52 protein-coding genes and 1 tRNA gene (2 of these 53 running past the window's edge) are annotated in these 56,586 nt (G+C 60.4%); 27 read left to right on the forward strand and 26 right to left on the reverse strand.

The window, feature by feature from the left end; all coding sequences use genetic code 11:
- The 6 genes from hlyD to argS form a co-directional block, all read right to left on the reverse strand.
- On the reverse strand, positions 1-60 hold the start of the coding sequence (hlyD, locus tag ACTG20_RS02460; protein ID WP_219278515.1) for a secretion protein HlyD. Its footprint begins 909 nt before the window's first position; 60 of the gene's 969 nt are visible here — the first part of the coding sequence; its start codon is at positions 58-60; its stop codon lies beyond the left edge, outside the window.
- Positions 57-698 (reverse strand): TetR/AcrR family transcriptional regulator, encoded by a 642-nt coding sequence (locus ACTG20_RS02465; RefSeq protein ID WP_005342550.1) that lies wholly within the window; start codon positions 696-698, stop codon positions 57-59. The genes hlyD and ACTG20_RS02465 overlap by 4 nt, the downstream gene beginning before the upstream one ends.
- 259 nt (positions 699-957) lie before the next feature.
- Complete coding sequence (gene hslU, locus ACTG20_RS02470; RefSeq protein ID WP_064339134.1) at positions 958-2,286, reverse strand: HslU--HslV peptidase ATPase subunit; 1,329 nt, start codon at positions 2,284-2,286, stop codon at positions 958-960.
- 66 nt (positions 2,287-2,352) lie between these two features.
- Positions 2,353-2,886 (reverse strand): ATP-dependent protease subunit HslV, encoded by a 534-nt coding sequence (gene hslV, locus ACTG20_RS02475; RefSeq protein WP_005342555.1) that lies wholly within the window; start codon positions 2,884-2,886, stop codon positions 2,353-2,355.
- 188 nt (positions 2,887-3,074) lie between these two features.
- Positions 3,075-3,920 carry an SPOR domain-containing protein gene (locus ACTG20_RS02480; protein ID WP_005340771.1) on the reverse strand — a complete coding sequence of 282 codons (846 nt, stop codon included), beginning with the start codon at positions 3,918-3,920 and terminating at the stop codon, positions 3,075-3,077.
- A 3-nt stretch (positions 3,921-3,923) separates the two neighbouring features.
- On the reverse strand, positions 3,924-5,669 hold the full coding sequence (gene argS / locus ACTG20_RS02485) for an arginine--tRNA ligase (protein WP_005355547.1): 1,746 nt from the start codon (positions 5,667-5,669) through the stop codon (positions 3,924-3,926).
- Between the two features lie 310 nt (positions 5,670-5,979).
- Here argS and ACTG20_RS02490 point away from each other — a divergent pair, with 310 nt between their 5' ends.
- The 3 genes from ACTG20_RS02490 to ACTG20_RS02500 all read left to right on the forward strand — a co-directional run bounded on the left by ACTG20_RS02490 (position 5,980) and on the right by ACTG20_RS02500 (position 7,944).
- Complete coding sequence (locus ACTG20_RS02490; RefSeq protein ID WP_075116190.1) at positions 5,980-6,546, forward strand: LON peptidase substrate-binding domain-containing protein; 567 nt, start codon at positions 5,980-5,982, stop codon at positions 6,544-6,546.
- A 140-nt stretch (positions 6,547-6,686) separates the two neighbouring features.
- On the forward strand, positions 6,687-7,256 hold the full coding sequence (locus ACTG20_RS02495) for a sigma-70 family RNA polymerase sigma factor (protein ID WP_224970146.1): 570 nt from the start codon (positions 6,687-6,689) through the stop codon (positions 7,254-7,256).
- Entirely contained in the window at positions 7,249-7,944 is a 696-nt protein-coding gene (locus tag ACTG20_RS02500; RefSeq protein WP_224969248.1) for a ChrR family anti-sigma-E factor, read from the forward strand. Before ACTG20_RS02495 ends, ACTG20_RS02500 begins: the two co-directional genes overlap by 8 nt.
- A 66-nt stretch (positions 7,945-8,010) precedes the next feature.
- On the opposite strand, the gene bacA is transcribed toward ACTG20_RS02500, so the two are convergent.
- The 5 genes from bacA to galE all read right to left on the reverse strand — a co-directional run bounded on the left by bacA (position 8,011) and on the right by galE (position 13,205).
- Entirely contained in the window at positions 8,011-8,826 is an 816-nt protein-coding gene (gene bacA, locus ACTG20_RS02505; protein WP_005355537.1) for an undecaprenyl-diphosphate phosphatase, read from the reverse strand.
- Between the two features lie 115 nt (positions 8,827-8,941).
- Positions 8,942-9,931 (reverse strand): galactose-1-epimerase, encoded by a 990-nt coding sequence (gene galM / locus ACTG20_RS02510; RefSeq protein WP_194494851.1) that lies wholly within the window; start codon positions 9,929-9,931, stop codon positions 8,942-8,944.
- Positions 9,928-11,076 (reverse strand): galactokinase, encoded by a 1,149-nt coding sequence (galK, locus tag ACTG20_RS02515; protein ID WP_194494850.1) that lies wholly within the window; start codon positions 11,074-11,076, stop codon positions 9,928-9,930. The genes galM and galK overlap by 4 nt, the downstream gene beginning before the upstream one ends.
- On the reverse strand, positions 11,073-12,131 hold the full coding sequence (locus ACTG20_RS02520) for a UDP-glucose--hexose-1-phosphate uridylyltransferase (RefSeq protein ID WP_194494885.1): 1,059 nt from the start codon (positions 12,129-12,131) through the stop codon (positions 11,073-11,075). Before ACTG20_RS02520 ends, galK begins: the two co-directional genes overlap by 4 nt.
- Positions 12,132-12,191: 60 nt before the next feature.
- Positions 12,192-13,205 carry a UDP-glucose 4-epimerase GalE gene (galE, locus tag ACTG20_RS02525; RefSeq protein WP_194494849.1) on the reverse strand — a complete coding sequence of 338 codons (1,014 nt, stop codon included), beginning with the start codon at positions 13,203-13,205 and terminating at the stop codon, positions 12,192-12,194.
- 201 nt (positions 13,206-13,406) lie between these two features.
- Between galE and ACTG20_RS02530 the strand changes: the two genes are divergently transcribed.
- From ACTG20_RS02530 to ACTG20_RS02555, 6 genes are all read left to right on the forward strand, one after another.
- Complete coding sequence (locus ACTG20_RS02530; protein WP_194494848.1) at positions 13,407-14,414, forward strand: substrate-binding domain-containing protein; 1,008 nt, start codon at positions 13,407-13,409, stop codon at positions 14,412-14,414.
- A 189-nt stretch (positions 14,415-14,603) separates the two neighbouring features.
- Positions 14,604-17,663: a beta-galactosidase gene (locus ACTG20_RS02535; protein ID WP_194494847.1), complete on the forward strand. Its 3,060-nt coding sequence runs from the start codon at positions 14,604-14,606 to the stop codon at positions 17,661-17,663.
- A gap of 276 nt (positions 17,664-17,939) precedes the next feature.
- A complete protein-coding gene (gene mglB / locus ACTG20_RS02540) occupies positions 17,940-18,926 on the forward strand; it encodes a galactose/glucose ABC transporter substrate-binding protein MglB (protein ID WP_005340747.1) in 987 nt (328 codons plus the stop codon).
- A gap of 53 nt (positions 18,927-18,979) precedes the next feature.
- Complete coding sequence (mglA, locus tag ACTG20_RS02545) at positions 18,980-20,500, forward strand: galactose/methyl galactoside ABC transporter ATP-binding protein MglA (RefSeq protein ID WP_041234376.1); 1,521 nt, start codon at positions 18,980-18,982, stop codon at positions 20,498-20,500.
- A 16-nt stretch (positions 20,501-20,516) separates the two neighbouring features.
- The gene (gene mglC / locus ACTG20_RS02550) at positions 20,517-21,527 is read left to right on the forward strand and encodes a galactose/methyl galactoside ABC transporter permease MglC (protein ID WP_005342585.1); all 1,011 of its coding nucleotides are present in this window, start codon (positions 20,517-20,519) and stop codon (positions 21,525-21,527) included.
- Positions 21,528-21,578: 51 nt separating this feature from the next.
- Complete coding sequence (locus ACTG20_RS02555; RefSeq protein ID WP_194494846.1) at positions 21,579-23,312, forward strand: methyl-accepting chemotaxis protein; 1,734 nt, start codon at positions 21,579-21,581, stop codon at positions 23,310-23,312.
- A 67-nt stretch (positions 23,313-23,379) separates the two neighbouring features.
- Here ACTG20_RS02555 and trmA read toward each other — a convergent pair whose 3' ends face one another.
- Positions 23,380-24,513 (reverse strand): tRNA (uridine(54)-C5)-methyltransferase TrmA, encoded by a 1,134-nt coding sequence (gene trmA, locus ACTG20_RS02560; RefSeq protein ID WP_194494845.1) that lies wholly within the window; start codon positions 24,511-24,513, stop codon positions 23,380-23,382.
- 170 nt (positions 24,514-24,683) lie between these two features.
- On the opposite strand from trmA, the gene ACTG20_RS02565 reads away from it, so the two are divergent.
- Positions 24,684-25,826 carry a DUF5610 domain-containing protein gene (locus tag ACTG20_RS02565; protein ID WP_194494844.1) on the forward strand — a complete coding sequence of 381 codons (1,143 nt, stop codon included), beginning with the start codon at positions 24,684-24,686 and terminating at the stop codon, positions 25,824-25,826.
- Between the two features lie 89 nt (positions 25,827-25,915).
- The gene (locus ACTG20_RS02570) at positions 25,916-26,449 is read left to right on the forward strand and encodes an ATP--cob(I)alamin adenosyltransferase (RefSeq protein WP_043821496.1); all 534 of its coding nucleotides are present in this window, start codon (positions 25,916-25,918) and stop codon (positions 26,447-26,449) included.
- A 99-nt stretch (positions 26,450-26,548) separates the two neighbouring features.
- Here the strand turns inward: ACTG20_RS02570 and malZ are convergent, their stop codons facing one another.
- From malZ to ACTG20_RS02615, 9 genes are all read right to left on the reverse strand, one after another.
- Positions 26,549-28,378: a maltodextrin glucosidase gene (gene malZ, locus ACTG20_RS02575; RefSeq protein ID WP_144715689.1), complete on the reverse strand. Its 1,830-nt coding sequence runs from the start codon at positions 28,376-28,378 to the stop codon at positions 26,549-26,551.
- A 5-nt stretch (positions 28,379-28,383) separates the two neighbouring features.
- On the reverse strand, positions 28,384-29,214 hold the full coding sequence (locus ACTG20_RS02580) for an HDOD domain-containing protein (protein WP_005355498.1): 831 nt from the start codon (positions 29,212-29,214) through the stop codon (positions 28,384-28,386).
- Between the two features lie 88 nt (positions 29,215-29,302).
- Positions 29,303-29,719 carry an META domain-containing protein gene (locus tag ACTG20_RS02585; RefSeq protein ID WP_100652293.1) on the reverse strand — a complete coding sequence of 139 codons (417 nt, stop codon included), beginning with the start codon at positions 29,717-29,719 and terminating at the stop codon, positions 29,303-29,305.
- A gap of 153 nt (positions 29,720-29,872) precedes the next feature.
- The gene (yegD, locus tag ACTG20_RS02590; protein ID WP_194494843.1) at positions 29,873-31,246 is read right to left on the reverse strand and encodes a molecular chaperone; all 1,374 of its coding nucleotides are present in this window, start codon (positions 31,244-31,246) and stop codon (positions 29,873-29,875) included.
- A gap of 92 nt (positions 31,247-31,338) precedes the next feature.
- The gene (locus tag ACTG20_RS02595) at positions 31,339-32,328 is read right to left on the reverse strand and encodes a 2-hydroxyacid dehydrogenase (protein ID WP_005340720.1); all 990 of its coding nucleotides are present in this window, start codon (positions 32,326-32,328) and stop codon (positions 31,339-31,341) included.
- Positions 32,329-32,402: 74 nt separating this feature from the next.
- Positions 32,403-32,897 (reverse strand): CreA family protein, encoded by a 495-nt coding sequence (locus tag ACTG20_RS02600; RefSeq protein WP_005355485.1) that lies wholly within the window; start codon positions 32,895-32,897, stop codon positions 32,403-32,405.
- Between the two features lie 27 nt (positions 32,898-32,924).
- Positions 32,925-33,371, reverse strand: a complete 447-nt coding sequence (locus ACTG20_RS02605) for an Mpo1 family 2-hydroxy fatty acid dioxygenase (RefSeq protein ID WP_194494842.1) — start codon at positions 33,369-33,371, stop codon at positions 32,925-32,927.
- A 62-nt stretch (positions 33,372-33,433) separates the two neighbouring features.
- On the reverse strand, positions 33,434-34,291 hold the full coding sequence (locus tag ACTG20_RS02610; RefSeq protein WP_058059403.1) for a hypothetical protein: 858 nt from the start codon (positions 34,289-34,291) through the stop codon (positions 33,434-33,436).
- A 147-nt stretch (positions 34,292-34,438) separates the two neighbouring features.
- Positions 34,439-34,825, reverse strand: a complete 387-nt coding sequence (locus tag ACTG20_RS02615) for a TraR/DksA family transcriptional regulator (protein ID WP_005356952.1) — start codon at positions 34,823-34,825, stop codon at positions 34,439-34,441.
- A 480-nt stretch (positions 34,826-35,305) separates the two neighbouring features.
- Between ACTG20_RS02615 and ACTG20_RS02620 the strand changes: the two genes are divergently transcribed.
- From ACTG20_RS02620 to ACTG20_RS02660, 9 genes are all read left to right on the forward strand, one after another.
- Entirely contained in the window at positions 35,306-36,637 is a 1,332-nt protein-coding gene (locus tag ACTG20_RS02620; RefSeq protein ID WP_013723370.1) for a glutamine synthetase family protein, read from the forward strand.
- 276 nt (positions 36,638-36,913) lie between these two features.
- Positions 36,914-38,275: an aspartate aminotransferase family protein gene (locus ACTG20_RS02625; protein WP_058056392.1), complete on the forward strand. Its 1,362-nt coding sequence runs from the start codon at positions 36,914-36,916 to the stop codon at positions 38,273-38,275.
- A gap of 53 nt (positions 38,276-38,328) precedes the next feature.
- A complete protein-coding gene (locus ACTG20_RS02630; RefSeq protein WP_005340709.1) occupies positions 38,329-39,426 on the forward strand; it encodes an extracellular solute-binding protein in 1,098 nt (365 codons plus the stop codon).
- A 119-nt stretch (positions 39,427-39,545) separates the two neighbouring features.
- Positions 39,546-40,631 carry a polyamine ABC transporter substrate-binding protein gene (locus ACTG20_RS02635; RefSeq protein WP_005355476.1) on the forward strand — a complete coding sequence of 362 codons (1,086 nt, stop codon included), beginning with the start codon at positions 39,546-39,548 and terminating at the stop codon, positions 40,629-40,631.
- Between the two features lie 78 nt (positions 40,632-40,709).
- Complete coding sequence (gene potA / locus ACTG20_RS02640; protein ID WP_005340704.1) at positions 40,710-41,864, forward strand: polyamine ABC transporter ATP-binding protein; 1,155 nt, start codon at positions 40,710-40,712, stop codon at positions 41,862-41,864.
- Positions 41,861-42,766, forward strand: a complete 906-nt coding sequence (locus ACTG20_RS02645) for an ABC transporter permease subunit (RefSeq protein ID WP_005340703.1) — start codon at positions 41,861-41,863, stop codon at positions 42,764-42,766. Before potA ends, ACTG20_RS02645 begins: the two co-directional genes overlap by 4 nt.
- A complete protein-coding gene (locus tag ACTG20_RS02650; RefSeq protein WP_372587403.1) occupies positions 42,763-43,608 on the forward strand; it encodes an ABC transporter permease subunit in 846 nt (281 codons plus the stop codon). The genes ACTG20_RS02645 and ACTG20_RS02650 overlap by 4 nt, the downstream gene beginning before the upstream one ends.
- Positions 43,609-43,653: 45 nt before the next feature.
- Positions 43,654-44,358 carry an MOSC domain-containing protein gene (locus ACTG20_RS02655; RefSeq protein WP_194494841.1) on the forward strand — a complete coding sequence of 235 codons (705 nt, stop codon included), beginning with the start codon at positions 43,654-43,656 and terminating at the stop codon, positions 44,356-44,358.
- A gap of 155 nt (positions 44,359-44,513) precedes the next feature.
- Positions 44,514-44,590: transfer RNA gene (locus ACTG20_RS02660), tRNA-Pro, on the forward strand.
- Between the two features lie 259 nt (positions 44,591-44,849).
- Here the strand turns inward: ACTG20_RS02660 and ACTG20_RS02665 are convergent.
- Both ACTG20_RS02665 and ACTG20_RS02670 read right to left on the reverse strand, forming a co-directional pair.
- Positions 44,850-45,377, reverse strand: a complete 528-nt coding sequence (locus ACTG20_RS02665; protein WP_005356927.1) for an AbiTii domain-containing protein — start codon at positions 45,375-45,377, stop codon at positions 44,850-44,852.
- Between the two features lie 124 nt (positions 45,378-45,501).
- Positions 45,502-45,966: a thioesterase family protein gene (locus tag ACTG20_RS02670; RefSeq protein ID WP_042054246.1), complete on the reverse strand. Its 465-nt coding sequence runs from the start codon at positions 45,964-45,966 to the stop codon at positions 45,502-45,504.
- 133 nt (positions 45,967-46,099) lie between these two features.
- Here ACTG20_RS02670 and recQ point away from each other — a divergent pair, with 133 nt between their 5' ends.
- Positions 46,100-47,935, forward strand: coding sequence for an ATP-dependent DNA helicase RecQ (gene recQ / locus ACTG20_RS02675; protein WP_194494840.1), 1,836 nt, complete (start codon positions 46,100-46,102; stop codon positions 47,933-47,935).
- A 67-nt stretch (positions 47,936-48,002) separates the two neighbouring features.
- Here the strand turns inward: recQ and ACTG20_RS02680 are convergent, their stop codons facing one another.
- A complete protein-coding gene (locus ACTG20_RS02680) occupies positions 48,003-48,305 on the reverse strand; it encodes a c-type cytochrome (protein WP_005340687.1) in 303 nt (100 codons plus the stop codon).
- A gap of 105 nt (positions 48,306-48,410) precedes the next feature.
- Here ACTG20_RS02680 and ACTG20_RS02685 point away from each other — a divergent pair, with 105 nt between their 5' ends.
- The 3 genes from ACTG20_RS02685 (at position 48,411) to ACTG20_RS02695 (ending at position 50,970) form a co-directional block, all read left to right on the forward strand.
- On the forward strand, positions 48,411-49,838 hold the full coding sequence (locus ACTG20_RS02685; RefSeq protein WP_194494839.1) for a protein adenylyltransferase SelO: 1,428 nt from the start codon (positions 48,411-48,413) through the stop codon (positions 49,836-49,838).
- 10 nt (positions 49,839-49,848) lie between these two features.
- Positions 49,849-50,136, forward strand: coding sequence for a DUF3630 family protein (locus ACTG20_RS02690; protein WP_194494838.1), 288 nt, complete (start codon positions 49,849-49,851; stop codon positions 50,134-50,136).
- Positions 50,137-50,295: 159 nt separating this feature from the next.
- On the forward strand, positions 50,296-50,970 hold the full coding sequence (locus tag ACTG20_RS02695; protein WP_194494837.1) for a 7-cyano-7-deazaguanine/7-aminomethyl-7-deazaguanine transporter: 675 nt from the start codon (positions 50,296-50,298) through the stop codon (positions 50,968-50,970).
- A 270-nt stretch (positions 50,971-51,240) separates the two neighbouring features.
- Here the strand turns inward: ACTG20_RS02695 and rraA are convergent, their stop codons facing one another.
- Entirely contained in the window at positions 51,241-51,726 is a 486-nt protein-coding gene (rraA, locus tag ACTG20_RS02700) for a ribonuclease E activity regulator RraA (protein WP_005340678.1), read from the reverse strand.
- A gap of 146 nt (positions 51,727-51,872) precedes the next feature.
- On the opposite strand from rraA, the gene ACTG20_RS02705 reads away from it, so the two are divergent.
- A complete protein-coding gene (locus ACTG20_RS02705) occupies positions 51,873-53,726 on the forward strand; it encodes a methyl-accepting chemotaxis protein (protein ID WP_150997884.1) in 1,854 nt (617 codons plus the stop codon).
- Positions 53,727-53,848: 122 nt separating this feature from the next.
- Positions 53,849-54,499 carry a chromophore lyase CpcT/CpeT gene (locus ACTG20_RS02710; protein ID WP_005355447.1) on the forward strand — a complete coding sequence of 217 codons (651 nt, stop codon included), beginning with the start codon at positions 53,849-53,851 and terminating at the stop codon, positions 54,497-54,499.
- Positions 54,500-54,599: 100 nt separating this feature from the next.
- Here the strand turns inward: ACTG20_RS02710 and rpmE are convergent, their stop codons facing one another.
- Complete coding sequence (gene rpmE / locus ACTG20_RS02715; RefSeq protein WP_005340673.1) at positions 54,600-54,815, reverse strand: 50S ribosomal protein L31; 216 nt, start codon at positions 54,813-54,815, stop codon at positions 54,600-54,602.
- A gap of 147 nt (positions 54,816-54,962) precedes the next feature.
- Between rpmE and priA the strand changes: the two genes are divergently transcribed.
- Positions 54,963-56,586, forward strand: partial view of a primosomal protein N' gene (gene priA / locus ACTG20_RS02720; RefSeq protein ID WP_181269756.1) — the 5' portion only. Its footprint extends 584 nt past the window's final position; 1,624 of the gene's 2,208 nt are visible here — the first part of the coding sequence; it begins with the start codon at positions 54,963-54,965; the stop codon falls past the right edge of the window.

Raw genomic sequence — 56,586 nt, forward strand, 5'->3', positions numbered from 1 at the left:
CCAGAGGTAGCCACCGATAACGGTTAGCAGCAGGGCCACGATTGCAATGCGTTGTTTCATGCCGCTTCTCCTTCTTTCATGTCGGTGGGGCGCAGGCCACGCAGGGCCCATACCAGCCGCTGTCTGGCGGCCTCGGGGTTGTCTATCTGGCTGAGAAAGGGGGCGGCCTGTTCAGGCAGCCAGCCGAGCTGGCGACCGCTGCCGGCGATCACCAGCGGCAGGCCGACCGACCCCATGATGAAGATCATCAGCTGGAGCGGGTGACCCGCGACCAGCGACCCTTCTGCCTGTGCCATCCGTACCTGCTCGATCAGCAGCAGGGGATGACGGCGCGGCAGGCTGAGCAGAAAGCGCTGGGCCGCCCCTTCACCCGCCAGCGCATCGCCAAACAGGTGGTTGATAAAGCCGCGCTGGCGGGCCACCAGCCCGATCAGCGCCTCCATGGTGGCCTCGAACATGGCGATGGCAGAGGGGTAGGAGCCTTTGGCTGCCACCGCCTTGAGCTCGTCATAGAGGGGGGCGTACCAGAGCTCGACCAGCTCGTCGATAAAGGCATCGCGGTTGCCGAAGTGGTAGACGAAGGAGCCGAGGTTCACCTCGGCCGCCGCCGCCAGCTCGCGCACCGTCAGGCCGCGCAGCCCCTTCTCGGTGGCGATGGCGAGGCCGGTATCGAGCAGTTTCTGCCGGGTTGGATTCATCGTTCTGGTTCCTGCTGCACAGATTTTGATCTGATTTATACGTATGTATAAATCAGCCGCCGAGAATAGGAAAGATCTTTTTTTGAGCAGATTTCAGCGGGGATGAAAAAACGGCGGGCGTTGGCAAGGGGAAGTTTGGAAACGGCTTGGGATTGAACTGGTTGCCGCAGGTGTGGGCCAGAATCCGGGCAGATGACAGAGGTGGTGGAGAAATAAAAACGCCTCCGCGAAGGGAGGCGTTTTATCGGGAGGGGCGCGTTTACAGAATAAAGCGGCTCAGATCCTCGTCTTCAATCAGCTTGCCGAGGTGGGCGTTGACGTAGTCGGTGTTGATGACGAAGGTCTCACCGGACTTCTCGGAGGCGTCGTAGGAGATATCTTCCATCAGGCGTTCCATCACGGTGTGCAGACGGCGGGCACCGATGTTCTCGGTACGCTCGTTGACCTGCCAGGCCGCTTCGGCCAGACGGCGGATACCATCCTGAGTGAACTCGATGTTGACCCCTTCGGTGGCCATCAGCGCCTTGTACTGATCGGTCAGGGAGGCGTTCGGTTCGGTCAGGATGCGCTCGAAGTCATCTGTGGTCAGGGCGGTCAGCTCGACGCGGATCGGCAGACGGCCCTGCAGCTCGGGGATGAGATCGGACGGCTTGGCGATTTGGAAGGCGCCGGAGGCGACAAACAGGATGTGGTCGGTCTTGACCATGCCGTGCTTGGTGTTGACGGTGCAGCCCTCGACCAGCGGCAGCAGGTCGCGCTGTACCCCTTCACGGGAGACATCGGGGCCCGAGCTCTCGCCACGCTTGCAGATCTTGTCGATCTCGTCGAGGAAGACGATGCCGTTGTTCTCGACCGCAGCGATGGCTTTCTGCTTCAGCTCTTCCGGATTGACCAGACGGGCTGCTTCCTCTTCGATCAGCGCCTTCATGGCCTCTTTGACCTTGATCTTGCGCTTCTTCTTCTGGTTCTGGCCCAGATTCTGGAACAGCCCCTGCAGCTGGTTGGCCATCTCTTCCATGCCCGGCGGGGTCATGATTTCGACGCCCATCGGGGAGGCGGAGAGTTCCAGCTCGATCTCCTTGTCATCCAGCTGACCTTCCCGCAGTTTCTTGCGGAAGATCTGGCGGGTGTTGGAGTTGTCGGCTTTCTCTTCCTCACCCCAGGTGTTGCGCGGGTTGGGCAGCAGGGCGTCGAGGATGCGCTCTTCGGCGGCTTCCTCGGCGCGGTATTTCATCTTCTCCATCTCGGTTTCGCGCACCAGCTTGATGGCTGCATCGGTCAGATCGCGGATGATGCTGTCCACTTCCTTGCCGACATAGCCCACTTCGGTGAACTTGGTCGCTTCCACCTTGATGAAGGGGGCGTTGGCCAGCTTGGCCAGACGACGGGCGATTTCGGTCTTGCCGACACCGGTCGGGCCGATCATCAGGATGTTTTTCGGGGTCACTTCATGGCGCATCTCTTCGTTGAGCTGCATCCGGCGCCAGCGATTGCGCAGGGCAACGGCAACGGCGCGCTTGGCATCGGCCTGACCAATGATGTGACGATCCAGCTCGTGGACGATTTCTCTCGGGGTCATCTCGGACATGATGGTGTTCCTGTATCCGGGGCGGGCAGTGCCCGCCCCTTGGGAAATTGGGTTTGGCTGGCGGCCTTATTTGGCGGCGTAGTCCAGCACTTCGATGGTGTGGTTGCCGTTGGTGAATACGCAGATGTCACCCGCAATCTTGAGGGACTTCTCGACAATGGTCCTGGCATCCAGCTCGGTGTTTTCCAGCAGCGCGATGGCGGCGGACTGGGCGAAGTTGCCGCCGCTGCCGATGGCGATGAGATCGTGCTCCGGCTGCACCACGTCACCGTTGCCGGTGATGATGAAGGATTTGTGTTCGTCGGCCACGGCCAGCAGCGCTTCGAGACGGCGCAGGGCGCGATCAGTGCGCCAATCTTTGGCCAGCGCCACGGCGGCGCGCTCCAGATTACCCTGATGGGCCTGCAGTTTTGCTTCGAAACGTTCGAGCAGGGTGAAGGCATCGGCGGTACCGCCAGCGAAACCGGCCAGCACCTTGCCGTTATAGAGACGATGAACCTTGCGGGCGTTGCCCTTCATGACGGTGTTGCCAAGAGAGACCTGGCCATCGCCACCGATGACGACCTGACCGTTGCGGCGAACTGAAACTATGGTAGTCACTTTACTTACCTCGCTTGAGCCGAATGACGGCCTGACTGTGCATGGCAAGAAAGATGGGGATGGCAAACGGGCTTTTCAACCCTGCCTTTGGTCGGGATAAACGGGGGGAGCAAACAGCGTGGGTGCGAGTGGCACCAAAAGAACAGGGCCGGGTGTTGCCACCCGGCCCTGCGTCATCGGTAAGCGGATTACCCTTTCTTGGGAATGCAGCCGCTGATGCCGGAGCTCTGCAGCTTGCTGTTGGCTGCGTCGGCGGCCGCCTTGCCGTTGAAGGGGCCGACCATCACCTTGTAGACGGTACCGTTGGCGCCATTGATCACCTGCAGGCTGGAAGAGAGGCCGGCGGTGAAGGCGATACGCGCCTTGAGCGACTCTGCGGAATCCTGCGAGCGCAGGGCGGCGCACTGCATCATATAGCGACCGCTGTCGGCGGCTGCGGTCTGGGCTGGCGGGGTGGCCGCTTTGGCCTTGGCCGCTTCGGCCCGCTCCCGTTCCAGCTCGGCACGGATCTCCCGCTCCATCCGTTCCCGTTCGGCCTTGCGGTCGATCACCTGCTCTTGCGCGCTGGCAACCGGTGCACCCGAGGTGGAAGGGGTGGTCGCCGGATTGGGCTGATAGGGCTTGGGCTGGCCGATGGGCGTTCCCGGTTGGGGAATGTCGGTCGGCACCGGTTGCGGCAGTTTCTCCGGTTGCAGGGTCATGGTATCTGCCGGTGGTGGCGGCAGCACACCCGGCTGGGTAGGCGGCTCTATGATATCGACCTGCTTGTTCTCAAGCCGTTCGATGTAGCTCCACTTCTCCTGAGGCAGCCCGTTATTCTGCGCTTTTGGCTTGTTGGCTTTTACCTGCTCCTCAATGGTGGGGGCATCGTTGCCCTTGCCATTGATCATGTAAAGGAAGCCACCAAAGCCTGCCAGCAGTGCCACGACCAGCAGCACTGGAATAACAGGAAAGCGGCGAGGGGCCGCTTTCTTGGTATTGCGGCCACCCGCCCGACGTCGCGGGCGGCTGCCGACATAATCCCGGGTTGCCATCTATTACATGCGCTCCAGGGTATGGATGCCCAGTACGCCGAGGCCCAGTTTCAGCACCTTGGCGGTGGCGGCGCACAGCAGCAGACGGCTCTGACGGGTTGCTTCGTCCACGCCATCCTTGTTGATCGGGCAGGCTTCATAGAAGGTCATGAAGTTGCCGGACAACTCGTACAGGTATGTACAGAGCAGGTGCGGCATGCCCTTGTCTGCCACGCCGTTGACCGCGTCGGAGAACTGGATCAGCTTCTGGGCCAGCACCTCTTCGGCCTCTTCGTTCAGGGTCACGTTGCCGGTCAGCGTCTCGGCATCGATGTTGGCCTTGCGGAAGATGGACTGGATACGGGTGTAGGCGTACTGCAGGTAAGGGGCAGTGTTGCCTTCAAACGACAGCATCAGATCCCAGTCGAAGATGTAGTCGGTAGTGCGGTTCTTGGAGAGATCCGCATACTTGACCGCGCCCATGGCGATGGCGTTGACCACGTTGGCCTTCTCTTCGGCAGAGAGGTCGCTGTTGCGGCTCTCCAGCAGGGCTGCGGCGCGCTCTTCCGCTTCGTTCAGCAGGTCAACCAGCTTGACGGTGCCACCGGAACGGGTCTTGTAGGGACGACCATCCTTGCCCAGCATCATGCCGAAGGCGTGGTGCTCGAGCGGGACGGATTCCGGCACATAGCCCGCCTTGCGGGTGATGGTCCAGGCCTGCATCAGGTGTTGGTGCTGACGGGAGTCGATGAAGTACATGACACGGTCGGCGCCCAGGGTTTCATAACGGTATTTGGCACAGGCGATGTCGGTGGTGGTGTAGAGGAAACCGCCATCGCTCTTCTGGATGATGACGCCCATGGCCTCGCCATCCTTGTTCTTGAACTCGTCCAGGAAGACAACGGTAGCGCCTTCGCTTTCGACCGCCAGCCCCTTGGCTTTCAGGTCCGCAACGATCTCCGGCAGCATGTCGTTGTACATGGACTCGCCCATGATGTCCTTGTTGGTCAGGGAGACATTCAGGCGGTCGTAGTTGATCTGGTTCTGTTCCATGGTCATGTCGACCAGCTTCTTCCACATGGTGCGGCAGTACTCGTCGCCGCCCTGCAGCTTGACCACGTAGTTACGGGCGCGCTCGGCGAAGGCTTCGTCTTCGTCGTAGCAACGCTTGGCCTGGGTGTAGAAGGCTTCCAGATCCTTGAGTGCCATGTCGCTGGCGTGCTCGTTGGACATCTTCTCCAGATAGGCGATCAGCATGCCGAACTGGGTACCCCAGTCACCGATGTGGTTGGCACGGATCACTTTGTGGCCGAGGAATTCCAGCGCGCGCGCAGCCACGTCACCGAGTACGGTGGAGCGGATGTGGTGCACCGCCATCTCTTTGGCCACGTTGGGGGCGGAGTAGTCCACCACCACGGTTTGTGGCGCGGGCAACCGTACGTTGGCGTTGGCAGAGGTCACCATGGCCTCGACCTGACCGGCCAGCCAGCGCTGGTCGAAGAAGAAGTTGATGAAGCCGGGACCGGCGATCTCGACCTTGGCGATCAGGTCGGAGGCGGGCAGGTGCTCGATGATGGCAGCCGCCAGCTCACGGGGATTCTTGCGGGCCGGTTTGGCCAGCAGCATGGCCAGGTTGGTAGCCAGGTCGCCGTGAGCTTTTTCCTTGCATCGGTCTACTTGCACGCGGGCTTCCAGGTCCGCCGGCAGGACGCCTGCTGACTTGAGATTGGCTACCGTTTGTTCAAGTAGATGATGAATATGCTCTTTCATAACTGACCACCAAGGTTGCGCGTCGAAAAATGACTGATATATAAGGGCGTGAATTTTACCCGCATCGGCTCGAGAAAACTATAGGGATGACCCGCCGCTCGCTGTCGGGCGGATATTTCACTGCGTTTGGCGCCATATTCCAGAATATTGGGCGGAAATTACGGTGCTTATCCATTTCTACTGCATATCGAAGCGGCTTGTCCAGGCTATTTTCCCCTGATTGTTAAGGGTTTTTCCTTTCCGATGACGGGAATGATCTCCTCCCTCTGGCCCGGCGTATCAACAGAGGTTCCCAACCGAGGAGTTTGCGATGCGACTGGCGCTGTTTCCCCTATCTGCCCACCTGCTGCCCGGCGGCATCATGCCGCTGCGGATCTTCGAACCGAGATACCAGCGGATGATCGCCGAGGCGGGGGAGTCCGGCTTTGCCCTCTGCATGGTGGACCCTCGTCAGCCCGACGCCCTGCGCAACATGCTGCCCATCGCCACCCGGGTCACCATCATCGATTTCGACCGGCTGCCGGACGGCATGCTGGGGATCACGGTGCAGGGGATGGAGCGGGTGCAGATAGAGGATCTGTGGCAGGAGCAGGATGGCCTGCGTATCGGCGAGGTGACGCCGCTGACGGCCTGGCCGCCCCGCCGGCTCCATCCCGATCAGCAACCGCTGGTCGAGGCGCTGCGGGAGGTGTTTGCCGACTATCCCGACTACGCCGCCCTCTATCCCGCCCCCCGCTGGGACGATGGCAACTGGGTGGCCCAGCGCTGGCTGGAGGTGTTGCCGATCCCCCCTGAACAGAAACAACTGCTGCTGGCCGCCGCCGACAATCAGCCCGCCATCGCCCTGCTCAAGGGGGTACTGGTGGCCAGTCACTGATTTTTTCTGACCCGCTGATCCGCCAGCGCCGCAGCGCCGTACAAGTCATCACCACAGCATGTTCGACAGCACACCAAAGGGATGGCGCAATGGCATATACTGGCCAACCACACTCGACCATACGCAGGACCTCGCCCGTGATGGATAACCCGGATGGCGATCTCAAATCTCTGCTGATCAGGGTGGCAGAGCAGGCCGACAAGGCTGCTTTTGCCTGCCTGTTCCAACACTTTGCGCCGCGCATTCGCAGCTATGGCCTGCGTCACCTCGGCAGCGAGGCCAACGCCATGGAGCTGGTGCAGGAGACCATGCTGCTGGTGTGGCAGAAGGCACGCCTCTACCACCCCGAGAAGGGGGCGCCGACCACCTGGATCTATACCGTGATGCGCAACCAGTGCTTCGATATGCTGCGCCGTCGTCGCGCCAGCAAGGAGGATCTCTGTGCCGAGGAGCTGTGGCCGGTGCTGGAGTTTCAGGCCGAAGAGGAGCATCTGAGCGGGGGTGAGGATGCGGTGCTGACTCGTCAGATGGCCCACTATCTGGGCACCTTGCCGGAGCCGCAACAGCAGGTGGTGCGTGGCATCTATCTGCAGGAGTTCTCCCAGCAGGAGCTGGCGGAGCGACTCGGCGTGCCGCTCGGTACTATCAAATCCCGCCTCAGACTGGCGTTACAGAAATTGAAAGAGCAAGTGGAGCAAGGCCATGATTAAAGCCCATCCGACCGACCCTATGCTGCGCGCCTTCGCCGCCGACGAGCTCCCTCTGCCGCTGGCGGTGGGGCTCTCCGCTCACTGTGAACTCTGCCCCGATTGTGCTGCCCGACTAAAGACATTCGAAGAGGAGCTGGCGCAGCAATATCTTGCCTCGCCAGCAGAGCCCGAGCTGGACTCCCGCGATGAAGTGGGACTGGACGCCGGATTCGACGCCATGCTGGCGGATATTCTGGCCCAGCCGCTGGCAGAGCCCCTCTCCGAGCCAACACATGACCAGCCCCGAGCCCAGCCCAGCGAGTTGGAGGTAGCCGGTCACGCCTACCGTTTGCCACGGGTGCTGGCCCGCTATCGTTCGCCCAAGTGGCGCCATATCGGGGCCATTCGTCAGCAGAGTCTGCCGCTGGATGAGATGGGCGCGCGCGCCAGTTTGCTCCATATCGAAGCGGGCGGCCGCATCCCCGAGCACACCCATCAGGGTTATGAGCTGACCCTGCTGCTGGCTGGCAATATTCAGGATGGCGATACCCTTTACAAGGCGGGAGATTTCATCTGGCGCGATGCCAGCCACTCCCACAGTCCGCATACGCCAGATGGCTGCCTCTGCTACACGGTGCAGGATGCGCCGGTGCAGTTCACCAAGGGGCTGTCGCGGCTGCTGAACGGCATCAGCCAGCACCTCTACTAAGCACCATGACGCCATAGAAAAAGGGACCAAGTTGGTCCCTTTTGTCATTTGATTGCAGGCTGCCGATCAGGCGACAAACACCAGATAGACGGCGAATGCCACGATAAAGCGGTAGATGGCGAACGGGATAAAGTCGATGCGGCGGATCAATGTCAGGAAGGTCTTGATCGCAAACATCGCTACCACGAAGGCGGTGATAAAGCCCACTGCAAACATCGGGAAGTCGGCCATCGAGAGGAAATCGCGGCTCTTGTAGAGATCCAGCCCACTGGCCGCCACCATCATGGGCACTGCCATGATGAAGGAGAACTCGGCGGCTGCGTGACGGCTGATCCCCATCAGCATGCCACCACTGATGGTGGCGCCGGAGCGGGAGAAGCCGGGCCACAGGGCGAGACACTGGAACAGACCGATGCCGAACGCCTGCTTGTAGCTGATGTCATCCAGGGTTTCGGCTGTGACGGCCGGGCGGAACTTCTCGGCGATGATCAGCAGGATGCCCCCCGCGACCAGCGCGTACATGACGGTCTGTGGACCAAACAGGTTGGCCTTGATCCAGCTGTGGATGGCCAGGCCGACCACGATGGCGGGCATCATGCCGAGGATGACATGCACCAGCGACAGGGTGGCGTGATCCCGGGACGGCTTCTGGCCAAAGTGGATGCCAATCAGGCCAAACAGGCGGCGCCAGAAGACGGCGACCACGGCGAGGATGGAGCCAAGCTGGATCACCACTTCGAAAGTGGCAGCCTTGGGCCCTTCAAAGCCCAGCAGATGGCCGACGATAATCATGTGGCCGGTGGAGGAGACGGGGAGGAACTCGGTCAGCCCCTCGACGACGCCCAGAATAAAGGCGACCAGCAGGCTATAAGTGTCAGTCATCGAACAAACAATCCTTAACTTCGTTGATGTAAAAACGCCCCGAAAGGGTCTCGGGGCGGCATATCTTGCTCGATTGTGACTGCTGAGGCTATGTAAAAATCATGAATTCTTTAAGTTAGTCGCGGATAAAGCGGTAGCGGGTCTGGTGGTGATAACGCCCGCCCGGCAGCAGCCAGGGGTTGCCCAGCTCGAGGCGATTGGGGCTGTCCGGTAGCTGTTGCGCCTCAAGACAGAAGCCGTCGTGATCCCGGTGCGACTGGCCGCTGCGGTTCGGGGTATTGGCCAGCCAGTTTCCGGTGTAGAACTGTAGCGAGGGCTGGTTGGTATAGACCTCCATCGCCAGTTGCCTGTCCCCTGATACCACGCGAGCAGCCCACACTTGCGTTGGGCCGCTGAGCACAAAGGCATGATCGTACCCCTTGGCTTGTTGCTGCTGGGGATGACTCAGCCAATCCTGCCCGACAAGGCGCTCTTGGCGCAGATCGAATGGCCCCTCCACCGGAGTGATGGTGATCGGCAAACCGCTCGGGTCGGTCGGCAGGAAGTGGTCGGCATTGATGCTGATGAGGTGGTCACGCACATCGCCACCATCGGTTTGCCCATCGAGATTGAAGTAAGCGTGGCTGGTGAGGCTGACCGGGGTCGCTGCATCCGTGCTGGCGATGAAATCCACCACCAGATCGCTCTGCTCCAGCCGGTACTCCAGGGTGACCCGCAGATTGCCGGGAAAGCCCTGATCCCCCGCCCGGGAGAGCAACGCCAGCTTGACACGATCCGCCTCCAGTTCCTTGATTTGCCACCGCTGGCGATGAAAGCCCGCCTGCCCGCCATGCAGGCAGTTGGGTGCCTGATTGGCATTCAGCGGCCAGTGCTGTCCATCACGCACCAGCTCGGCACCGCCGATGCGGTTGGCAAAACGTCCCGCCACCGCGCCCAGCCACACCTGTTGGGCGGGATAGGCGTCGTCGGCACAACCCAGCAGCACTTCGCGCCGTTTGCCCGCCACCGGCAGGGTGAGGGAGGTGAGGGTAGCGCCGAAGTCGAGGCCGCGCAGGCGCAGCCCCTCCTCGTTTTCCAGTTCGAATGGCGTCATGGCGCTGCTCATAGCTTGCCTGCACCGGCGCTGGCAGAGCAGACGTAGCAGTCGGCCTTGAGGCCCGAGATGGCCGGATACTCTGCCTCGACGGCAGCGATCACCTCGGCCACCTTCTCCGGGCGCAGCAGGGCGACCACGCAGCCGCCGAAGCCGCCACCTGTCATCCGCACGCCGCCATCTGTGCCGATCCTGGCCTTGATGATCTCCACCAGACCGTCGATGGCGGGCACTGTGATCTCGAAGTCATCGCGCATGGCGGCGTGCGACTGGGCCATCAGCTCGCCGAGACGGGTCAGATCGTGGCTCGCCAGCGCATCGGCGGCCGCCAGAGTGCGGGCATTTTCCCCAACGATGTGGCGGGCACGACGATAGCAAGCATCATCCAGCCCGGCCTTGCGCGCTTCCAGTCCGGCCAGATCGAGGTCGCGCAGCGCCTTGACCCCGTAGTGACGGGCGGCCGCTTCGCACTGCTGGCGACGGGTGTTGTATTCGCTGTCCACCAGACCGCGGCGCACATTGGAGTTGACGATCAGCACCGCCAGATCCGCCGGCATGGGGATGAGGCGGGTCTCCAGCGAGCGGCAGTCGAGCAGCAGGGCATGATCCGTTTTGCCGCTGGCGGAGATCATCTGATCCATGATGCCGCAGTTGCAGCCGACGAACTTGTTCTCCGCCTGCTGGCCGTTGAGGGCGATCTCGGCCTGGCTGATGTCTAGCCCCAGCGCCTCTTTGAAGGCCTGACCGATGGCTACTTCCAGCGAGGCAGAGGAGGAGAGCCCCGCCCCCTGCGGCACGTTGCCGGAGACCACCAGATCGAGGCCGCGCAGAGCATGGCCGCGCTCCTGCAGATACTTCACCACGCCGCGGATGTAGTCGCTCCAGCGCTGGCTGGGGTGGTGCTCGATGGGCTGGTCGAGGTCGAACAGGTCGCGCTGGTTGTCGTAGTCGGCGGCGATCACCTGCACTTGTCGGTCATCGCGCAGGCCGATGGCAACGCAGGTCTCGTAGTCGATGGCGCAGGGCAGCACGAAGCCGTCGTTGTAGTCGGTATGTTCACCGATGAGGTTGACGCGACCGGGGGCGCGCACCAGCAGATCGGGCGCTTTGGCAAATTGCTCGGCAAAAACGGTGCTGACGCGTTGGCTGGGGGTCATAGGGCCTCCTCATCGGTGTGGCTGGTCTGGTTGTAGTGAATGGGGCTCAGAGCACGCAGCCGCTCGGCAGCCTGCTCGGGGGTAAGGTCACGCTGGGTTTCGGCCAGCATCTCGAAGCCGACCATAAATTTGCGCACGGTGGCGGAGCGCAGCAGGGGCGGATAGAAGTGGGCGTGTAGCTGCCACGCCTCGGGGCAATCCGATTTGGGCGGTGCAAAGTGCCAGCCCATGGAGTAGGGGAAGCTGCACTCGAACAGGTTGTCGTAGCGGCTGGTGAGCTCCTTGAGCGCCACCGCCAGATCCTGTTGCTGGGCCTTGGTCAGGTTGAGAATGGAGGGGACATGCGCCTTGGGCAGCAGCAGGGTTTCGAACGGCCAGGCGGCCCAGAAGGGGACGACGGCGAGCCAGTGCTCGCTCTCCACCACGATGCGCGAGCGATCCGCCAGCTCCCGCTCCACGTATTCCAGCAGCATGGGGCGGCCATGCTCGGCTAGCCAGTCGCGCTGGTGCTGCTCTTCGCGGGCGATTTCGTTGGGCAGGAAGTTGCTGCCCCAGATCTGGCCGTGGGGGTGCGGGTTGGAGCAGCCCATGACGGCCCCTTTGTTTTCAAAGACCTGCACCCACTCCCACTGGGCTGACAGCTCGGCGACCTGATCCATCCAGGTGGTGATCACCCCTTCGATGGCGGGTAGCGGCAGCTCGGGCAGGGTCTTGCCGTGATCCGGCGAGAAGCAGATGACCCGGCTGGTGCCGCGGGCTGCCTCCAGTTTCAGCAGGGGATCGCTGGCGCTATCGGCGGCCGGGGTATCCTGCATCAGGGCGGCGAAGTCGTTGGTAAAAACAAAGGTGCCCTGGTAGTCGGGGTTGATGTCACCGGTGACCCGCGTATTGCCCGCGCAGAGGAAACAGTCGGGATCGTGGGCCTGTTTGGGGGCCTGACTCACCTTCTCCACCTGTCCCTGCCAGGGGCGTTTGGCCCGGTGGGGGGAGACAAGCACATACTGGCCGGTCAGCGGATTGAAGCGGCGATGGGGATGATCGACGGGGTTGAACATCATCTCTCCTGAATAAGGTATTGAAAAATAGGGTCGTCTATTAACAGGGAGCAGGCAGGCCTACTCCTCGTAACCGTTCGGATTGGCGGATTGCCAGCGCCAGCTATCGGCGCACATGGCGTCGATGTTGCGGGTCGCCCGCCAGCCCAGTTCGCGCTCGGCCTTGGCCGGATCGGCCCAGCAGGCGGCGATATCGCCCGGGCGACGCGGTTCGATGCGAAATGGCAGTGGCTTGCCACAGGCAGCAGAAAAAGCGGCGACCAGCTGCAACACGCTCTGGCCCTGACCTGTGCCCAGGTTGTAGGTGTGCACGCCACCCTTGCCGGCGCAGTGTTGCAGCGCCTTGACGTGCCCCTCGGCGAGATCCATCACGTGGATGTAGTCGCGTACACCGGTGCCGTCCGGGGTGGGGTAATCGTTTCCAAAGACCGACAGGCAGTCGCGACGGCCAATGGCCACCTGGGTTAAAAATGGCATGAGATTGTTGGGGATCCCCTGCGGGTCTTCACCCATGGTGCCCGATTCGTGGGCGCCGACCGGATTGAAGTAGCGCAGCAGGGTCATGTTCCAGTGGGGCTCGGCCAGCTGCAGATCCTCGAGGATCTCCTCGATGATCAGCTTGGAGCGACCGTAGGGGTTGGTGGCGCTGCGCGGGAAATCCTCGCGGATCGGCAGGCTGGCGGGATCGCCGTAGACGGTGGCCGAGGAGCTGAACACCAGATTGTGCACCCCGGCCCGTTTCATCGCCTGCAGCAGAGTGAGGGTGCCGCCGAGGTTGTTCTCGTAGTAATCCAGTGGAATGCGAGTCGACTCACCGACCGCCTTGAGGGCGGCAAAGTGGATCACTGCATCGATCTGCTGTTCGGCGAAGATCCGGTCCAGCAGGGCGGCATCGCGAATATCTCCTTGATAGAACAGGGGTTGCTGGCCGCTGATGGCGGCGACTCGAGTCAACACGCTGCGCTTGCTGTTGCAGAGGTTGTCGACCACCACGGGATTCATGCCTGCCGCTTGCAGGGCCAGACAGGTGTGGCTGCCGATATATCCGCAACCGCCGGTGACCAGAACGTTCATCTTGCTCTCCACTGAAAAGTGTCTGGAAGCAGTCTAGCCGAGGGTGTGGCGACCAAACTGTGAGCTTGCTTGCAAAACAGTGTAAACGATTACACTGTTTTTATGGTCATCCTGACGGCAGATATACGTTTCACCCCTGTTTTCAATGGGTTTGCTGGGTATAATGGCGCTCTATTGCACAGTGAAAGAAGTGAAAACAGCATGAGCACCATCAAGGATGTCGCCCGTTTGGCCAATGTGTCAGTGGCAACGGTTTCACGGGTGATGAACAACTCCCCCAAGGCCAGCGCCGCGTCTCGCGAAGTGGTGCAGAAGGCCATGGCTGAACTGGGCTACACCCCCAACGCCAACGCGCGGGCACTGGTGAGCCAGACTTGCGACACCATGGGGGTAGTGGTCGGTGACGTGGCCGATCCCTTCTTCGGTGCACTGGTGAAGGGGGTCTCCGGCATCGCCGTCGAGCAGAACCTCCACCTGCTGATGGGTAACGGTTTTCACAAGGCGCGTCAGGAGCGTGAAGCGATCGAGCTGCTGATCGGCAAGCGCTGTGAGGCGCTGGTGGTGCACAGCAAGGCGCTGAGCGGCGAGGAACTTTACGATTACGCCATGCGGGTGCCCGGTATGGTACTGATCAACCGCGATATTCCGGCCCTCAAGGGACGCTGCATCGCTCTCAACAACCGGCTGGGGGCGGCTACGGCGACTCGCCACCTGATCGAACTGGGTCACCGCCATATCGCCTTTATCAGCTCGGATCACGCCATCGAGGATGCCACCTTGCGTCTGCAGGGGTATCAGGATGGGCTGATGGAAGCCGGTCTGGCAGCCGATCCCGAGCTTATCGAGAGTGGCACCCCGAACGAGGAGGGGGGCGAGCGCGCCATGCTCAACCTGCTGGCCAAGGGGCTCAAGGTGACCGCCGTGGTGGCCTATAACGATGCCATGGCGGCGGGCGCCATCTCAGTGCTGGCGGACAACGGCCTGCGAGTGCCGGAGGAGGTTTCGGTGGTGGGCTTCGATGACATCATCTATGCCAGATACCTGAGGCCCAAGCTCTCCACCATGCGCTATCCCATCGAGTTGATGGCGGCCCAGGCGGCCAAGCTGGCCATTCAGCTGGCGGCGGGAGAGAGTGACGCGACCCAGAGCAGGATCTATACCCCCACCCTGATCAATCGCCACTCGGTGGCACCGGTTCGGGCCGGATAGCTCCCTTTTACGGCCCTGTTCGGGGCCGTTTCTTGCACAGTTATTGTTTTACCTATTTTTAATCATTTTTACTCCGCTTTACTTAACAAAATTAGTGTAATCGTTTACATCTGTGTGAGCGAGATCGCCGTTCCCTGCGTCATACTTCTCTAGACTGAATACGTTTTCCAATCAGCAGGGAGAGAGTGAATGCTCAGGGAGATAGTGGCGCGTCAGGATTGGCAGACTCAGGCCATTACGTCGGTAAATCGTCTGGCTGCCCATACCCCCATGTTCAGCTGGCGCAGCGAAGCGGATGCCAGGGGGGAGCTGGCCTCTTCCTCCCGCCTCTTGCTCGATGGCGAGTGGCGCTTCTCCTTCTTTGCCGCTCCCGAATTGGTGCCCGAGAGCTGGCTGGCGCAGGATCTGGTGGATGCTTGCCCCATTACGGTGCCGGGCAACTGGCAGCTGGATGCCGCCTATCCGGCCGCGCGGCCGCCCACCGATGGCCCCATCTATACCAATATCAAGTACCCCTTTCCTTGCGATCCGCCCCGAGTGCCAGCAGAGAATCCTACCGGCTGCTACTCCCGCGAGTTCGAACTGCCCGCCGACTGGCTGGAAAGTGGACAGAGCCGGATCATCTTTGACGGGGTGAGCAGCGCCTTCCACCTGTTCTGCAACGGCCGCTGGGTCGGCTACTCCCAGGACAGCCGGCTGCCCGCCGAGTTTGATTTGACTCCTTATCTGCAAGCCGGTCGCAACCGGTTGGCGGTGCTGGTACTGCGCTGGTCCGACGGCTCCTATCTGGAAGATCAGGATATGTGGTGGCTGTCGGGGATCTTCCGCTCCGTCAGCCTGCTGCACAAACCGTCCCGCCATCTGATGGATATGCGGGTGACCCCCGAGCTGGATGCCTGCTATCGGGATGGCCGTCTCAAGATTGCACTGCAGGTCGCCAATGGGGCCGCTCTGTCGGTGGAGGCCAATCTCTATGACGGTGGTGAGCGGGTCGCGACCCGGCTCCAGCCGATCGGCACCCAAGCCATTGATGAGAAAGGGGCTTACGACGATCGCGCCGAGTTCTGGCTCGACGTGGCTGCGCCTCGCAAGTGGAGCGCCGAGACGCCCCATCTCTATCGCTTCACCCTGACCCTGCTGGACGAACAGGGCCTGGCCATCGAGAGCGAGGCGTGCGATGTGGGCTTTCGGGTGGTGGAGATCCGTGGCGGCCTGCTGCGGGTCAACGGGCAGCCGCTGCTTGTTCGCGGTGCCAACCGTCACGAGCATCACCCTGCCAAGGGTTATGCCATTGATCGCGCCACCATGGAGCGGGATCTGCTGCTGATGAAGCGGCACAACTTCAATGCGGTGCGCTGTTCCCACTATCCCAACCACCCCGACTTCTATCGCCTCTGCGATCGGCTCGGTCTCTATGTGGTGGATGAGGCGAATCTGGAGACCCACGGCATGACCCCCATGGGGCGGCTGGCGCGGGATCCCGCCTGGAGCAACGCCTTTCTGGAGCGGGCGACCCGCATGGTGGCACGGGATTTCAACCACCCCTCCATCATCATCTGGTCGCTCGGCAACGAGTCGGGTTACGGCCCGGCCCACGATGCCATGTATGGCTGGATCAAGCGCAGTGACCCGAGCCGTCCGGTGCAGTACGAGGGGGGCGGGGCCGACACTCCGGCGACCGACATCATCTGCCCCATGTATGCCAGAACCCATCAGGATCAGCCCTTCCCGGCGGTGCCCAAGTGGGCGCTGGCCAAGTGGATCGGCCTGCCCGGCGAGCACCGACCGCTGATCCTCTGCGAATATGCCCACGCCATGGGCAACAGTCTCGGGGGCTACGGCCACTATTGGCAGGCGTTTCGCGATCATCCACGCCTGCAAGGCGGGTTTGTCTGGGATTGGGTCGATCAGGGGCTCGACAAATACACCGCCGATGGTCGCCACTACTGGGGCTATGGCGGCGACTTCGGTGATGTGCAAAACGATCGTCAGTTCTGCTGCAACGGCCTGCTGTTCCCGGATCGCACCCCCCATCCCACCCTGTTCGAGGCAAAACGTGCCCAGCAGCCGTTCCGCTTCAGCCTGCTTGAGCACACCCCGCTGCGGGTGCGGATCGAGAGTGAATACCTGTTCCGCTCCACCGATAACGAGCGGCTTTGCTGGCAGCTGTGTGAGAACGGCCATGTGCAGCAGCAGGGGGAGGTTTCCCTCATGCTGGAGCCGCAAGGGGTGGTCGAGTTGACCCTGAGCGAGAGGCTGCCTCCCTTTACGGCAGGCTCACTGGCCTGGCTAGATCTGGCCATCGTTCAGCCCCAGGCCACCCCCTGGTCGCAGGCAGATCACAAGGTCGCCCGTCAGCAGTTCACCCTGCCGACTCCCCTTGCTCTGCCTGCGCCCGTTGCTGCCGCTACCCTGAGCGAGCAGCCGGATAGCTGGATGGTCACCACCGCAAACAGTCAGTGGCGGCTCGACAAGCAGAGCGGTCGCATCACCAGTTGGCAAAAATCGGGGCAGGAGCAGTTGCTGGCGCCGATCATGGATCACTTCTACCGGGCGCCACTCGACAACGACATCGGCACCAGCGAAGCGGATCACGCCGACCCTAGCTCCTGGATTGCTCGCTGGCAGGTGTGTGGTCTCGGTCAGTGGCAGCACCGTTGTCTGGGGATTGCGGTCGCTGGAGGGGATATCCGGGTCAGCCATGGTTACTTCCACCACGATGAGCTGCTGCTGGTGAGTCACTGGCATCACCGCTTTACCGACGATGGCGCCATGAGCCTGGAGATAGAGACCGAGCTGGCACAGGTGCTGCCTTCGCTGCCCCGGATTGGCCTGCTACTTCATCTGGCCGAGGTACCGGCGCGAGCCGAATGGCTGGGACGCGGCCCCCACGAAAACTATCCGGATCGCCTGCTGGGCGCCGATCTGGGGCGCTGGAGTCTGCCGCTGGAGGCCATGCACACCCCTTATGTTTTCCCGAGTGACAACGGCTTGCGCTGCGATACCCGCCAGTTGCAGCTGGGCAGCACGACGGTGAACGGCAGCTTCCATTTCAGTGCCAGCCGCTTCAGTCAGCAACAGCTGGCCGCCGCCCGTCACCAGAGCGATCTGGTGGCTGAAGCAGGGCTGTGGGTCTGTCTCGATGGCGCCCATATGGGGGTGGGCGGGGATGACTCCTGGAGCCAGAGCGTGCGTCCCGAGTATCAACTGCTCGAGCGTCGTTACCGTTGGGGCTGCACTCTCTGTTAAGCCAGCTATTGAGGCGACTGTCGAGCCTGTGTGCCATTTTGACAACAGACCAGTAACGACTAGCCTCAATGCTGTGGGAAAGATTGAGTCTCAAATCTGATTTTTATTTATATGTATTTGAAAAATAAATATAAAGTTTCAATGTAACAGAGTGTAAACGTTTTCATTTTGTCGTCATGATCACAGAAGAAATGACAACAAACTGATTACATTGATTGGCGCTTGCTCAATTGCTCGCCACCCTACAACACAGATAGACACATCGGAGCACACATAATGAAAAAACTGACCACAGTTGCCGCCCTGCTGATGGGCATGATGGCTGGAGCCAATGCCCAGGCTGACACTCGTATCGGGGTAACCGTCTACAAATACGACGACAACTTCATGGCGGTCGTGCGCAAGGCCATCGAGAAGGAGGCGGCAGCCACTCCGGGGGTGGAACTGCTGATGAACGACTCCCAGAACGACCAGTCCAAGCAGAACGACCAGATCGACGTGCTGCTGGCCAAAGGGGTGAAGGCGCTGGCCATCAACCTGGTTGACCCCGCTGCGGCCCCGGTGGTGATCGAGAAAGCCCGTGGCGAAGATATCCCGGTGGTCTTCTACAACAAGGAGCCGAGCGCTACCGATCTGGCCAGCTACGACAAGGCCTACTACGTGGGCACCGACTCCAAGGAGTCAGGGATCATCCAGGGTCAGCTGATTGCCAAACACTGGAAAGCCCATCCGGAGTGGGATCTGAACAAGGATGGCGTGATCCAGTTCGTGCTGCTGAAAGGGGAGCCGGGCCACCCGGATGCTGAAGCGCGCACCTCCTACGTGGTCAAGACCCTGAACGATGGTGGCGTCAAGACTGAACAACTGCACATGGATACCGGTATGTGGGATACCGCCATGGCGAAAGACAAGATGGACGCCTGGATCTCCGGCCCCAACGCCAACAAGATCGAAGTGGTCATCGCCAACAACGACGGCATGGCAATGGGTGCAGTCGAGTCACTGAAAGCCCAGGGCAAGACTGCCATTCCGGTATTCGGCGTCGATGCGCTGCCGGAAGCGTTGGCCATGGTCAAGAGCGGTGCTATGGCGGGTACCGTGCTGAACGATGCGGCCAACCAGGCCAAAGCCACCTTCGAGCTGACCAAGAACCTGGCTGAAGGCAAACCGGCCGGTGAAGGCACCAAGTGGAATATCGTCGACAAGGTAGTACGTGTTGCCTACGTCGGTGTGGATAAAGACAACCTGTCCCAATTCGAGTAATTCCCTCCTTCAGGGCAAGGGAGATCCCCTTGCCCTTTTTTCAACCAGATGTGATGGCTGATATGACAACACAGCAACAATCAGAATGGCTGTTGGAGATGATTGACGTCAGTAAGAGCTTTCCCGGCGTCAAGGCACTCGATAATGTCAATTTACGGGTCCGTCCTCATTCTGTGCATGCGTTGATGGGCGAGAACGGAGCGGGAAAATCCACACTGCTCAAGTGCCTGTTCGGCATTTACGAGAAGGATCAGGGCAAGATCTTCTTCAAGGGGCAGGAGATCAACTTCACCTCCTCCAAAGAGGCGCTGGAGAATGGCGTCTCCATGGTGCATCAGGAGCTCAACCTGGTGTTGCAGCGTACCGTGATGGACAACATGTGGCTCGGCCGCTACCCCACCAAGGGGTGGTTTATCGACCACGGCAAGATGTATGACGACACCAAGCGCATCTTCGATGAGCTGGATATCGACATCGACCCCAAGGTGAAGGTCGCGACCCTGTCGGTCTCCCAGATGCAGATGATCGAGATCGCCAAGGCGTTCTCCTACGACGCCAAGATCGTCATCATGGACGAACCCACCTCCTCCCTGACCGAGAAAGAGGTGAACCACCTCTTCAAGATCATCAACAAGTTGAAGGAGAAGGGGTGCGGCATCGTCTACATCTCTCACAAGATGGAGGAGATCTTCCAGCTCTGTGACGAGATCACCATATTGCGGGATGGCCAGTGGGTGGCAACCCAGCCGCTCAAGGGCATGACCATGGATCAGATCATCGGCATGATGGTCGGCCGTGAACTGACCCAGCGTTTCCCGGAAAAGACCAACCAGCCGAAAGAGGTGATCCTCGAGATCGAACACCTGACGGCGAAGAACCAGCCCTCCATTCAGGATGTGACTTTCAACCTGCACAAGGGGGAGATCCTCGGCATTGCCGGATTGGTGGGGGCCAAGCGCACCGACATCGTCGAGACCCTGTTCGGTATTCGTGATCGCAGTCAGGGCAGCATCAAGCTGCACGGCAAAGAGGTAGCCAACCACAACGCCCACGAAGCGATCCGCAACGGCTTTGCGCTGGTGACGGAAGAGCGCCGCTCCACCGGTATCTACTCCCGGCTCGATATCGCCTTCAACTCCCTGATCGCCAACATGGACAGCTACAAGGGCTCCATGGGGCTGCTCAGCGACAACAAGATGAAGAGCGATACCCAGTGGGTGATCGACTCCATGCGGGTCAAGACGCCGACCCAGCAGACCCAGATCGGTTCCCTCTCCGGGGGCAACCAGCAGAAGGTGATCATCGGTCGCTGGCTGCTGACCCAGCCGGAGATCCTGATGCTCGACGAGCCCACCCGCGGCATCGACGTCGGGGCCAAGTTCGAGATCTACCAGCTCATCCTGGAGCTGGCGAAGAAGGACAAGGGGATCATCATCATCTCGTCAGAGATGCCGGAATTGCTGGGGATCACCGACCGCATCATGGTGATGAGCAATGGCCGGGTCGCCGGGATCGTCAATACCAAAGAAACTGACCAGAGCGAGATACTGCGCCTGGCATCTCTGTACCTCTAGAGACAGGAAGACATTTATGGAGTCGGCTAAAAATTTCAATCTGATGCAGGCGCTCAAGGAAAACGCCATCTATTTGGTGCTGCTGGTGCTGCTCATGGTCATCGTGATCCAGGAGCCCTCCTTCCTGAGCCTCACCAACTTCAGCAACATCCTGACCCAGTCCTCGGTGCGGGTCATCATAGCGCTGGGGGTGGCGGGCATCATCATCACCCAGGGGACGGATCTCTCGGCCGGTCGTCAGGTCGGTTTGGCTGCACTCATCGCGGCAACCATGTTGCAGGCCCTGACCAACGTCAACAAGGTGTTCCCGACGCTGGGGGAGGTGCCCATTCCTGCGGTGATCCTGCTGGTGTGTGTGGTGGGTGCCCTGATTGGTCTGGTCAACGGTCTCATTGTGGCCTACCTGAACGTTACCCCGTTTATTACCACCCTGGGCACCATGATCATCGTCTACGGTATCAACTCCCTCTACTTTGACTCGGTAGGGGCCTCGCCGGTGGCCGGGTTTGATCCCCGCTTCTCCAGCTTCGCCCAAGGGTTTATCCGGATAGGAGGATTCAAGCTCTCCTATCTCACCTTCTATGCGGCCATCGCCAGCGTCTTTGTCTGGGTGCTGTGGAACAAGACCCGCTTTGGCAAAAACATCTTCGCCATCGGTGGCAACCCCGAGGCAGCCAAGGTCTCCGGCGTCAACGTGGCGGTCAATCTGGTGATGATCTATGCGCTGGCAGGGGTCTTCTACGCCTTCGGCGGCATGCTGGAAGCGGGCCGGATCGGTAGCGCCACCAACAACCTCGGCTTCATGTACGAGCTGGATGCCATCGCGGCGTGCGTGGTGGGCGGCGTGTCGTTCGCTGGCGGGGTGGGAACGGTCGCGGGTGTGATTACCGGCGTACTTATCTTCACCCTGATCAACTATGGCTTGACCTATATCGGCGTCAGCCCTTACTGGCAGTTCATCATCAAGGGCGGCATCATCATTCTGGCGGTGGCCTTGGACTCCATGAAGTACGCCAAGAAGAAATAACGATTGGCAGGGAGGGTTGGCGTTGCCAGCCCTCTCTTCTGGAGGGAACCCATGCCATTCAAGGTCAAGATTTACCTCTTGCTGCTACTGGCCATTCTGGTCACCATCGGCACCGCCGGGCTCAGCGTGAATCACTTCATCAGTGGCTACATTCGCACTCAGGCCACCCACAACATCACCGAGCAGATAACCCTGGTCAAAGAGAAGCTGGCCAGCGACATCAATCAGAAAATCCTGTTGGCCGCCAACCTCAACTTCGGGGTGACCAACGTCAAGAAGACCCTGCAAGAGACCGGCTTTCACAACATCGTCAAGGTGATCGGCGACATGGCATTCGACGTGAGCGGGGTCATCAACGACAACGCCAAGGTCGATGCCCTGCGCAAGCTGATCCCCGCAGCCAACAACCAGATCACCGTCAGCCCGCTGCAACAGGTGGATGGCAAGCCGGTCATCACCATTCTGGTGCCGCGCGGTGCCGATTCCGCCTATCTCTACTACCTCGACATGAGCGAGTTCAAAAGCCTGCTGGAGAAGATGAGCGGCGAGGGGCGCTACTTCTCGCTGGCCGACGGCCAGGGCAATGAGCTCTACAGCAGCAAACCGCAGGGGGAGAGCGAGGCGCGCCCCAACCAGCTGGATATTCGTGGCAGCAGCTGGACCCTGACCGGCTACATCGATCTTGACTACATCCGGGCCATGACCCGGGCTCTCAACGGCCAGATCATCATGGCGCTGTGCGGCGTGGCGATCGTGGTGATGGTGCTGGCGATGCTGGCGCTCAATGTGGCATATCGCCCCATCCTCTCGCTGCGGGATCTGGTGCTGGAGCTCTCCCGTGGCAGCGGCGATCTCACTCGCCGGCTGGCGGTAACCAGCAAGGATGACCTCGGTCAGATCTCGGCCGGGATCAACCGCTTTATCGAGCGGCTGCAGGAGATGATGGGGGAGGTGCGGCAGGCGAGCGGCCAGCTTAACAGCGGTATCGAGGGGCTGGCCAGCCAGACCGGCGCCGCCCAGTCTCTGCTGGCGGACCATGTACGCGAGACCGAGCAGGTGGTGACCGCCATCAACGAGATGAGCCGCACCGCGGTCTCCGTCTCCGAGAGTGCGGCCAGCACCGCCCAGCTCACCAGCCAGAGCCAGCAGCTGGCAAGCCAGTCCCGTCAGGTGGTGGATCAGGCCATGGCCAGCGTGATGGCGCTGGTGGACGAAGTGGAAACCACTGCCCGCTCCATCGAGGCGATGCAGCAGGATGTGCAGCAGATTGGCTCTGTGCTGGGGGTGATCGGCAGCATTGCCGAACAGACCAACCTGCTGGCCCTCAACGCCGCCATCGAGGCGGCCCGCGCTGGTGAACAGGGGCGTGGCTTTGCGGTGGTGGCAGACGAAGTGCGTTCCCTCGCGGCCCGTACCCAGCAGAGCACAGCCGAGATCCAGACCATGCTGGCCAGTCTGCAGCGGGGCACCCGGACTGTGGTGGATGCCATGGGCAACACCAAGCAGAGCTGTCAGGGCGCTGCCGAGAACACCACCAGGGTCAACGAGTCGCTGGATCTGATGGCGGGAGAAGTGGTGGAGATCAACGATCTCATCAGCCATATCGCCACGGCGGCGGAGCAGCAGAGCGCGGTGGCCGAAGAGATCAATCGCAACATGAGCGCCATCGCTGAAGTGATCCGCCAGCTGACCCACAATGGCGAAGCGACGGTCGCCAGCTCTGCGGCGATGCAGCAGACCTACGACCGGCTGCGGGAGATCGTAGGTCACTTCCGGCTGGAGTGAGGCCGGTGTTCAGTCAATAACAAAACAGGGCCATCCGGCCCTGTTGTTGTTTTCCTGTCTGCCTGAATCAACCGGCCTTGCGGCGCAGATAGACCCCGGCTTCCATGTGATGGGTCCAGGGGAACTGGTCGAACAGGGCGAAACGGGCGATCTCGTGGGTCTCGCCCAATACCGCCATGTTGGCCTGCAGGGTCTCTGGGTTGCAGGAGATGTAGAGGATGTTGTCGTACTCCTGCACCAGCTTGACGGTGGCATCATCGAGACCGGCGCGGGGCGGGTCGACGAAGATGGTGTTGCACTGGTAGCTCTTGAGATCGACCCCCTTGAGGCGGTTGAACTCCCGCTCGCCACGCATCGCCATGGTGAACTCCTCGGCTGACATGCGCAGGATGATCAGGTTGTCGACGCCGTTGGCGGCGATGTTGAACTGGGCGGAGTCGACGCTCGGCTTGGCGATTTCGGTGGCCAGCACCTTGCGGAAGTTCTGCGCCAGCGCGATGGAGAAGTTGCCGTTGCCGCAATAGAGCTCCAGCAGGTCCCCTTCGCTCCCCTTGGTCACATCCAGCGCCCAGGCCAGCATCTGCTCGTTGATGGCGGCGTTGGGCTGGGTGAAGCTGTTCTCCACCTGCTTGTAGATGAGCTGGCGACCCGCCACGTTGAGCTGTTCGATGACGAAGTCATCCCCCAGACAGATCTTCTGCTTGTGGGCGCGGCCAATCAGCTGTAGCTCGAACCCCTTGGCGCGCAGATCTGCCTGCAGCGCTTCGGCGGCTTGTTGCCATTCGGCCTCCAGCTTGCGGTGATAGAGCAGGCTGACAATGATCTGGCCGGACTGGGTGGAGAGGTAGTCGGTCTGGAACAGCTTGCGGCGCAGCACAGGGTGTGGGCGCAGCCCCTCCAGCAGCAGCGGCATCAACTGGTTGATGAGGCGGCTGGCGGTGGGGAAGTGGTCTATCTTGATGATCTCTTTGGTCGCCGGGGCATACATGCAGTGGAAGAGGTCATCCCCTTCGTGCCAGATGCGAAATTCGGCGCGCATCCGGTAGTACTCCGCCGGCGAGCTGTGCACTTCCAGCGCCGGGAGGGTGAAGCCGGCAAACAGCTCGGTGAGGCGAGCGCGCTTTTCGTCGAGTTGGGCCTGATAGTCGGCCGCGGTTCTAGGCGCCGGAGCGTTCGCGGAAGGCTGTTGGGACTGGGTCATAAATACCTCACATGCACACCGGCCGGGCCGGGTCGAAATCGGGGGAAGGCAACAGGCCACCCAAAGGGGCCCGATTTTAAAAGCCAGCCGCAGATTGTCCAGCATTTTGTGGTCAAGAAGTGTTCAGTCAGGCCGATAGCTGATCTACAGGCATGGTGGGAGGACACATTATGCAGATCGAAGGCGTGGGCGCAGCCCAACCCAAGGGAGTGGGCGTTTCTCCCAAATCGCCGCAACAGGCGGAGCAGAAACAGGTCAAGAGCGAGGAGGCGGTCTCCTTGCACAAGCCGCCCAAGTGGGCGCAGGTGCTGATTCAGCAGGCGTTGCAGTTCTCGCTGGAGATCAACGGCCAGGGCTATCAGGCTCCGAAGGTGAAAGAGCCCGAGGAGATCACCCCGGAGACCCTGTTCGACTTCCAGTCGGTGGCGGACAACGTGCTGCAGTTCGTGACCGGGCGGCTCGGTGCCGCGCGGGCCGATGGCAAATCCGACGACGACCTGACCGGGATGATGGAGCAGGCCCGCAAGGGGGTCGACAAGGGCTTTGACGAGGCGAAGAAACAGCTCGGCAAGTGGGCGACTGACAACGACGATATCAAAACCGGTATCGATCAGAGCTACAAGCTGATCCAGAAAGGGCTCGAGGAGTTCGAGAAGGAGTTCTTCGGCAAGGTTTCTCCGACCGACATGGGACAGGCCGAGATGGCTAGTCGCCAGCAGGGGTATCTGGAGATCCAGACCAAGGATGGCGACAAGGTGGTGCTGCGCTTCAACGACAGCTGGCAGACCAAGTCCCAGAGCAGCGAGAGCGGCAGCCAGTTCAGCCTCAAATCGAGCCAGAGCTTCAGCTTCTCGCTGGAGGGGGATCTCAGCAGCGACGAGATGGAGTCCATCGGCAAGCTGGTCAAAGGAATCGATGAGCTGGCGGGGAGCTTCTTCTCCGGCAACTTCGAGGATCTGCTGGACAAGGCGGGCGAGCTGAAACTGGATGACAGCCAGTTGGCCTCCTACTCTCTCAAGCTCAAACAGAGCGTCAAGCTGAGCCAGACCTATCAGGGGGCGCACTCCCTGCAGGATCTGATCAAGCCGTTTGCCGACTACCTGCCCAAGCTGGATCAGGTGCAGAAACAGGCGGATAGCCTACTGCCCCCAGCCCAACAACAGGCATTGACCCCGGCCGTGCTGGCCGCGAGAGGAGAAGAGGAACCGGCGCAGGTCGATCGCTTCACCAGCTTCAACCAGCGGATGCTGGAGGCGCTGCGGATGATCAACCAGTTCCAGCCCTCCACCGAGCCCGCCAGCAAGCGCGTCTGAGCCACAGCGCGTTACGCAAGTAATGACCTGCCGTTTGCCAGCCCTTCTCGGGGCTGGCAAACTGGCCTTTTCTCCAATCCGGTTGCCCCATGAACCCCAAGAAGCCAAGAGACAAGCGCGAGCTCTGCTACCCCTTTATCTTCGAAACCTCGCTCAAATGTGATTTTGAAATCGCTACTGACGAGCTCTGCTGTCAGGTCGGGGCCGTGCTGTCACACCTTGCGCCGGATGCCGATACCGAGCCCATGCTGGCGGATCTCGCGGCGTTGCAGCGGCTTATCTACAACCTCAACGGCTCGGTGCGCGGCAAGCTGGGGATCTTCGACGCAGATCTTGAGTGGCTCAAGGCCCGTTACGACCACTACAACGAGGCGAGTCGCGGCAGCGTCACAGGTTTTGTGCTGCCACAGGGGCCACAGCCCATTCCCACCCTCCATCTGTGCCGCTGCGGCAGCAAGAAGGTGGTGCGGCTGCTGGTCCGGCTGGAAGAGAGCGGGGTGGCCTTCGATCCCATTCTCTATCGCTTCGCCAACTTGCTGGCCAACTTCTTCTTCGTGCTCACCGTCTACCTCAAGCAGCGCTGGCAGGTGCCGGAAGTGCCCTACGTCAGCATCAACTACTGATGGCGGCTGGTTAGGGGCCAGACGTCATGGCGGATTGAACGGAATAAAAAACCGGAGCCTTGGGCTCCGGTTTTGTTTTTCAGCGCGTAAGTTGCCCGCTCAGCTGGAGATCAGCACTCTCGCCGAGTTGGCGGGGATGGTGAGCTGCACCTCGCCCTGCACCACTTCAAACTTCTCACCGTTGAAGGCGTCGGTGAAGCGGCTGGCAGGGCTGGCGGTCTGCCACAGGGGCAGGCTGATGGTGCGCGGCTCGCTCGGGTGGCGGTTGCAGGCTACTACCACCTGATCGCTTTGCAGGGTACGGGCGAACACATAGCTGTGGGGCCCGGCGTAGAGGGTCTGGATATCGCCACGGCGCAGGGAGGGGCGCTGGCGGCGGATCTGGATCAGCCGACGATAGTGGTCGTGCAGCACATGATCCCAGTCTGTGGTATCCCACGGGAAGCAGCGGCGGCAGTCCGGATCGTTGCCGCCGGAGAGCCCCACTTCATCGCCGTAGTAGATGGAGGGCACGCCGATATAGGTGAGCAGCAGGGTGGCGGCCAGCTGCATCCGCTGTTTGTCCTCTCCCAGCAGATGGAGGAAGCGGGCGGTATCGTGGCTGTCCAGCAGGTTGAACTGGGCCAGCTGGTTCTTGAACGGGATGTGGGCCCGCGCCAGCTTGAGCCAGCGATCCAGCTCTTCGGCGCTGATCTTGATGGGGTGGTAGGCGATATCCTGCCCCGCCAGGAAGGCGCGGACCGGGTGGGCGAAGCCATAGTAGTTCATGGCGCCATCCTCCTGATCCCCTTGTAGCCACTGGCTCGCCTCGAAGAAGTGTTCGCCGAGCACGTAGGCGTCCGGGTTCTCCTGCTTCACCGCCCCGCGAATGGCGCGCACGTGGCCGCTGTTGCCCTCGGCGGTGCCGCGCTCACCCAGCATGTGGATGACGTCAAAGCGCCAGCCATCGATCTGGTAGGGGGCGCGCATCCAGTAGCGAAGGATGGCATCGTCAGCCCGATAGACGGCGTCCTGCACCTTCTCGCAGGAGAAGTCGAGCTTGGGCAGGCTGCGAATGCCCTTCCAACTGACGTAATCCCCTTCTTTATCAAAGGTGTAGAAGCTGCGCCACGGGGAGTCCGGATTGCTCTGGGCTCCCAGTGGCGGGCAGAACCAGGGGTGCTCGGTAGAGGTGTGGTTGACCACCGCATCGAGAATGATCTTCATGCCACGCTGGTGCAGGTTGCGGGTCAGCTCGGCGAACTGCTCATTGCTGCCGAGGTGGGCATCGACCTTGAAGTAGTCCTGGGTGTCGTACTTGTGGTTGCTCGGCGAATCGAAGATAGGGTTGAGGTAGAGCGCCGTTACCCCGAGAGATTGCAGATAGTGCAGCTTGGCATCGATCCCCGCCAGATCGCCACCGTAAAACTCGCAGGCGCCGTGGCCCTCTTCATGACGACTGACCGGCTCGCCCCACGCCTTGCTGATCACCGCTTTGCCACGGTATTCATACTCGTGATGCTTGACGCTCAGCGACGGATCGCCGTTGCAGAAACGGTCGGGGAAGATCTGGTAGAACACCTGATCCTGCACCCAGGCCGGTGGCTGGTGCAGGCTGTTGAAGCGAAAATGCTGCTCCCGTGGCGGCATGGACGCGCTGACGCCCGCCCCGTGCAGCCACCACTGCTCCTCGTCGGTGAGGCACTTGAAGCTGTAGAGGTGGATATCCTGTCCTTTGATGAGCGGCAGGGTCGCCTGCCATACCTGCAGCCGATCGCGGGTGGAGACCGCTGTCATCGGGATCAGGTACTCCTCGTTATCCGGCTCGTGGCGCAGCCACACCTCGCGGATCGGCGCATCCAGCTCGCTAAAAAGAGTCAATTGCAGTGCGTCGGCGCTCTCTTTGAACCAGGGCGCCACCTGGGGATGAAACAGAAACGGATGGGTCATGATGCTTATTGAGTCAGAAGATCGGCGAGGGCATTACCCTGTTCATGCAATGTTTCGAGCTGGCCTGCCAGCGACTTGGGATCCAGTCCCAACTGGTCGGCGAGCGGTTTAGGGAAGCGGGCGATGATGGCCTGGGCAGGCACGCCCGCGTTCCAGGCGAAGGAGATAAACACGGCGAGGCGGATCAGCACCGCCTCCTTGCTGACTGGATCGTGGGAGAGCGGGTCAAGCTGCTGGGAGATGGCATCGACGAAGGCCTCGGAGAGGTTCCAGCGCCGCGCCAGCTCGGCACCAAGCTGGGCATAGTCGTAGCCCAGCATCTCCCGCTGGGCCTCGACCCGGCTGCTGCCGTTCTGGATCGCCATGTTGATGAGCTCGGCCTCTTCCGGCAAGGTGCTCTGGATAAGCAGTTCGCCGATGTTGTGGATCAGGGCGCAGGTAAAGGCGGTCTCGGGATCCATCACCTTGGCCTCCTGGGCCAGGGTTTTGGCGATGGTGGCGACCTGGAAGGTCTCGGTCCAGAACTTGTTCTTGTCGAAGCTGGGCGGGGCCTTGAAGGTGCCGATGATGCCGGAGGCGACCACCACGGAGCGCAGCCGGTTGAAGCCGAGCCGGATCACCGCCTGTTCGATGGAGGTCACTTCGTTGCCCCGGCGCAGGGCGGCCGAGTTGGCCATCCGCAGCACCTTGACGCTGATCACCTGATCCATGGCGATCTTGGCCGCAATCTCGTCGATGCGGGCATTCTCGTCGTTGAAGCTCTGCATCAACTCGTGCAGCAGCTTGGGAATAGTGGGGAGTTGTTTGATCTTGTCAAACAGGCGATCCATCGACATGGCTGAGGCAGCCTCCGTTGCGAACTCTGCCTCATATTGTGCCACAGCCGGACAACATGTTCCTGTTTGTGATGCGGCTTTGTGAGCGCTAGAACACCCAGTCGCGCAAGGTGTATTCCAAACGGTGCTGTTTGCCCTGCAGGATCAGGTTCTGACTGGTGCCGCTCAGGGTCGCCCCCTCGGTAAGGGTGGTCAGTACGGCCTGTTCGATAGTGTCGAGCGGCGGCATGCAGGCCATTTCGGTACTGCCCAGACTGGTGACCCACAGTTTGTCATCTTCCAGATGGCCCTGACCGAAGTAGCGGTTGCAACCGGCGATGCCGTTGACGGTGAAGTGCTCGCCGATCTCGAAATCGGGGGGATTGTCGCGGGGGGCCTTGATCGGTTGGCCATCCAGTTTGCTCAGTACCCAGTGGTGGTGTTGCAGATCTTGCTGAACAAAGGCGGTCGAGCTGCAGCCAGCGAGCAGTAACAGGGGGATCAGCAAAAAGGGCAATCTGGGCATGAGGGGGCTCCGGTTGGGGGAGCGTCAAGAATACCCTTTTTAGGCAGTCGGGAGCAGGGCGGGAGAGGGGACGACCGACCGCTTCTGTCGCCCCTTGTCCCGCACGACTGTCGCTTAATGGCAACACACGGGTGATGTTGCCATCGATTTACGCTATCTCGGGACTCGGTTGGCGAACAGCCGCTCGGCATAACGGGCAAGACCGGCAGCCACCGAGCCGAAGTCATCGCCCCCTTCAAGCGGGATGGACGGGAGCTTCTGGCGGATAAAGTTGGCGATCAGCGGCGAGCGGGCGCTACCACCGGTGACGAAGATGCGATCCGGCTGCACACCGGCGGCGGCAATCGCTTCGTCCATCAGCTCGCCAATTTTCTCCAGCAGCAGGGCCGAGGCGTTGGCCAGCTGTTCGCGGGTCAGTTCGGCTTCCAGCCCTTTTTCCAGCTCGGCCAGCGACTGGCGATTGAGCTCCTGCTCCGAGAGGGCGATTTTGCCCTGCTCGGCACGCCATACCAGCTGGTGGCTCAGCTTGTGTGCCCGCAGGTTGGCCAGACGCCCCAACTTGCTGCCGGGCTGGCTGTCGAGCTGCAGATCCTGCAGCTGGCGGGCGGTGTCGAGGCTGTAGAAGCGGCTCTGGGCGCTGACGTCGTTGATGGCGGCCGCATCCCAGAACAGCGGGTGGGGCAGCGGCTTGCCGGTCTTGAGGGTCTCGTGCATGCCGAGCAGCGGCATCATCCCCTCCACCGTCAGGCGGATATCGAAGTCGTTGCCGCCGATCCGCTGGCCGCTGTGGCCGAGCAGATCGCCGCTGCGATCCAGCTGATCGCGGTAGCTGGGACCCATCCGCAGCATGGAGCAGTCGGTGGTACCGCCGCCGATATCCACCACCAGTACCACGGCGTCTTCGGTGAGGCGCGCCTCGAATTCAAACCCGGCTGCCACCGGCTCGTAGAGGAACTCCACCTGCTCGAAACCGGCCAGACGGGCCGCCTCGGTCAGGATGGCGATAGCTTGCTGGTTGCTCTCTTCCCCCGCCAGACCCTGGAAGTTGACCGGTCGGCCGATCACCGCCTGGCGGATCGGGGCGTCGAGCTGCTGCTCCGCCTGCTGGCGGACATGGAGCATCATGGCGCAGACGATGTCTTCAAACAGGGCGATCTGGGGGGCCTTGAGGCCATACGCGCCGAGGAAGGATTTCGGCGATTTGATGTAGTAGCCGTCGTCCGGCTCTTCCAGATAGCGCTCCAGCGCGGCACCGCCGAAGCTCAGCTCGTCGATCAGTCCCTCTTCGCGCATCTGGCGGCGAACCATCTGGGCACGGGTGACCACGGGGCCACGCAGCTTGAGGTACTCCGCCTGCTGGGCGGGGGCCAGCCCTTCGGCCAACAGACCGGCGATAGCATCCCGGTGGGGGGCATGCAGGGTGGAGGGGAGATAGCGGGATGCACCAAGATTCAGCAGCCTGGGGCTACCTTGTTCCATCACGGCCACGGCACAGTTGGAGGTGCCGTAATCAAATCCGATAAACATGGGCGCCAGACTCCTGAATAAAAAAGGGGGGCTAGCCTACCCGAAGGCGCCGGGTCTCACAACCCGGCGCGTGGCGAAGAGAGGGCGAGCCCTTATTCCACTTCGTTGTCGCAGCGGCCCTGGCTCTCGATGGCGCGGATATTGCCGAGGGTGGTATCGGCGATGGCGTGCAGTGCCTCGCGGGTCAGGAACGCCTGATGGCCGGTGAACAGCACGTTGTGGCAGGCAGACAGACGGCGGAACACGTCATCGGTGATCACCTCGTTGGACTTGTCGGAGAAGAAGAGATCCTCTTCCTCTTCGTAGACATCAAGCCCCAGAGCGCCGATACGGGAGGTCTTGAGAGCCTCGATGGCGGCGTTGGAGTCGAGCAGGCCGCCACGACTGGTGTTGATGATCATCACCCCGTCCTTCATCTTGGCAAATGCCTCCTTGTTCAACAGGTGGTAGTTCTCTTTGAACAGCGGGCAGTGCAGGCTGATGATGTCGGATTGGCGGAACAGAGTATCGAGATCCACGTACTCGGCTCCCAGCTCGATGGCCGCCGGATTCTGGTAAGGATCGTTCACCAGCAGGCGAACCCCGAAGCCCTTGAGGATGCGCAGGGCGGCCAGACCGATCTTGCCGGTGCCGATGACGCCAACGGTCTTGCCATGCATGTTGAAGCCGACCAGCCCTTCCAGCGAGAAGTTGGCGTCGCGGGTGCGCTGATAAGCCTTATGGATGCGGCGGTTGAGGCACATCATCATGCCGACGGCGTGTTCTGCGGTCGCCTCGGGGGAGTAGGCGGGCACCCGCACCACTTTCAGCCCCAGCTCTTTGGCTGCGGCCAGATCTACGTTGTTGTAACCGGCGCAGCGCAGGGCAATCACCTGGGTGCCGTTGGCAGCCAGTTCGGTCAATACCTCGCGGTCGGCATCGTCATTGACGAACAGACACACCACCGGGAAGCCGTGAGCCAGTCGGGCCGTTTTGGCCTCCAGCCGCACATCGAAAAACTCCAGGTCGAAGCCGTACTGGCTGTTGGCCTGGTTGAAATGCTCTTTGTCATAGCTCTTGGTACTGAATACGGCGACTTTCATGGTATGTGCTCCGCAGCGTGTGTGTCGTCAAATTACAACAAAATGGGTCAGCTATCACCGGACAAACCGGCTGGTTATTGTCCCCAGGGCATGATGGGAACGGCGCTGACTGCACTCTTGTACGAACCATCCACCAGTTTGGTGCTGTAGGTCAGGTAAACCAGTGCATTGCGTTTCTTGTCGTAAAAACGCACCACTTTCTGCTCCTTGAACACCAGTGAGGTGCTGACATCGAACACCTCTTCCCCCGCCTTCAGCTTTTCGGGCAGGGTGATGGGGCCGATCTGGTGGCACGACAGGGAGGCGTGGGAGGGATCTTCCGCCAGTCCCAGCCCGCCTTTTACACCACCTGTCTTGGGGCGTGCCAGATAGCAGGCGACGCCGTCGATGCGCGGGTCGTCGAACGCCTCCACCAGGATCTTGTGGTTGGGGCCAAACAGCTTGAAGGCGGTGCTCACTTCACCGACCGGGTCGGCCTTGTCAGCCAGTGCCGGGCCGGCAAACAGGGCCCCCAGCAGCAGGGGTAGGGCGCGGCGCAGGGCGTTATGTCGCGTGTGGTTATGTGTCATGGTCTCTCCTGTTGGCCCGGCCCCCCTTCAATAGGGAATGCCCAGGCGACGATAGAGGCTGGCAAGCACCCAGGCGGGGCCTATCAGCAGAAATTGCAGGTCGGCGAGGAAGGAGGGGCGTTTGCCCTCGATCTTGTGGCCGACAAACTGGGCTATCCAGAGAATCACGAACGCCGCCACCGCGGGCCACAGCAGCGGCCCCTGCCATTGGTGGCAGATCCACAATCCCAGCGCGGTCAGCCCGGCCATCCCCACGAACAGCGAAAACGACAGTTGCAGATAGAACAGCAGCACCGGAATGGCTGCCACTGCCGCCCAGTTGAGGGGCTCTGGCAAGGGCCCGTGTGGCAGACACCAGAGCAGCGCCAGCGAGCAGAGATAGATGCCCGGCACCGCCAGTTTGTGGATGGCGACGTTTATCGGATGGCGATGGCTCTGGCCGTACTGCGCAAACCACTCCTGGATTCCCTTCATGGCACCTCCCTGGCGCACTGTGTTCTCGCTGCCCGACCCTCATGGTCAGGCGCTCGGGATGATTATCCCTGCGGTGGATACTCCCAATATTGGGCCGGAATGGATTTTAGCAACGGGGTCATATCCGGATTGGGCAGGGCGATGGTGACCCGCTGATCGAGGTTGGCGCTGGCGAGCGCTTCGCGGATCTTGGGGTTGTCATGGAAGAACTTCATAAAGCTGCCATCGGCATAGGCCCGCTCCAGCCCGGTCTGAATCGCCTTGGCCAGCTTGGGGTATTCGGGGCTGACGAAGAAGAACTGGGCGAAGGGGTAGCGGATCAGCAGATGCTGCTCGATAGCGAGGTTGGGATACTGCGCCACCAGCTCGCTGCGCTCGGCGAAGATCTCCACCAGGGCGCGCGGGAAGAAGTCGATCTTGTCGCCGTCGTTGATAAGGCGAAACAGACTGCTGTATCGGCCGGAGAAGGTCGGGATGCCCGCATTTTCCAGAATTTTGTTATCGGCCCAACCGACCCCTTGCGCCGCCTTCAGCTGTTTGAGGTCGGCCAGGGTATTGATCTGGTTGAACTTCTCTTGTGCATCTGCGTGGATGAATGACAGTCGCAATCCTTCCAGCCCGCGAAACAGCGGAATGGGGACGGCAATCAGGGAGGATTCGAGTGCGCTGGAGGTGCCCATCCAGAAGACGTTGATGGTCTTGCCCTTGCTCAGCTGCTGCTGGAGGGTGAACTGGTTGAGGTCGAGTTCGACAGGCTGGATGCGAAAGGGTTGCCCGGAGCGGGTCAGGGCCAGTTCCAGCAGCTTGTACTGGTACTCCTGGTCAAGATTGTTGACGGGACGGCTGGGGACCTTGACCGTCAGAACCTGTGCTTGTGCCAGCAGTGGCAGGCACAAACACAGCTTGATGAGCCATTTCACTCTCTGTTCTCCTGTAGATTCCGGAAGGTGTCCGGAGTCTAACAGAACTTGTCACCATCTTGCTGCGAGGCGTTGTGCAAGGTTTGAGCGCAGGGCCCTGTCTTACTGGCGTCTGTTGCACCAGAATGGTGACGGTTCTTCGAAGAATCAGGCGACGCGACGGAACACGTGGGTATCGTTAAATTCCTTGGTGCTCTGGCATTCGACGCAGAAACGGGATTCCGGACGGGCATGCAGCCGCTTGAGGGAGATCTCGTCACCGCAAGATTCGCAGTAACCAAAATCCCCTTCGCTGATGCGCTTCAATGCGCCCCGCAGCTTGCGCAGGTGCAGCTTGTCGTGCTCGATGCGGTTCAGCTCCAGACGGCGGGCTTCCTCGATACTGGCACGGTCAATTTCATCAGCCATCTCGTTGGTGTCGGTGGCGATGGCCTGGCTGGCCTGGGAGTTCAGGCGCTCTTCGAGCTCGACGATCTGTCGCTCGATCTGCCCCTTGTAAAAGGCCAGTTGGTCTTCAGTCATGAAATCACACATACGATTAACTACCAGTCAGTTTACTAACCCAATTATCCCTGTTTATGGGGGCTGTCTGCCTACAGACCAAGCCCTTGTATCCCGATTTGCACCTGTTTCATGCAAGAGAGTGCAAATCAGGGCGGGCCTTGTACCAAAAAAATGCAGCCAAGCAAAGCAAATAGGATAAGGATTGTGCGCCCTTGCAAAAAAATGGTCCGTTCCTGCGGGGGATTGGTCGGGATCTGGCGTCCGCTTCACCCTCTGTTGGCATCGCCTTTGCAACGATGAGAGGGGGGGGCTTCGTACGGATTTGAGTGTTTAGTATTTGGTGCCGCCTTGGTCATTATATGCGCCGTTATTTATAGTTTTTTAAACACGCCCGCTTGACATTGCCCTTGATGGCGGGCTTTTATGGTGATGTTGATTACAATTTTATAACAAGGGTGTTCCATATATTAGACACCCTTGCCAATGGCAACCGTAAAGTCGGGGTTTAACATGGACAGTATCAAAGGCTGGATGGAGAGCAATCGCATCACGGAAGTGGAGTGCCTGTTCCCGGATTTCACCGGCAACGCCCGGGGCAAGATCATCCCAGCCAACAAGTTTTTGCGCGAAGGGGGCATGCGTCTGCCCGAGGTGATTTTCACCCAGACGGTGACCGGCGAATATCCGGATGACGACAGCATGATCGACCCGCTGGAGCGGGACATGCAGCTCTATCCCGACCCCAACACCATCCGTTTTGTCCCCTGGGCGCTGGAGCCCACTGCCCAGGTGATCCACGACTGTTTCGACGTCAACGGCAAGCTGATCGACATCGCGCCGCGCTCCGTGCTGCGTCGGGTTCTGTCATTTTACGAGAAGCAGGGCTGGAAGCCGGTGGTGGCGCCCGAGCTGGAATTCTATCTGGTCACCCGCAACGAGGACCCCGACTATCCGCTGGTGCCGCCGGTGGGCCGCAACGGCCGCCCTGAGACCGCCCGCCAGTCGTTCAGTATCGATGCGGTCAACGAGTTCGACCCCATCTTTGAAGACATGTATGACTACTGTGAGGCGCAGGAGCTGGAAGTAGACACCCTGATCCACGAGTCGGGCGCCGCCCAGATGGAGATCAACTTCCTGCATGGTGATGCCATCGATCTGGCGGATCAGGTGTTCCTGTTCAAACGCACCATGCGTGAGGCCGCTCACCGCCACGGCATTTATGCCACCTTTATGGCCAAGCCGATGAGCGATGAACCGGGGTCGGCCATGCACATCCACCAGAGTCTGGAAGATGTGAACGGCCACAACCTGTTCGGCACTCCGAACGGCGGCAACAGCGAACAGTTCATGCACTTTATCGCCGGTCTGCAGAAATACACCCCGGCGGTGACCGCCCTGCTGGCCCCCAACGTCAACTCCTACCGCCGCCTCACCTTTGGCGAGAGCGCGCCGCGCAACGTCCAGTGGGGGGTCGAGAACCGCACCTGCGGCCTGCGGGTGCCCTTCTCCGACCCGAGCGCGCGGCGGGTGGAAAACCGCTTCGCCGGTGCCGATGCCAATCCCTATCTGGCGCTGGCCGCCACTCTGGCCTGTGGCTATCTCGGCATGATGGAGAAGCTGGAGCCGCTGCCGGAGATGAAGTCGAGCGCCTATGACCTGCCCTACAGCCTGCCCCGCTCGCTGGAGGAGGCACTCAGCCATCTCGAACAGTGCGAGCCCATCAAGGAGATGCTGGGCGAGCGCTTCACCCGCGCCTTCGTCGCGGTCAAACGCAAAGAGTACGAGACCTACTTCGGGGTGATCAGTCGCTGGGAGCGGGAGTTCCTGCTGCTGAACGTCTGATCCCCCTGTAACGGGGAGGCCGGAGTCGGCCTCCCCGATCCCTGTATCGAAGAGACTGGAACGTGAGTCAGGTGGCGGCAGCCACCTGTGAGCGGTTGTGGCCGAAAGAGCGCTGCGACCTGGATTGATTAACGATTGAATCTTGCCAAATCGAAGGCGCAGGGGAGTAACGAATGCAGCAGACACGCCGTGAGTGACTGTGGCTGCGAACGTGCCGACCCACCTGACTGTTTGACGACTGAATCTTGCTAAATCGAAGGAACCGAGGAGCAACAAATGCAGCAGACAACCCGTGAGTGGCAACAGCTGGATGCCAGCCACCACCTGCACCCCTTTACCGACTTTCAGGCCCTGAACAAGAAGGGCTCGCGCATTATTACCAAAGCCAGCGGCGTCTATCTGGAGGATTCCGAGGGCAAACGCATTCTCGACGGCATGGCGGGCCTGTGGTGCGTCAATATGGGCTATGGCCGCCAGGAGCTGGTGGATGCCGCTACCCGCCAGATGCAGCAGTTGCCCTACTACAACCTCTTCTTCCAGACCGCTCACCCGCCGGTGATCGAGCTGGCGACCCTGCTGGCCGAGGTGACGCCAGCCCATCTCAACCACGTCTTCTTCACCGGCTCCGGCTCCGAGTGCAACGATACCGTGCTGCGGATGGTGCGCCACTACTGGGCCAGCAAGGGTCAGCCTGACAAACAGGTGATCATCAGTCGCCATAACGCCTATCACGGCTCCACCGTGGCGGGGGCGAGTCTGGGTGGTATGAAGGGGATGCATGCCCAGGGCGGACTGCCCATTCCCGGCATAGTGCACATCGATCAGCCCTACCACTTCGGTGAGGGGCAGGGGATGAGTGCCCACGAGTTCGGGCTGGAGCGGGCCCGTCAGCTGGAGCAGAAGATTCTGGAGCTGGGGGTGGACAAGGTGGCTGCCTTTATCGGCGAGCCGATCCAGGGGGCGGGCGGCGTCATCATTCCGCCTGACAGCTACTGGCCGGAGATCCAGCGCATCTGCGATCACTACGGCATCCTGCTGATCGCCGACGAGGTGATCTGCGGCTTTGGCCGCACCGGCCACTGGTTTGCCAGCGAAGGGTTTGGCATCAAGCCGGATCTGATGTGTCTGGCCAAAGGGATCACCTCCGGTTATCTGCCGCTCGGCGCCGTAATGGTGAGCGACCGGGTTGCCAAGGGGCTGGTGGAGGAGGGGGGCGAGTTCAACCACGGCTTCACCTACTCGGGTCATCCGGTCTCTTGCGCCGTGGCGGTGGCCAATATCCAGCTTATGCAGAAAGAGAGCATAGTTAAGCGAGTGCATGATACTATCGGCCCCTATTTGCAGCGCCGCTGGGCGGAGCTGGCCGATCATCCGCTGGTGGGAGAAACCCGTGGCAAAGGATTGGTCGCCGCGCTGGAAATCGTTGAGGACAAGCAGACCAACCGGCGTTTCCCGGCTCAGGCAAATGCGGGGATGACTTGCCGGGAGTTCTGCTTTAACAATGGCTTGGTGATGAGGGCGGTAGGCGATACCATGATCATATCGCCCCCCTTGGTCATCACCGAGGAACAGGTTGATGAATTGGTCGATCTGGCCAGGCGCAGTCTGGATCTGACAGCCGCAAAGCTGAAGGGTTGAGGCGGGTCGGGCAGGTTGGCATGCGCATACAATTTGCTTAGGAGACAAGGATGATGTCTTTCAAAACAGGAGTGATCGCTGCCTCTGTGGCTCTGGTCATGGCAAGTGCCGGAGCAATGGCTGAAGAGAAGGTGCTGCACGTCTACAACTGGAGCGACTACATAGCGCCGGATACCCTGGATAACTTCCAGAAGGAGACGGGGATCAAGGTGGTCTATGACGTGTTCGACAGTAACGAGGTACTGGAAGCCAAGTTGCTGGCGGGTAGTTCTGGCTACGACATCGTGGTGCCATCCAACCCCTTCCTGGCCAAGCAGATCAAGGCGGGCGTGTTCCAGAAACTGGACAAGTCCAAGCTCTCCAACTGGCAAAACATGGATGTCGACCTGCTCAAGGCGCTCGAGCCGAGCGATCCGGGCAACCAGTACTCCATCCCCTATCTGTGGGGCACCATCGGCTATGCCTACAACGCCGAGAAGGTGAAAGCCGTGCTGGGGGCCGATGCCCCGGTCAACTCCTGGGATCTGGTGTTCAAGCCGGAGAACATGGCCAAGTTGAAAGAGTGTGGCGTCTCCTTCCTCGATTCACCGACCGAAATGCTGCCGGCTGCCCTGCAATATCTGGGCTTCAAACCGGATAGCCAGAAACCGGCCGAGCTGAAGAAGGCTGAGGAGCTGTTCCTCTCCATCCGTCCCTATACCGCCTATTTCCACTCCTCCAAGTACATCTCGGATCTGGCCAACGGCAACCTCTGCGTCGCGGTCGGTTACTCCGGTGACTTGCAGCAGTCCAAGGCGCGGGCAGCCGAGGCCAAGAATGGCGTCGCGCTCACCTACACCATTCCGAAAGAGGGGGCAGGCAGCTTCTTTGACATGATCGCCATTCCGGCGGATGCCAAGAACGTCGAGGCGGCCCACACCTTCATCAACTACCTGATGAAGCCCGAGGTGATCGCCAATATTACCAACGTGGTGCAGTTCCCGAACGGCAACAAGGCTGCGACCCCGCTGGTGGATGAGGCGATCCGCACCGATCCGGGTATCTACCCTGATGCGGCAACCCTGCAGAAGATCTACACCTTCCCGGATCTGCCGGCCAAGGTGCAGCGTCTGATGACCCGCAGCTGGACCAAGATCAAGTCCGGCAAGTAAGTAACGAATGCCCCTCCCGGTCCGCAGTTCGGCCGGGAGGGTAGTGATGCCATCCATCCGGATGGGCCGCGCGAATGGATGCGCAGACGGTCAACCACTGAAACAGGAGAACTGACACCGTGAATACAACCAGATTGCTAACCATAGCGCTGACCATGGGATTGGCGAATGTGGCCCAGGCTGCCCCTGTGCTGCACTTCTACAACTGGTCTGACTATATCGGCGAGACCACCCTCAGCGATTTCCAGCAGGCGACCGGGATCAAGACCGTCTATGACGTGTTTGACTCCAACGAGACCCTGGAAGGCAAGTTGCTGACGGGGCGGACCGGTTACGATTTGGTGGTGCCCTCCAATAATTTCCTGGCCAAGCAGATCAAGGCGGGAGCCTTCCAGAAGCTGGATAAATCCCTGCTGCCCAATCTGGCCAACCTGGATCCCGTGCTGCTCAAGCAGCTCGACAAGGTGGATCCGGGTCATCAGTACGCGGTGCCCTATCTGTGGGGGACCAACGGCATCGGCTACAACGTCGACAAAATCAAGGCGGTGCTGGGGGTCGACAAGATTGACTCCTGGGCCACCATCTTCGAACCGGAAAACATGGCGAAACTCTCTCGCTGCGGTGTCGCCTTCCTCGACTCTGCCGACGAGATGATCCCTGCTGCCCTCAATTACCTCGGACTCGATCCCAACAGTCATGCGACGGGGGATATCAAGCAGGCCGAGGCGCTGCTGCTCAAGGTGCGGCCCTATGTGGCCTACTTCCACTCCTCCAAATACATCGGCGATCTCGCCAATGGCGACATCTGCGTGGCGGCCGGTTTTTCCGGCGACATCCTGCAAGCCGCTGCTCGCGCCGATGAAGCTGGCAAGGGGGTGAAAATTGCCTACAGCATTCCGAAAGAGGGGGGCAATCTCTGGTTCGACATGATGGCGATCCCGTCCGATGCCACCAATGTCAAAGAGGCGCACGCTCTAATCAACTACGTCCTGCAGCCCGAAGTGATCGCCAAGGTCAGCGACTATGTGGGCTACGCGAATCCCAACTCAAGGGCGGGCGAGTTTATGGATGAGGCGGTGCGCAACAATGAGGAGGTTTATCCCCCTCAGGCCGTGCTGGAGCGACTCTATGTGCAGGAAGCACATCCCCGCTCGGTACAGCGTCTAATCACCCGGAGTTGGACCAAGATCAAGTCCGGTACCTAACCTTGGTGCCCGTTCGGGGGCGCCAAATCGCTTTTATGGATCGGCCGCAAGGCCGGTATCACGTTGGGGAGTTTGGTAATGGCGATAGCCTCCAGTGCCTACAAGAAAGCCCTCGAGGGCAGTCAGCAGCGCAAAGAAGTGCTGGTGAAAATTGATCGGGTAAGCAAGCAGTTCGACGAAACGCTGGCGGTCGATAACGTATCTCTCAATATTCACAAGGGGGAGATTTTCGCCCTGCTCGGCGGGTCCGGTTCCGGCAAATCGACCCTGCTGCGGATGCTGGCCGGTTTCGAGCGCCCGACCGAGGGGCGGCTGTTCCTCGACGGGGTCGACATCACCGACATGCCCCCCTATGAACGCCCCATCAACATGATGTTCCAGTCCTACGCCCTGTTCCCCCATATGACGGTGGCCCAGAACATCGCCTTTGGCCTCAAGCAGGATGGCCTGCCCAAGGCCGAGATCGATGCCCGGGTGGAGGAAATGCTCAAGCTGGTGCAGATGACTCAGTATGCCCGTCGCAAACCGCATCAGCTCTCCGGTGGCCAGCGCCAGCGGGTGGCGTTGGCCCGTTCCCTGGCCAAGCGTCCCAAACTGTTGCTGCTGGATGAACCCATGGGGGCGCTCGACAAGAAGCTGCGATCCAAGATGCAGCTGGAGCTGGTGGAGATCATCGAGCGGGTCGGGGTTACCTGCGTTATGGTGACCCACGATCAGGAAGAGGCCATGACCATGGCGGAGCGGATCGCCATCATGCACCTCGGCTGCATCGAGCAGATCGGCAGCCCGATGGATATCTACGAGACTCCGGCCAGTCGGCTGGTGTGCGAGTTCATCGGCAACGTCAACCTGTTTGACGGCCTGCTGGTGGAGGATGAGCAGGACCACGCCACCATCGCCTGCGCCGATCTGGAGCAGCCCATCTATGTGGGCCACGGCATCAGCTCCCGCGCCGAAAACAAGAAGGTGACCTATGCCCTGCGGCCGGAAAAACTGCTGATGAGTCTGCAAAAGCCGGAGGAGATCGAGCACCCGGACTTCAACTGGACCAAGGGTGAGGTCTATGACATCGCTTATCTGGGCGGTCACTCGGTTTATCACATCCAGCTGCCCTCGGGCAAAATCGTTCAGGCTTTCATCGCCAATGCCGAACGCCACGGCAAGCGGCCAACCTGGGATGACCAGGTGTTCCTCTACTGGGAAGATGACAGCGGCGTGGTGCTGCAATCATGAAGTTCTTGCAACGACTGAAGCGGGTCGGGGGGCGCCGACTGGTGATTGGCATCCCCTTCTTCTGGCTGTTCCTCTTCTTCCTGCTGCCCTTCGTCATCGTGGTGAAGATCAGTTTTGCGGAAGCGGATGTGGCGATCCCGCCCTACACCGATGTGGTGAGCTGGGCCGACAATCAGCTCACCATCCTGCTCAACATGGGCAACTACCTGCTGCTGCAGGAGGATGAGCTCTATATCGCGGCCTATCTGGGCTCCCTCAAGATGGCCTTCGTCAGTACTTTGCTCTGCCTGCTGATTGGCTATCCGATGGCCTACTCCATCGCTCGGGCCAACAAGGAGACCCAGACCGTTCTGCTGCTGCTGATCATGATGCCGACCTGGACCGCCATTCTGATCCGGGTCTATGCGTGGATGGGGATCCTCAGTAACAACGGCCTGCTCAACAGCGTCTTGCTGGGGATCGGGGTGATCGACGAGCCGCTGCAGATCCTCAATACCAACCTGGCGGTCTATATCGGCATCGTTTACTCCTACCTGCCCTTCATGGTGCTGCCGCTCTACGCCAATCTGGTCAAACACGATCAGAGCCTGCTGGAGGCGGCCTCCGACCTGGGGGCCCGCAACCTGACCCGCTTCTGGCAGATCACGGTGCCGCTCTCCAAGAACGGCATCATCGCCGGCTGCATGCTGGTGTTCATTCCGGTGGTGGGAGAGTTCGTTATTCCGGAAATGCTGGGCGGCCCGGAGACCCTGATGATCGGCAAGGTGCTGTGGCAGGAGTTCTTCAACAACCGCGACTGGCCGGTTGCCTCTGCGCTGGCGGTAGTGATGCTGGCGGTGCTGATTATTCCGATCATCCTCTTCAACCGTAACCAGGCCAAAGAGCTGGAGGGCAAGGCATGATGAAGCGTTTCGGTTTTGCCAAACTGATGCTCTGGCTGGGGCTGCTGTTTATCTACCTGCCCATGATCATCATGGTGATCTACTCCTTCAACGCCTCCAAGCTGGTGACGGTGTGGGGTGGCTGGTCGCTCAAGTGGTATTTCGGCCTGCTCGATAACAAGCAGCTGATCGGGTCTGTGTTCCGCTCGCTGGAGATCGCCTTCTACACCGCGATCGCCGCGGTGGCGCTGGGGACGGTGGCAGCCTTCGTGCTGACCCGAATTCCCCATTTCCGTGGTCGCACCCTGTTCGGCGGCATGGTGACGGCGCCGCTGGTGATGCCCGAGGTGATCACCGGTCTGTCGCTGCTGCTGCTGTTCGTGGCGATGGCCCAGCTGGTGGGCTGGCCCGCCGAGCGGGGCATGCTGACCATCTGGATCGCCCACACCACCTTCTGTACCGCCTACGTGGCGATCGTGGTGTCGGCGCGCTTGCGGGAACTGGATCTCTCCATTGAGGAGGCGGCGATGGATCTTGGCGCCAAGCCGTGGAAGGTGTTCTTCCTGATCACCATCCCGATGATTGCCCCCTCGCTGGCGGCAGGCGGCATGATGTCGTTCGCCCTGTCGCTGGATGATCTGGTGCTGGCGAGCTTCGTCTCCGGCCCGGGTTCGACCACCTTGCCGATGGAGGTCTTCTCGGCGGTGCGGCTCGGGGTGAAACCCGAGATCAACGCGGTGGCCAGCCTGATCCTGCTGTCGGTATCGCTCTTTACCTTCGGCAGCTGGTATCTGATGGCCAAGGCAGAGAAGCGCCGTCGTGCCGAGATCGCCATGACCACCCAGATGCAGGCCGTGGTCTGACGCCATGATAAGATCCGCCTACTCTCGTCAACCTGGAGGATGAGTATGCGGGTCTCTCTTTTTAGCGGTCGTGGCACCGAGCTGGTGCCCGGCCTCACCAGCGCTATTCACAAGCAACCGATCTCTGCACCAGTTCGCTGTACCTTTGCCGGTCTGGAAGGGGATGAGCAGTGTGACCTGCGCCACCACGGTGGCCCGGATCGGGCGCTCCACTACTATCCTGCCGATCACTATCTCTGGTGGCAGACCTGGCAAACCGCACTGGGCTTGCCTGCGCCACGTACACCCTGGCAACCTGCCGCCTTTGGCGAGAACCTCTCCGGTATCGGGCTGACCGAGGCGCAAGCCTGCATCGGCGATGTCTATCGGCTCGGTGAGTCACTGATCCAGATCAGCCAGCCGAGATCCCCCTGTTTCAAGCTCAACCAGCGCTTTGGCTATGGCCAGATGTCGCAGGTGATGCAGCTGGGTGGCCGCTGTGGCTGGTTGCTGCGGGTGCTGGAGGAGGGCATGATCGCGCCTGACACGGCCATGGAGCTGATAGACAGACCCTATCCCGAACTGACGGTGAAGCGCACGGCGGACATTCTGTTCAATCAGGTGCGCAATGAAGCGGATCTGCTGATGTTGCTGGAGAATCCGGCCCTCTCCCCCAACTGGCGCCAGCATGCAGCAGACTGGCTGGAGCATGGCACTGTGGCTGACTGGCAGCGCCGTCTGCTGGGGCCAGCATCCCTGCGCCTGGCCTGACGGCCGGTTACCGGAATGTCACCTGCTGGCTGCAGTCCGGTAAACGGGTGAAAAAAGTGCTGAATAGTTGAGCAAATGGCACTTTTTTTCCTGCCAAACACAAAAAAGGCTTGTGTCGAGTCTGGGCTTTCGGTAAATTTCCGTCCCGCAGACATCGGTGTGTAGCGCAGCTTGGTAGCGCACTTCGTTCGGGACGAAGGGGTCGGAGGTTCGAATCCTCTCACACCGACCAAATTTGAAAAGGCCGCTCAATAGAGCGGCCTTTTTGCATTTCCCTTCCAGTTACTCGGCTTTTCATTAGCTGCTGACCTGTTACCTGGCCAAGTGATCTGACTTGCAGTATGCAGGGTCGAAGCAAGACCACAGACATTAAAAGGGCCACCGCTCGGTGGCCCATCGGTGGAGTCTGATCCTGACTCCGGCACTCTAGATTGTGGCAATCTCGCTATGGGTCTTGTCTATGGTGCCCTCCTTGCGCGCCAGGCGCTTACTCAGATATGCCAGTGCTGATGCCGCAAAGCCTTGAAACTGTGTTGAGGCAGCAAGGCCGCGTGCTTGGGGTACTCACTAATGAAATGTTCTATTCCCTCCATCAGTTGTGCACGTAATGAAATCACGGGCTCATGCCAGGCTTGCAGGCATAAATGGCCGGGGATCAACTGCTCCTGATAATCTTCTAGCAGCTGTTCTGGCCAGGGTTCAATACCGGAATTGCGTTGCAGCAAATAGTGGGCGGCGGGTTCACGGGCATAAATGAACTGAATTTGGGCCAGATCGCGTTGGCATAGCGTTTGACTGTTGATATGACAGGTCAAATATTTTCCCGTTTTCAGATCCAGAAAGTGACCGCGTTGCCGACAGGGAACGATGCGATACCAAGGCAGGGGTGAGGAGAGAGAATACCCCTCAAGCTCCTGTTCCAACCAGTGGCGACACTCTGGTGTCTGCACCTCGTCGAGCATGGACTCGAGCTGTGTCAACAAGGCTCTGGATGGTTTGATGGCCAGTTTCGCACTCATCGCCTGCAATCCTCCCTCTGCACACAATCCCGACTATCAGTATGGACCTTGTTCGGCCAGAGGGGGTAAGGAATCTAATGATTAAAATTGGATTAGCCGCGTGGTTTTTATGCACTAATTTGGTTCAACCCACCAGATAGGTACCAGTGCCGAAGGCGATGTGAGTGCCCTCTTCGTTGTGCAGCTCCATCCGGGCTACCGCGACCTTGCTGCCAGCCCGGATGATGTGGGCGGTGGCGATAAACTCGTTGCCGCGTCCCGGGCGCAGGTAATCCACCCGCAGATCTATGGTGCCGAGGCGGGCGAAGCGCTCCTTGAGATAGCTGGGGGAGAACTCCTCCAGCTCGTCGATGCAGGAAGCGGCGACGATCATGCCACCCGCCACATCCAGCAGCGTGGCGGTGACGCCGCCGTGCAGGATGTTGTGGAAAGGGTTGCCGATCAGCTTGTCGTCCATCTTGATGCGCAGTTCCACCTTGTCGAAGTCGTAGTGGGTCACCTGCATGCCGATCAGCTTGTTGAACGGCATCTTCTCGGCAAACAGGTTGGCAATGCCACTGAGCGCCATCTTCTTGAGCATCTGTTTCATTCTCTGATCCCAATCCTTGTCATCAAAGCCGAGTAAAAACTCCAGCCAGTCTGCAACAGTTCCTTAACAGTCGCAATGGCAGGTTTATTGTGGGCGGCGGCTGCTTTAGAATGGCGACCCCAAAGGAGAGCCCATGACCGCGATTGCCGAAACCCTGCCAGATCCTCAGCCAGAGAGTCCGCTTGCCCTGCTGCAGGCGGTCTTCGGCTATCAGCAGTTTCGGCCGGGTCAGCTCGAAATCATCGAGCAGATCGTCGCGGGGCGCGATGCGCTGGTGCTCAAGCCCACTGGCGGCGGTAAGTCGCTCTGCTACCAGATCCCGGCACTGCTGCGGCCCGGGCTCGGTGTGGTGGTCTCTCCCCTAATTTCGCTGATGAAGGATCAGGTCGACAGCCTGCGCGCCAACGGCGTAGCGGCGGTCTACATCAACTCGGCCCTCAGTCGGGAGGAGATGATCCAGAACTTCGCCGCCATGCGCCGCGGTGAGATCAAGCTGGTCTATGTCTCCCCCGAGCGACTGTTGCAGCACGAGTTTATGGATCGGCTGGCCGAGCTGCCGCTTGGGCTGTTCGCCATCGACGAGGCGCACTGCGTCTCCCAGTGGGGCCACGATTTCCGGCCTGAGTATGCGGCGCTGGGGCGGCTAAAACAGTGGTTCCCACAGGTGCCTGTGGTAGCGCTGACCGCCACTGCCGACGAGGCGACCCGCAGCGACATGCTGCACCGGTTGGAGCTCAACGATCCCTTTATTCACACTGCCAGCTTTGATCGCCCCAATATCCGCTACAGCCTGGTGGAGAAGTTCAAGGCGGCCGAGCAGCTGCTGCGTTACGTGCAGAGCCAGAAGGGCAACTGCGGCATCGTCTACTGCTCCAGTCGCAACCGGGTGGAGGAGGTGGCCGAGCGGCTATCCCGCCACGGCTGCAAAGTCGCGCCCTATCATGCTGGGCTGCCGCTCGAGCAGCGTCAGCAGACCCAGGATGCTTTCCTCAAGGATGACATCGAGATAGTGGTGGCGACGGTGGCGTTTGGGATGGGTATCGACAAGCCCAACGTACGCTTCGTGGTGCACTACGACATTCCGAAGAACATTGAATCCTACTATCAGGAGACCGGCCGTGCCGGGCGTGATGGCACCCCCGCCGAGGCGCTGCTGCTCTACGATCCCGCCGACATCGGTCGGGTGCGCCGTCTGCTCGACAACATCGAGAATCCCCAGCAGTTGCAGGTGGAGCAGTACAAGCTCAACGTGATGGCAGCCTTTGCCGAGGCGCAGACCTGTCGCCGCCAGGTGCTGCTCAACTACTTTGGCGAGTACAACGACAAGCCATGCGGCAACTGCGATATCTGCCTCGATCCGCCCAAAAGTTATGACGGCACCGAAGATGCCCAGAAGGCGCTCTCCTGCGTCTGGCGGGTGGGGCAGAATTTCGGGGTGGGTTATGTCGTGGAGGTGCTGCGCGGGTCGCTGAACCAGCGCATTAAGGATCACGGCCACGACAGGCTCTCGACCTACGGCATCGGCAAGGATCAGAGCCACGAATACTGGATGAGCGTGATCCGCCAGCTGATCCACAAGGGGCTGCTGACCCAGAACATCACCCGCAATCTGGTGCTGCAGCTGACCGAGGCGGCCCGCCCCGTGCTGCGTGGCGAGGTGAAGCTGGAGCTGGCGGTGCCCCGCTTGCAGCCCATCTCCAGCCGCAAGGAGAAGCGCAATGGCCTGCTCGACAACGCCAACTACGACAAGCGACTGCTCAAGGCGCTGCGCGGCCTGCGCAAGCAGATTGCCGAGGATGAAGAAGTGCCGCCCTACGTGGTATTCAACGATGCGACCCTGGTTGAGATGGCTCAACTGATGCCGATGACCGAAGACGAGATGCTGGCCATCAACGGCGTCGGGCACCGCAAACTGGAACGCTTCGGTGAAGCCTTTATGGACCTGATCATCGATTACTGCCGCCGGTAGGGTCGATTAGGCAACCTAATCGACCACGGTAAGCGCGGCTCGGAAGAACCTGGGGTCAGACGCGAGGTTATTTCAGGCTGGCGTAGAAGGCGGCCAGATTGTCGATATCCGCATCGGTCAGCGGCGCCATGAAGGGGTCCATCAAGGGCTCTTTGCGGGTGCCATCCTTGAAGGCTTTCAACTGTTTCACCAGATAGGCGGCATTCTGACCCGCCAGATGGGGATAGTTGGGGATCATCGCCTTGCCTTCCACCCCGTGACAGGCAGCACAGACCGCCGCCTTGGCTTTGCCTGCCTCGATATCGGCAGCCTTGGCCTGATGACCCCACGCCAGTGCCAGCAAGGGCAGGGCATATACCCATTTTTGCATCTTCTTCTCCTTGAATTGAAAAATGATGGTCGCCAGTTAGCGCAAGCATGGCTGACGGCAGTATAAAGAGTGACACGAGCATACGCAGGGACGAATGGCACAACCATGAAGTTGATCAACACTTTTGCGACCGAGTTGCCCTGGGCCTGTGAACCCGTGGCCCCCCAGCCGCTGCAGCAGCCCCGGTTGCTTCATCTCAACCGGGCTTTGCTGGATGAGTTGGGGCTGGGAGGCGTCAGCGAGGCTGACTGGATCGCCTGTTGTGGCGAGGGAAAGGTGCTGCCCGGTATGCAGCCGGTAGCGCAGGTCTATGCGGGCCATCAGTTTGGGGGTTATAGCCCACGGCTTGGGGATGGTCGCGCGCTGCTGCTGGGTGAGCAGCTGGCGCCGGATGGCCAGCGCTGGGATCTGCACCTGAAGGGGGCAGGAAAGACGCCGTTTTCCCGCTTTGGTGACGGTCGTGCCGTGCTGCGCTCCAGCATCCGCGAGTATCTCGCCTCCGAGGCGCTCCATGCCCTCGGCATCCCGACCACCCGGGCGCTGGTATTGGTGGGGAGTCAGGAGCCCGTTTATCGCGAGCAGGTTGAGACAGGGGCGACCGTGCTGCGTACCGCCCCCAGTCATCTGCGCTTCGGCCATATCGAGTATTTCGCCTGGAGCGGGCAGGGAGAGAAGATCCCGCTGCTTATCGACTATCTGCTGCGCCACCACTTCCCCGAGCTGGAGAGTGGCGCCGAACTGTTTGCCGAAGTGGTGCGCCGCACCGCGCGGTTGATTGCCAAATGGCAGGCTGCGGGGTTCTGTCACGGGGTGATGAACACCGACAACATGTCGCTGCTCGGCTTGACGCTGGATTATGGCCCCTACGGCTTTATCGATGCCTATGTGCCAGATTTTGTCTGCAACCACTCGGATCCGGCGGGCCGCTACGCGCTGGATCAGCAGCCCGCGGTCGGTTACTGGAATCTGCAAAAACTTGCGCAGGCGCTGGCTGGCCATGTAGACGGTGATGCGCTGGCTGCAGCGTTGGCCCAGTACGAGCAGCAGCTGATGTTGCACTACTCCGAGCTGATGCGGGCCAAGCTCGGACTGGCGGTGTGGGAGGAGGATGACCCGGCGCTGTTCCGCGAGCTGTTCCGGTTGCTGGCGGCCCACAAGGTGGATTACCACCTGTTCCTTCGCCGTCTCGGTGAGGTGACGCAAGAGGGGGCGTGGCCCGCATCTCTGCTGGTCCTGTTGCCTGAACCACTGGGTTGGCAGGCGTGGCTGGAGCGCTATCGGGCGCGGCTAATGCGCGAAGGCAGCGAGGATGCCGTGCGCAAGGCGCAGATGGATGCCATCAATCCCAAGTATGTGCTGCGCAATGCGCTGGCTCAGCAGGTGATAGACGCCGCCGACGCAGGGGATATGCGGCCGTTCGAGCGGCTGTTCGCCGCCTTGCAGCGCCCCTTTGATGAACAACCCGAATATGAGGATCTCGCCACCCCGACTCCGGCATGGTATTGCGGTGGTGAGCTCTCCTGCAGTAGCTGAGAGACAGGGAATGAGTTGGCAAATCAAACAGGTAGATAGCGAAGCTGGCGTGGTGACGCTGGATTGTCCGGCACTCGATTGGGACACGTTCCCGCTGTTGGCGCAGGCCTTGCTGCGAGAGTGGGAGCTGCAGCCGCTCGAGCAGGATGCGGGGGCCGACCGCCATAGCTGGTTGCTGGAGTTTGAAGGGAGCCTGTTTCGGCTGGAGTACGAACATTACAGCGGCTGCTGGCTGGAGGCGGTGCGCCCGGCGGATCGGGAGGCGCTGCTCTGGCTCGCCAGACAGCACAAGGTGTGACTATCGCCCACAAGGCCTGCTCTGCCGCAGGCCAACCTGGACAAGCGTAATCGCATAAAGATTGAACTATCGGTTTGGGGGCGTATAATCTCGCCCCTCGATTATCGCCAATGGTGGCGATATGGGTTCCCTAACCCCATTAACCAAAAAGGTCACAAGATGAATCTGACCCCTGCGCAGTACCAAACGGCGCTCGTTCGCCTATCGTTGTTCCACATTCTGATCATTGCCAGCAGCAACTATCTGGTGCAGCTGCCGATCACCGTGTTTGGCTTCCATACCACCTGGGGTGCGTTCAGCTTCCCGTTTATCTTCCTGGCGACCGACCTGACGGTGCGGATCTTCGGTGCCGGTCTGGCACGCAAGATTATCCAGACCGTGATGCTGCCAGCACTGGCGGTTTCCTATGCGCTCTCCGTACTCTTCTTTGAAGGGAACTTCCAGGGCGTTGGTCATTTGGCCGAATTCAACCTGTTCGTGGCGCGTATCGCGCTGGCCAGCTTTATGGCCTATCTGGTAGGGCAGTTCATGGATGTGGTGGTGTTCAACCGCCTGCGTCTGCTCAAGCAGTGGTGGATTGCGCCAGCGGCCTCCACCCTGTTCGGTAATCTGGTTGATACCATCGCTTTCTTCAGTGTGGCCTTCTGGCGCACCACAGATCCTTTCATGGCAGAGCACTGGGTCGAGATCGCAACCGTCGATTACGTATTCAAGTTGCTGATAAGCCTTGGTTTGTTCGTGCCGCTCTACGGTGTCTTGCTGCGCTACCTCAGCCGCAAGCTGGTGGGCGAGGCCGGATTATCCAGCCTGCAAACGGCCACCCGGCAAGCCTGACCAGATTGACCACCCTTCGCGGTGGTCAATTTTTTTGCACTTTCTGCAAATAGCGCTTGCCTAGTTAAATGAGAATGATTATTGTTAACTTGTTTTCCGGGAAAGACTTCATTCGTTCCAACGTGATGGACTTCTTGTGAAGGCACGACATTGCTCACATTGCTTCCAGTTAAGGGCCAGTTTATCTGGCCCTCTTTTTTTGTCATTTTTCAGCAAGTTGCAGACATAAAAAACGGGAGCCAAAGCTCCCGTCGTCACGCTGTCTGTGGCTTACTCGATATCGAGTGCCTCGGGGGAGAGGATCACCCCTGTGGTATCGGCGTAGAGGTGGTCGTCAGGCAGGAAGGTCACGCCACCGAAGTTGACCGGCAGATCGGTCTCCCCTACATCCTTGCTGTCGGCACCGACCGGAATGGCTGCCAGTGCCTGAATGCCGATATCCAGATCTTCCAGAATATCGACTTCGCGGACGCAGCCGTAGCAGACAATCCCTTCCCAATCATTCTCGGCCGCCGTGGTGGCGATGTCGCTGTCGATCAGGGCGCGGCGCATAGAGCCACCGCCATCGATCAGCAAGACGCGTCCCAGTCCGTTCTCTTTGACGAGTTCACGGATCAGGCCATTCGATTCGAAGCATTTGACGGTGGTGATGACGCCGCCGAAAGAGGCGCGGCCGCCGAAGGAGCAGAGCATGGGCTCAAGCACATCCACCATGTCCTGATAGATGTCGCACAGTTCAGAAGTATTGTATTCCATAGTGTCAAATCCACGGCTGGAAACAGGTGCAACCAGTATAAGGAGTGGGTGTGGCATTTCAATGAATATTCCTTGCACAGATCACCAGTCGCCGCTTTTCTGCATAAGCTCAATGCAGTTCACTGCCAGTTTGCGAGAGGTCTATCGTGCTTATCCGTCATAAGTTGATCCTGAATACCGTGCTGGTTGCCGTTGCCATGCTGGTACTGAGCGGCCTGTTTATCTACTCCAGCCAGGTGCACCGTCACCTGACCGAAGCTCAGCGCAATATCGACCAGCTGGAGATCGCCATGCTCAACTTGCGGCGGGCCGAGAAGGATTTTCTGATCCGTAAGGATATGACCTTCGTCGAGCGCTTCAATCAGGGGCTGTCTGACTTTCACCAGCACAACCGGGAGCTGGTGACCGATGACAATCTGGCGGCCGTCGAGGGGGAGCTGACCAGACTGGATCAGCAGATCAGCGGCTATGGCAAAGCCTTCAACGATCTGGTGGCCCAGCAGCAGAAGATTGGTCTGGGGCCGGAGGAGGGGCTCTATGGCAAGCTGAGGGCGGCGGTGCATGAGGTGGAGAATGGGCTCAAGCAGCTGGATCAGCAGGGGTTGCTCATCACCATGTTGCAGCTGAGGCGGGCGGAGAAGGACTTCATGCTGCGCTCCGATATCCAGTATCTGGAGCGTTTTGAAACCTTGCACAAGAGTTTTCAGGATAGCCTTGCCACTTTGCCGGAGGCGGATCGCGGCAAGCTGGAGCAGGCCAGCAAGCAGTACCGGCAGGACTTTGTGGCGCTGGTGCAGGGGATGCAGGTACTGGGGCTGAAAGAGGATGAGGGGCTGCGCAACCAGATGCGGGATCTGGTGCATCAGACCGAACAGGGGTTTGCCGCCGTCGATCAGCACATTGTCGCTGAGCTGGAGCGGCAGAGCGCTCGCCTCAACAGCCTGATGCTGGTCTGTGGCGGTGTGATTGTGGTGCTGATCGGCATCATGAGCGTGTTGCTGGGGCGCAGCATCGACCGTCCCATTACTCAGGTGAATGATACCGTCAACCGCATTCGTCAGGATAATGACCTGCGCCTGAAGATAGATCTGCGCGGGGCAGATGAAATGGCCCAGCTGGCAGGCAATCTCGACGTGATGCTGGGCGGGTTTCGCGACCTGATCGGCGATGTGAAGCAGAGCGTGCACACCCTGACCGAAGCAGCGGATCACCTTTCGGCCAACGTCAAGCGCACCAGTGAAGGGGCGGCGCGCCAGCTGCAGGAGACCGACATGGTAGCAACCGCTTCCACCGAGATGGGCTCCACCATCGAAGAGATCGCCCGCAACACCGAGCAGGCGGCCAACAATGCGCAGGCGACCAACAACAAGGCGATGGAGGGGCGGGCTGCGGTCGAGAATACTGTCGAGCAGATCCGCTCGCTGGCGGGCAATCTGGAGAGCTCATCTCGCGAGGTGAGCCAGCTGCAAAAAGAGAGCGAGACCATCGGCTCTGTGCTCGACGTGATCCGCGGCATTGCCGAGCAGACCAACCTGCTGGCCCTCAACGCAGCCATCGAAGCAGCTCGGGCAGGGGATCAGGGGCGCGGCTTTGCGGTAGTGGCCGATGAGGTGCGCAATCTGGCCATCCGTACCCAGAAATCGACCCAGGAGATCGCTGGCATCATCAGCTCGCTGCAGAAACAGACCGGCAGCATCGTCGAGGTGATGGCAACCTGCCGCGAGCAGGGCAACCGCAGCTCGGATCAGGCCAGTACCGCAGGGGAGTTGCTGGGGCAGATCACTCAGGATGTTACCCACATCATGGACATGAGCACCCAGATTGCGGCAGCCATCGAGCAACAGAGTCTGGTGGCCAACGAGGTGAACCGCAACGTCAACAACATCCGCGACATCGCCCAGGAGTCGAGCATCATGGCAGAGGAAAATGCGAGATCCAGCGAGGGCCTCAACGAGCAGGCCCAGCTGCTCAACAAGGCGGTGGCAAAATATCGGGTTTAGTGAGCGGACTGGCATCCTTGTGAGGTTTTTACACCAGAGTGGCAATGATTTGATCGTAATGGCTGTTATTGGGGAAATTCGCTCATATAATCGCCGCCACTATGATGATTCGGAAGGATTCGATGGCAAAGTTGCTGGTGGCCGCATTCGGGCTGCTCTGTTCCTGTCTGGTGTTGGCAGGGCCGGCGCCTCAGGCTACCCCACTCAAGCCCGGTATGGAGCCGCTACTCAGCTGGTTCAACGGGGCCTTTACGAGCCGGGAGCAGGCCAGTTACGACAGCCGCTTTACCAGTGCCGAGCTGCGCCTGATGGAGATCTGGCCCGGCTATCAGGGCTATCGCTGGGTCTATGCCGAGCAGTACCTGAGTCTGCGCTCCGTCCGTCCCTTCCGCCAGCGCATCTATCGCTTCTCCCCCGCCCCTGACGGGCGGATCCTGATGGCAGAGCTGACCATGCCCCGTGCCACCGATTTTGCCGGTGCCTGGCATGATCCCGCCCTGCTCGACAGTCTGACCCCGCAGCAGCTCTCCTTGCGCCACGGTTGCGAGATCTGGCTGACACGCACTCCCTCCGGCGAATATGCCGGTCACACCCGGGTGGGCCATTGCTCCACCGATTTTGGCGGTGCCACGACGCTGGTGCAGCATATCTGGATTGGTCCCGACAGCGTCAGATTGCTGGATCGCGCCTATGACAACGCAGGGAGCCCGCGCTGGGGTAGCCCGGGTGAGGGGTATGTCTATTTGCGTCGTTCCAAAGGATTTGGCCAGTAGGGGCGAATGCGTCTGGCTGCGGGAACATGAATGATGAAAAACAGGGATCGTAAAAAAGGCGCCCATTGGGCGCCTTTTTCAGAATTCTTCAGAAGTAAAATTACTTCTTGGTGGTCATCGCACCGAAACGCTTGTTGAACTTGTCTACGCGGCCGCCGCTAGAAACTTCTTTCTGCTTGCCGGTGTAGAACGGGTGGCACTCGGAGCACACGTCCAGGTTCAGATCTTTACCGATGGTAGAGAAAGTGTTGATGACGTTACCGCAAGAGCACTTGGCGGTGATGGCTACGTAGTCAGGATGGATACCAGCTTTCATGGACAACCTCAATTAATAGGCCGTGTCGCCATCCGATCTCTTGTCGGACACCACACGATTGTTGAACACAGTTTCAAAGGCTGCGAATAATATAGGAAATGCCTGAGATCAGGCAAGTGGCTTCGCAGAAAAAATAGGCAACCCCTGGTGAATTCTTCCCAAACGCTGGATCTGGTTCGTGTCGCTGTCCCGGTACCGTTACGCCGTCACTTCGACTATCTCTCTCCCCTGCCGTTACCTGCCCCCGGTTGCCGGGTCGAGATCCCTTTCGGTCCCCAGACCCTGGTCGGGCTGGTGGTGGATCATCCGGCCGACAGCCAAGTGCCCCGCAACAAGCTCAAGCCCATCAAACGGGTATTGGACACGGCTCCGGTGCTGGGGCCGGATATTCTGGCGCTGATGAACTGGAGCGCCAGCTACTACCAGCATCCGCTGGGGGAAGTGCTGCCCCACGCCCTGCCGGTGTTGGTGCGCAAGGGGGAGCCTGCCGCTTATCGCGAACTGGAGTTCTGGTTTGCCACCGAGGCTGGCATGGCCATCGACCTTAACGAGCTCAAGCGGGCGGCCAAGCAGCAGCAGGCGCTCGCCTTGCTGCGCAAGGGGCCGCAGACCCCCTCCGCCCTCAAGCAGGAGGAGATCCAGAGCGCAGCTCTCACCGCGCTGGAGAAGAAGGGGCTGCTGGAGAAGCGCTCGCTGGAGCCGAGCCACGATGGCGACTGGGCTGCCCGCTTTGAACCGGGGGAGGGGCTGCGCCTCAACGGCGAGCAGGCACTGGCCGTCTCCGCCGTTACCAGCCAGAGCGACAAGTTCGGCGCCTTTCTGCTGGATGGCATCACTGGCTCCGGCAAAACCGAGGTGTATTTAAGCATCCTCGAGCCCTTGCTCAAGGCGGGCAAACAGGCGCTGGTGATGGTGCCGGAGATCGGCCTCACCCCGCAGACCATCAACCGCTTCCGGCGCCGCTTCAACGTGCCGGTGGTAGCGATGAACTCCGCCATGAACGACAGGGAGCGGCTCGACGCCTGGCTCGCCTGTCGCGACGGCGGCGCCGCCATCCTGATCGGTACCCGCTCCGCGGTGTTCACCCCGTTTCACAACCTCGGCATCATCATCATCGACGAGGAGCACGACGGCTCCTTCAAGCAGCAGGACGGTTTTCGCTACCACGCGCGGGATCTGGCGGTGATGCGGGCTCATCGTGCCGGTATCCCCATCCTGCTTGGCTCGGCCACCCCGTCCCTGGAGACGCTGCACAACGCCCGCACCGGCAAGTATCACCATCTCACCCTGACTCGCCGTGCCGGTAACGCCCAGACCGCCCGTCAGGTGATCCTGGATATCAAGAACGTGCGGTTGCAGGCCGGGCTCTCCCCCCAGCTGGAGCAGCTGATGGCGGAGCATCTGGCGGCGGGCAATCAGGTGATGCTGTTTCTCAACCGCCGTGGCTATGCCCCGGCTCTTATCTGCCACCAGTGTGGCTGGAGCGCCGCCTGTGAGCGCTGTGATGCCTGGTACACCTGGCATCAGGCCGGACGACGGCTGCACTGCCACCACTGTGACAGCGTGCGCCCGTTGCCTCACCACTGCCCCGAATGTGGCAGCAACGAACTGATCGGATCGGGAGTGGGCACCGAGCAGTTGGAGCAGCTGCTCACGACGGTGTTCCCGCAATATCCGGTGGTGCGCATCGATCGGGACAACACCCGCCGCAAGGGGGAGCTGGAGACCCATCTCGGCGACATCAAGGCGGGCAAGTACAAGATCCTGATCG

Origin of the sequence: Aeromonas sp. 84A (assembly GCF_051919345.1) — a bacterium.
In the GTDB taxonomy this organism is placed as follows: domain Bacteria; phylum Pseudomonadota; class Gammaproteobacteria; order Enterobacterales; family Aeromonadaceae; genus Aeromonas; species Aeromonas veronii.

What these genes read in the sequence shown, in the direction of transcription:
- ACTG20_RS02535 (WP_194494847.1), top strand. Translation starts at nt 14,604, where the DNA reads ATGCTCAGGGAGATAGTGGCGCGTCAGGATTGGCAGACTCAGGCCATT.
- ACTG20_RS02670 (WP_042054246.1), bottom strand. Translation starts at nt 45,966, where the DNA reads ATGAAACAGATGCTCAAGAAGATGGCGCTCAGTGGCATTGCCAACCTG.
- ACTG20_RS02615 (WP_005356952.1), bottom strand. Translation starts at nt 34,825, where the DNA reads ATGTGTGATTTCATGACTGAAGACCAACTGGCCTTTTACAAGGGGCAG.
- ACTG20_RS02680 (WP_005340687.1), bottom strand. Translation starts at nt 48,305, where the DNA reads ATGCAAAAATGGGTATATGCCCTGCCCTTGCTGGCACTGGCGTGGGGT.
- ACTG20_RS02645 (WP_005340703.1), top strand. Translation starts at nt 41,861, where the DNA reads ATGAAGTTCTTGCAACGACTGAAGCGGGTCGGGGGGCGCCGACTGGTG.
- ACTG20_RS02630 (WP_005340709.1), top strand. Translation starts at nt 38,329, where the DNA reads ATGTCTTTCAAAACAGGAGTGATCGCTGCCTCTGTGGCTCTGGTCATG.
- ACTG20_RS02710 (WP_005355447.1), top strand. Translation starts at nt 53,849, where the DNA reads ATGGCAAAGTTGCTGGTGGCCGCATTCGGGCTGCTCTGTTCCTGTCTG.
- ACTG20_RS02565 (WP_194494844.1), top strand. Translation starts at nt 24,684, where the DNA reads ATGCAGATCGAAGGCGTGGGCGCAGCCCAACCCAAGGGAGTGGGCGTT.
- ACTG20_RS02620 (WP_013723370.1), top strand. Translation starts at nt 35,306, where the DNA reads ATGGACAGTATCAAAGGCTGGATGGAGAGCAATCGCATCACGGAAGTG.
- potA (WP_005340704.1), top strand. Translation starts at nt 40,710, where the DNA reads ATGGCGATAGCCTCCAGTGCCTACAAGAAAGCCCTCGAGGGCAGTCAG.
- malZ (WP_144715689.1), bottom strand. Translation starts at nt 28,378, where the DNA reads ATGACCCATCCGTTTCTGTTTCATCCCCAGGTGGCGCCCTGGTTCAAA.
- ACTG20_RS02490 (WP_075116190.1), top strand. Translation starts at nt 5,980, where the DNA reads ATGCGACTGGCGCTGTTTCCCCTATCTGCCCACCTGCTGCCCGGCGGC.
- ACTG20_RS02520 (WP_194494885.1), bottom strand. Translation starts at nt 12,131, where the DNA reads ATGTTCAACCCCGTCGATCATCCCCATCGCCGCTTCAATCCGCTGACC.
- ACTG20_RS02580 (WP_005355498.1), bottom strand. Translation starts at nt 29,214, where the DNA reads ATGTCGATGGATCGCCTGTTTGACAAGATCAAACAACTCCCCACTATT.
- ACTG20_RS02695 (WP_194494837.1), top strand. Translation starts at nt 50,296, where the DNA reads ATGAATCTGACCCCTGCGCAGTACCAAACGGCGCTCGTTCGCCTATCG.
- ACTG20_RS02480 (WP_005340771.1), bottom strand. Translation starts at nt 3,920, where the DNA reads ATGGCAACCCGGGATTATGTCGGCAGCCGCCCGCGACGTCGGGCGGGT.
- rraA (WP_005340678.1), bottom strand. Translation starts at nt 51,726, where the DNA reads ATGGAATACAATACTTCTGAACTGTGCGACATCTATCAGGACATGGTG.
- ACTG20_RS02625 (WP_058056392.1), top strand. Translation starts at nt 36,914, where the DNA reads ATGCAGCAGACAACCCGTGAGTGGCAACAGCTGGATGCCAGCCACCAC.
- mglC (WP_005342585.1), top strand. Translation starts at nt 20,517, where the DNA reads ATGGAGTCGGCTAAAAATTTCAATCTGATGCAGGCGCTCAAGGAAAAC.
- galM (WP_194494851.1), bottom strand. Translation starts at nt 9,931, where the DNA reads ATGAGCAGCGCCATGACGCCATTCGAACTGGAAAACGAGGAGGGGCTG.
- ACTG20_RS02570 (WP_043821496.1), top strand. Translation starts at nt 25,916, where the DNA reads ATGAACCCCAAGAAGCCAAGAGACAAGCGCGAGCTCTGCTACCCCTTT.
- ACTG20_RS02500 (WP_224969248.1), top strand. Translation starts at nt 7,249, where the DNA reads ATGATTAAAGCCCATCCGACCGACCCTATGCTGCGCGCCTTCGCCGCC.
- ACTG20_RS02605 (WP_194494842.1), bottom strand. Translation starts at nt 33,371, where the DNA reads ATGAAGGGAATCCAGGAGTGGTTTGCGCAGTACGGCCAGAGCCATCGC.
- ACTG20_RS02495 (WP_224970146.1), top strand. Translation starts at nt 6,687, where the DNA reads ATGGATAACCCGGATGGCGATCTCAAATCTCTGCTGATCAGGGTGGCA.
- ACTG20_RS02685 (WP_194494839.1), top strand. Translation starts at nt 48,411, where the DNA reads ATGAAGTTGATCAACACTTTTGCGACCGAGTTGCCCTGGGCCTGTGAA.
- argS (WP_005355547.1), bottom strand. Translation starts at nt 5,669, where the DNA reads ATGAAAGAGCATATTCATCATCTACTTGAACAAACGGTAGCCAATCTC.
- galK (WP_194494850.1), bottom strand. Translation starts at nt 11,076, where the DNA reads ATGACCCCCAGCCAACGCGTCAGCACCGTTTTTGCCGAGCAATTTGCC.
- yegD (WP_194494843.1), bottom strand. Translation starts at nt 31,246, where the DNA reads ATGTTTATCGGATTTGATTACGGCACCTCCAACTGTGCCGTGGCCGTG.
- trmA (WP_194494845.1), bottom strand. Translation starts at nt 24,513, where the DNA reads ATGACCCAGTCCCAACAGCCTTCCGCGAACGCTCCGGCGCCTAGAACC.
- ACTG20_RS02465 (WP_005342550.1), bottom strand. Translation starts at nt 698, where the DNA reads ATGAATCCAACCCGGCAGAAACTGCTCGATACCGGCCTCGCCATCGCC.
- ACTG20_RS02595 (WP_005340720.1), bottom strand. Translation starts at nt 32,328, where the DNA reads ATGAAAGTCGCCGTATTCAGTACCAAGAGCTATGACAAAGAGCATTTC.
- ACTG20_RS02650 (WP_372587403.1), top strand. Translation starts at nt 42,763, where the DNA reads ATGATGAAGCGTTTCGGTTTTGCCAAACTGATGCTCTGGCTGGGGCTG.
- ACTG20_RS02530 (WP_194494848.1), top strand. Translation starts at nt 13,407, where the DNA reads ATGAGCACCATCAAGGATGTCGCCCGTTTGGCCAATGTGTCAGTGGCA.
- galE (WP_194494849.1), bottom strand. Translation starts at nt 13,205, where the DNA reads ATGAACGTTCTGGTCACCGGCGGTTGCGGATATATCGGCAGCCACACC.
- mglB (WP_005340747.1), top strand. Translation starts at nt 17,940, where the DNA reads ATGAAAAAACTGACCACAGTTGCCGCCCTGCTGATGGGCATGATGGCT.
- ACTG20_RS02555 (WP_194494846.1), top strand. Translation starts at nt 21,579, where the DNA reads ATGCCATTCAAGGTCAAGATTTACCTCTTGCTGCTACTGGCCATTCTG.
- rpmE (WP_005340673.1), bottom strand. Translation starts at nt 54,815, where the DNA reads ATGAAAGCTGGTATCCATCCTGACTACGTAGCCATCACCGCCAAGTGC.
- bacA (WP_005355537.1), bottom strand. Translation starts at nt 8,826, where the DNA reads ATGACTGACACTTATAGCCTGCTGGTCGCCTTTATTCTGGGCGTCGTC.
- hslU (WP_064339134.1), bottom strand. Translation starts at nt 2,286, where the DNA reads ATGTCCGAGATGACCCCGAGAGAAATCGTCCACGAGCTGGATCGTCAC.
- ACTG20_RS02690 (WP_194494838.1), top strand. Translation starts at nt 49,849, where the DNA reads ATGAGTTGGCAAATCAAACAGGTAGATAGCGAAGCTGGCGTGGTGACG.
- ACTG20_RS02585 (WP_100652293.1), bottom strand. Translation starts at nt 29,719, where the DNA reads ATGCCCAGATTGCCCTTTTTGCTGATCCCCCTGTTACTGCTCGCTGGC.
- ACTG20_RS02600 (WP_005355485.1), bottom strand. Translation starts at nt 32,897, where the DNA reads ATGACACATAACCACACGCGACATAACGCCCTGCGCCGCGCCCTACCC.
- mglA (WP_041234376.1), top strand. Translation starts at nt 18,980, where the DNA reads ATGGCTGATATGACAACACAGCAACAATCAGAATGGCTGTTGGAGATG.
- recQ (WP_194494840.1), top strand. Translation starts at nt 46,100, where the DNA reads ATGACCGCGATTGCCGAAACCCTGCCAGATCCTCAGCCAGAGAGTCCG.
- ACTG20_RS02665 (WP_005356927.1), bottom strand. Translation starts at nt 45,377, where the DNA reads ATGAGTGCGAAACTGGCCATCAAACCATCCAGAGCCTTGTTGACACAG.
- ACTG20_RS02655 (WP_194494841.1), top strand. Translation starts at nt 43,654, where the DNA reads ATGCGGGTCTCTCTTTTTAGCGGTCGTGGCACCGAGCTGGTGCCCGGC.